Below are 57,671 nucleotides of genomic sequence, written 5' to 3' on the forward strand. Positions count from 1 at the left end.
GGGTTCAACTTTCAATGGGCCTGGTCGTCTGGTGTGGCGGCCGGGATGGCGGTTTAGCTTGTTTATCGCGCCAGAGCAGGGTAAACAAGCTCACTACTGCAGCTGGGTATTTTCATAGCAAGCCTGATATTCAGCTAGGTTCGTTGTCATCACCTGAGTTAACGCATCTGTGAACTCTTGCTCATGGGAATCATGGTATTGCAATGAATGTAGTGGTACTTTCCATTCATGCATGATCTTAATATTTTTATTATAAAAGCCAGTTATATCAACCAGTTCAATATCATCGCGTTTTTCACCAATAAAGTAGGGAAATATCGTTGATGCCAAGCAAATATCATTAGAATTTACCACTTTTTCAAATGCCATAAATAGGCTTGAAGTCATTAAGCTTACCTCGGGTTTCTGGTTAACTTTTTGCGCGCAAAGTTCAAAAAGGTCATTCAAGTCTGCAATGGGACCATTATTGGTTAATACCAGTTTGTGATTAAAAATGGCCTCCATGGTGATTTCATTTTTCAAAATAGGGTGGTTCTTTTTAACGGCTAAAAACCAATATTTCACCTCAGCTAACGTGCTAATTTGGACATTTTCCTGCTGACGAGTACGAGTGCCAAAAGCGTAATCAATTTTACCTTGGGCAATATATTGTTCAACGTTGTCAGCCCAGGGGTGGATGTCAACGGTTCTAGATATGCCTAAGTCTTGATTAACCTGTTCAATGGCATCAAGAATAAAGCTCGACATATGCTCTGGCGCAGCGATATGTAGCACTTTCTGCTGCAATGGCTGCCTGTTTGCAACCTGGGCCATTTCATCGTAAGCGGCAATGATGGCTTTCGCTAAAGGGTATAGGCGCGAGGCCATGGCGTTAGGCTGTAAGCCATATTGCTTTCTGATAAACAGTTCATCATGGATAACTTCACGCATGTTGCTTAGCGCTCGGCTTATCTTAGGCTGAGTGCTATTGAGTTTCTCTGCCACTATGCTGCCATTTTTAAATTCGAATAAACCGATCAGCACTTTTAACGTAAAATAATCTAGTCTTGACAGTTGTTTTTGCATAGTTTTTTACCAAGTGAGCCAGTCTGGATGAGTAAGTTAGCATAATATGTAGTTGCTAAAGTGTGCTTAAATCACACAAATACCTAAATAGGGGTATGTTTTTGGGTTTGTACGATCTATTTCTCATTATATTCAGTTAGATACTGCATTAATTTGAGGTGCTTGTTGTTGGTTTGTTCTGGTTTGGTGACGTTGAGGTTTAAGATGCTAAACTTTTATCTGCCTTGTTGGTCACAGGGGGCTTTAATTAATGAAAACCATTCCCAATACGCAGATAAAGCGTAAAAGTATTGATAGTTTCCTAGATAATGGCGAGTTAGTAGCGGAATACATCACAGAGGTGACTTTGTACAAAAAAATCCTTATTGCGTTTATTGCACTTGTCATTAGTGGTTGTGCTGCACGTATTGAGCAAACTGCTGGCAATGGCATTGCTGTCGATGGGTATAGCGTAATGACTGATGCTCAACGATGGAATGAAGCTCGTTTACTGCAATTTCACCAGCAGTGGCAGGGCACACCATATCGATTAGGCGGATTAACCAAAAAAGGCTTAGATTGTTCTGGTTTGGTGTATGTGGCTTATCAAGATCTCGTGGGGCCCAGTATTCCAAGAACTGTGCAAGGTCAAACAAGCTTAGGTATTCGCATTGCTAAAAGTGACTTACAAAGTGGTGACTTAGTGTTTTTTAAAACCACGGGCAGTGGACGTCATGTTGGGGTGTATTTGTCTGGTAATCGCTTTTTACATGTATCGACCAAAAAAGGGGTGATTATTTCCAGTATGGATAATGTTTATTGGAAACCGCGATACTGGTTTGCTAGTCGTATTTAACACCGTTTCGCTATCTGTTGATCAATCTCTCCGCTATGGCAGATAAATTATGTTATTTTAGCCTCATCTAAGTCGTTATTGTTTATGTGATCAAGTTTAAGGACCCAGTCATGACTAAAGCTAAAATCGGTATTGTTACTGTAAGTGATCGTGCCAGTGCAGGTGTATACGAAGATTTATCAGGTAAGGCCATCATTGCTGTACTAAATGAGTACTTAACCTCCGAATGGGAACCTGTTTATAAAGTTATCCCTGATGAGACAGATGTGATTGAAGCCACCTTGATTGAGATGGCTGATGTGCAAAACTGTAGCTTAATTGTCACCACTGGTGGTACCGGCCCTGCTAAGCGTGATGTTACTCCTGAAGCCACAGAAGCGGTGTGTGATAGAATGATGCCAGGTTTTGGTGAGCTAATGCGCGCTGAGTCATTAAAGTTTGTACCAACGGCTATTTTGTCTCGTCAAACAGCAGGTTTACGCGGTGATTCACTGATTGTTAATTTACCAGGCAAGCCTAAGTCAATTCGTGAGTGTTTAGATGCGGTGTTCCCAGCGATCCCTTACTGTATTGATTTGATGGATGGCCCTTTTTTAGAGTGTGATGAAGCGGTGATTAAACCGTTTAGGCCGAAAGCAAAATAGTGCACTAAGAAGTTTATTATAGTGATGAATAAAAACCAGCCGCGGCTGGTTTTTATGTTTGTAATCTAGCATTAAGCCCCTTTTCGGAGGATTAAATTGGCACTGTAACCGGTAAATATCACCAAACTTGGTATGGCAACAAGATGGGCAAATATATCGGGTTCAGTACTAAAGTTTAGCCAAAATAGTAATCCCCAGCTTATTAATAAATAGCCAATGCTGAGTGCGATATGTGGTATGTACTTTTTCATTGTAGTTTCCTTACTGGGTATTTCATTCACTAAGTTGTTACTGGCTGAGCTCCTCAATGACCAGCTTTAAACTTACCTCTATCAGTATAAAAACTAGACAATCCGTTCGTAAGTGTCATTATTGACAAAATCAGGGTCGATAGTGACATTGTTTGGGGTTTATCATGAAAAGGATTTACATTCTTGCTGCGGGTAATGTTGTCGCAGGTGGTTTAGTCAGTTTTCTCGATGTGTTCAGTTTCTGTAATAGTTATTGGCGGCGGATGCATGCCGAGGTGACTGAAGACTTATTCCATTGTCAGGTCATTTCCAGTGATGGCGAAAACGTTAAAACCACCCAAGGATTCGAAATTCCTGCCAAAGGCTTTGAGCATCCTGAAGATATTTTGCAAGCTGATGCGGTTATTTTGGCAGCCTCTTTTGTGACCAATCGGCAGGAATTTCAAGCGCTGTTAACCGATTTTGAGCCATTGTTTGCGCCGCTAGCCACCTTTGTGGAAAGTGAAAAACCGTTAGCGGCTTATTGTTCTGGGACACTATTGCTAGCGGCATCGGGGCTACTTAACCAAAGGCGAGCCACGACGGTGTGGTGGCTAAGGGAAATGTTTGAGCGCAACTTTAAAGAAGTTGATTTGAGTATGGATACATTCATTGTGTCTGATGGTCAGTTTCACACCGCTGGGGCGACTACCTCAAATTTAAGTTTGGCGCTGCATTTGGTATCAATGCTGGCTGGCGAGGAGTTGGCGCAACAGATGTCGAAGATATTATTGATTGACCCCAATCGCTCTCAACAGCCTTTTATGACCATGTCTATTAATCCTGAGCAACATAATGATGAGCTGATCCAAAAGGTGCAGTTATGGATGCAAGTAGATTTGAGTCAGCATTGGTCATTGGATGACATTGCCGATAAATTTGCAGTGGGTAAACGCACCTTAATTAGACGCTTTAAAAAAGCGGTTAATGAAACCCCAGCCAGTTATATGCAGCGCTTACGTGTGGATGAGGCGAAACGCTTACTGGAAACTACCGATCTTGCCATTGAGCATATTGTTCAGCGGGTCGGCTATGAGGATGTCAGTTCATTTAGAAAGCTGTTTATTCAACTCACCAGCTTAAGCCCTAGGGCATACAGGCAAAAATTTAATATTAATATCCGTTGGTAACTTTAATCTGGTTATTCATGATGACGAAGTCTATGACAATGACAGTCAATTAATCAGCTGCTTAAGTTCATTGCCTGTTTCGAGCAAACTCCTTGTAGATGATTGAACATGACTGGCTCGATGTTACTTGAGCCAGTCATGTTCAAATGATTAATTAACAGGCATTACAATCCAAAGACCACTTTTTCACTTTTAAGTAGTCGCTCTAACCCTAGTGCAAGGGCGATTGAAATCACTATGGTGGCAGCTGATGAAACTAACAGCTGCAACATAGGCACTTCACGGCCTTTAATAAACGCCATTAACGCTTGCTGCTGGCCTGAAACCGGAAGCCACTCAAGCACATCAGGGGCGATGTTATAACTGGCGGCCATGGATAATGCCAGCGGTACAAATAACACCATAGTCAGATAAGACTGCGCCTCTTTAAAACTCTTTGCCATAAATGACACAAACAGTTGCAGTGTTGCTGCCATAATCGCTAATGGGATGCCAATGAGTAGCATCAGCGCCATAAAGTCAGGCGAAATAGTGACGCTAAAGCCCAGCTGCTGCCAAGGCACAAAGGTATAAGCGAATTTAGAGACGATTAAAATCAAGATTAACCCCAGCAAGGCAAAGCAAGTAACTGCGATAATTTTGCCCAGCACTAACTGGCGGGTGCTAATCGGGTGGCTTAACAGTAATGCCAGCGAGTTACGTTCACGTTCACCGGCACTGGTATCAATGGCCAAGTTCATGCCAGAGATAAACACCGAATAAATCATGGTGAAAATGGCAATGCCGAGAATAAAGCCGCCTTTAGAGTCAGGTGTCGCCTGATCTTCTACAACAACTTTAACTGGCTGTACAACCGCTGGATTAATTCCGCGAGCAATTAAGCGTAAACTGCCCATTTCACTGCTGTAAGCTTGCAACTGTAGCTCAACTCTACGAATTGATTTTTGTAGCTTTTCATTAGAGTTATCTGCAATTAAGGTTACTTCAGCAGGTTTAGCTGCCGCCATTTGCACGGCGTAGTCAGCACTGATGAGCAGCTCTATTTCTTTGGTGTCGTTATCATCAGTATGGGTAATACCGCGATTATTTAAAAAGCGCACTAAGTCAGGGGCATTGTCAGCATTGCTGATTTTAATGTTGAGATCTTCAGGGCTTGAAAGCTGACCAATAAGCACCATGAACATGCCGCACATTAAAATAGGTGTACCAATGGCGTAATATAATCCCGCCATCACCGATCGTTTGTCGCGCATTGCATCAATCAGTTCTTTTTGAACCATAGCTATCACTGTTTTCATTAGGCTGGCATTCCTTTGTCAGTATTGAAATCAAGATTGATCAATGCGGGGTTATTTGCTGGCTGCATTTTACTTTTGAACGGGATAAGTTCTTTTTCAATTATGGCTAATATGGTTTTCATTAGGCTGCGATCCCTTCGTCAGTTCCAATCAGTTTTATAAAGGCTTCTTCTAATGAGTCTTCGCCTGTTTGCTGGCATAACTCGGCAGGGCTACCAGTGGCAACAACCTTACCGTCGGCCATCACAATCACTTGGTCACACAGCGCGGCGACTTCTTGCATCACATGGCTTGAGAACAACACACAATGACCGGCTTCTTTAAGCTCGATTAGAATGTCACGCAGTAAGCGGGTACTCATCACATCCAAACCACGGGTTGGCTCATCCAAAATAATATTAGTTGGCTGGTGGACTATGGCCTGGGCTAATGCTGTTTTCATCCGCTGACCTTGGGAAAACCCCTTACAACGTCTATCGGCAATATCTTCTAGCTTAAGCTGTGCAATCACATTAGTGGTTGCTTGCTTAGCATCAGCTTTTGACATGCCGCTAAGTTGGGCAAAATAACTGATATATTCTCTAGGAGATAAACGCTCATAGAGGCCAAATGGATCAGGAAATAAGCCTAACTGGGCTTTGGCTTTAGTGGGCTCTTTGGCGACATCAATACCGTCGATTTCAGCATGACCTTCATCGGCAGCGAGTAAGCCAAATACTGTGCGCAGACAGGTGGTTTTACCTGCGCCATTGGGGCCAAGTAGGCCAGTAATATGGCCGTCATGGGCACTGAAACTTAAGTTGTCTAACGCTTGTACGTCACCAATTTTCTTCGAGAGATTAGATACGGTAATCATGATTATTCTTCCCCTGCTGGAATGGTTTCAACAGTATTGGCATTGAGGTAAAAGCTGCGGCGGGTGTCTTGTTCAAGGCATTCAGCATCGATACCGTCAATTGAACCTGACTTGACTAAATCGGCGATTAACTCATTCCCACAGCTTTGATAGGCCACGCCGTGGGTCGCATACATAGAGGTAAAATGCTTCGCATTAGTCAATTTTTCAGTGGCCATATCGCCCCAGCTTGGCGGTGTTGCTGGATCTAACTCACCTGATAATAAAAGCGTTGGAATATCACTTTCAATGGCGTCACTAAAGCTGTCATCTACCGTGGGGATTGCCCACACGTTACAGGTCGCTTCTAAGCCTTCGAGCATGGTTCTACTCATATAAGAGTTTTGCGCTTGCTGGCGTATATCATCGGTAATGCGGTGAATATCTTCACCACACACAACCGAGGCATGCATGCCCATGGCGATACCTGTGCTATCAGCTGTCAGGGTGTAAATACCAAGTATTGGTTGGTAATTCCCTAATGCCGCTTGATGAATAGCATGGGGGATTAAGGCGCGAATATTGGGCATATATAACGCCATTCTGATGGCGCCATTATATTTACCACGAGTGAGGGTAAAGCTGGCAAGCTTATCGGTTTGTGGATCGCGGGTTTGGGTAATGATAGGCGCCTTGGCTAAGGCTGAGTCCATCTGTTCAAATTCTTGCTTTAACTCAGGGAATTGCTGCTGACATTGGGCGTTTTGCTGGCAATCTTTAAATAATAAATCATAGCCACGGTCAATAGCGCTGCCAATGGCAATAACACTTTGCTGCATTGGCACAACGCCATCTAAGGTTACTGTGGCTATGGCTTGCGGGTATTCACGCATATAAAGCTGCGCCATGCGGGTACCGTAAGATACACCATAAAGGTGCAGTTTTTCATAACCTAAATGCTGACGCACGGCTTCAAAATCGGTTAGTGCAGTTAAGCTGCCATATTGGCTGACATCGGCATCAAGGTTATCAAGGCATTCTTGGGTGTCTTTGGTGATATCAATATCGTCATCATTAAAAGATAGCATCGACATATTGTCATCATCACAAGCCAGCAGGTTTGATTGGCCCGTGCCGCGCTGATCTATCAGTAATATATCCCTATCTTGGCGTACTTTGGCTAACATGCGATCAAAGCCCGCGGCATTTTCAATGGCCGATTGACCAGGGCCGCCTGCAATGGCGAGCATGGCTTGTTTTTTAAAGCTGGGCTTGATGGCTGGCAATACTGCGTAATGAACCGCAATTTGTTTGCCATCAGGTTTGGCTGGGTTTTCAGCAAGCTCAAGTGAGCCACATTGCATTTGCTCTGATAAACCATCGAGGTAGCAGCTAGATAAGATGTCGCTGTTACTTACTGCAATCTTGTTTTGACTAGCATCAGCCAAAGCGGCGCTACTAAGCCCCAAGCTACAGATGCTCATAGCAACGCTTAGACCAATACTGATGCTTAGCGCCGAAAGTAATAAAGACGAACGCTTTTTGCTGCCCACCTTTATTGGTTGGTTAACCATGTCTGACTCTCCTTGTGACATTAGTTGGTTGATGTTCATGACATCTTTCCTTTTTGCATTTCATGATGATTATGGATAAATCATGACTGCTTGCTTAAGTGCGACCGTCGTTAAGGAGGCTGGCAAAGGACCTCACAGTTAATCCGACGGCAATTTTTAGCTTTAATAAATGCTGAAAATCTCTAACTTGTAGCTTTAACTCGCACTGCGATAGCAGTCATGTTGTAAATTCTTAAATTGATTCTAAATAACATTGCTGTCAATTACTTAGAGTGTACTTATTTATAAGCTCACTATGAAGCTGTCAATTAAGGTTATTTGAGCATTATGACTTAATCACCTGTTAGCTACTGGCGGTGTGTTCACTAATTTATCGAACACGTGTTCAGTATTGTCTATGTACTTCAAGTGTATTTGTATTGCCAAATTTTAGCGCGAAACAGGGTTTAGCGGGTCCATTTTGTAAGCCTCAACAGCGCTTGTTAATGACTATAACGCGAATAATGAGGTTACTTTTTTGCTGGTAGTCGCTTTAAAGCCACAATATCGCAAGTTGTAAGGCTACATTGTCCGATGACAATTGTTAGATAAGTTGATCAATATAGTAAACCACAGCCAGTCGCTAATTATCATGCTCATACAGCTTATATGGTTAGCGAGTGTCTTGTTGCAGTTACCAGAGCAGGGCGAGATTGAGGCAATATATTATTGCGGTGACATCGAGTTACTGGTGTTAATGGCTATTTTGCTGGTTATCAACAAAGACAAGTTATGGGAAAAACCTGTTGCGCAAATGTAAAAATCGACCTAAAACTGTGAATTGCGCTTAATTTAGACTAAAAACGCTTATTATTCCTGATGGCTTGCAGTAGAATGCCCGCAAAAGCGGAACACTTGTAAGCTTAAAGGTGGTTAGTAATGTCTCTTGAAAAATTTCACTTAGTAAGACTGCTACAGCAGCAAAGCCAAGCATTAAAAGATAAAATCGCCCTCGAAGGATTTGAGATGGCCGCTCCATGGAATAAAGTTTCTTGGAGCCAGTTTGATACTATTACCAACAAAGTCGCACAACTGTTGATCGACTTTGGACTAAAAGCCCAGGACAAAGTTGTCATTGTGGCGCAAAACAGCCCCCAGTGGAGCTGTGCTGATATCGGCGCATTAAAAGCCCGTACTGTTGTCGTACCTGTATACCCAACAAGTACAATGGAACAAGCGGTGTTTATCGTTAACGATGCTCGCGCTAAAGTTATTTTCGCTGGTGATGAAAGCCAGTATGTCACCGCTCGTAAAATTCAAGCTCAATGCCCAAGTGTAGAGCACGTGATTGTATTCGACAGTCAAGTCGCATTAGTATCAGATGAGCATTTTCATTTTGATGACTTATTAATTTCTGAGACCTCGCCAGCAAGTGCAACCGAGCTAGAGTCTCGTTTATCACAAACCAGCCTTGATGATTTACTGACCCTTATTTATACCTCAGGCACCACAGGTGACCCAAAAGGTGTGATGCTGGATTACCGTAATATCGCTTCTATGGTTGAGCAGCATGATGCTGAAATCGCCTTTAAATCAGGTGATGTATCGTTAGCCTTTTTACCATTAAGCCATGTATTTGAGCGTGGTTGGACCTTCTACGTACTTTGCCGCGGCGGTCATAATGTATATCTAAATGACACCAACCGCGTTAAAGAAGCCATTGCTGCGGTTAGGCCTCATACTTTATGTGTGGTGCCACGCTTTTTAGAAAAAGTGTATAGCGCAGTTCATGACAAGGTGAATAGCGCCCCGGCAATCCGTCAAAAGCTGTTTAACTGGGCAATCGGTGTGGGTGCGCGTCAGTTTGAAGTAAGCCAAGGCCGTAAGCGTGCCAGTTTTGCTTTATCAGTACAGTGGAAGTTAGCAAATAAATTAGTCTTTAGTAAATTACAGAATGTACTGGGCGGACGCCTTAAATTTATGCCTGTGGGCGGCGCTGCATTAGATGTTAATGTCGGCGGTTTTTTCCATAGCATTGGCGTACCTATTTTATGTGGTTATGGCATGACAGAAACCTGCGCTACAGTAACCTGTAATACGTTAGATAACCGAGTATCGGGGTCAAACGGCAAGCCATTACATGCAATGGAAGTTAAAATTGGCGATAACAACGAAATTCTAATTCGCGGTGAGACGGTAATGCGTGGTTATTATAATCGCCCACAAGATACCGCAGAAGCTTTTGAAGATGGTTGGTTAAAAACCGGTGATGCCGGCATGCTAGATGCTGAAGGTAACTTATATATTACCGATCGCATTAAAGAGTTAATGAAAACCTCAAACGGTAAGTATATTGCGCCGCAACGGGTTGAAGGTAAGGTCAGCTGTTGTCCGTTCATCGAGCAAGTGGCTATTGTCGCAGATGCGCGCAACTATGTTTCTGCTTTGATCGTACCTGCATTTGAGTCGTTAGATGCGTGGGCTAAAGAAAAAGGCATTACTTACGAGTCGCCGCTGGAATTACTGCGTCACTCTCATGTGATTGAGCATTTTGAGCAAAGTTTAAAAGAGCTACAACATGAATTGGCTGGGTTTGAAAAAATTAAAAAATTCACCTTACTACCGGAAGCATTCTCGACTGAGTCAGGGTTAATCACCCCAACCATGAAGTTGCGTCGTAAGAATATTTATACTAAATATGACCGTGAAATTAATGCGATGTACGCTCGCTAGTACGGATTAAATCAGTACGGCAGTACGAATAAGTTACTGGTTTACATTTATTTCAAAAGGGAGCTGATAGCTCCCTTTTTTTTGTGGCCATTATTTATAGGTGACTCAAACACGAAGGTCGCTTAAGCTATCGGCTGCCGAGTTTAAATCCGCTGGTTATAACAGCTTAAAAACAATAATAATAAAAGGACTTACCTGTGTCTGATACTCAATTTACCCTGAATCTTACGCCACGTTTTTGCGAAACCGATGCCTTAGGCCATATCAATAACACAGTGATCCCAGTGTGGTTTGAAGCGGCGCGTGAGCCGATTTTTGAGATTGTGAATCCCGGCCAAGATTTGTCGAAATGGAACATGATTATTGCTGGTTTTACGATAGCTTTTAACGCACCGACTTTTTATGGTGCTGAAGTAACGGTAAAAACCTATGTGAGCCGAGTGGGTAACAGCAGTTTTGAAATAGCTCAAAGCTGTTGGCAAAATGGTCGCCAAACAGCAGAGGCCAAAACCACTATGGTGCATTACGATTATCAAGCAGAAAAGAGTAAGCCGTTAACTGATGCAGTAAAAAGCCAACTAGCGCAACTAACTGGCCCTGCAGAGTAATCTAGCTTATAAGCTATTCGCCATGCTGCTCTAATGCTGCTAATAATTCAGCAGTCAGAGTGGCTTTTTGGCCAGTTTTAAAGTTAAACATCACCACTTTTGCGCTGCCTGTAGTGGTAATCGCTTGTTGGGCTTTACTAAAAACACGGTAATGCATCATAAAGCGGTCTTGTTTAATATCGCTGATAGTGATGCCAACCAGTAGCGTGTCAGGAAAGGTCACTGGGCGCTTAAATTTCGCTTGAGTTTCACTAAGCACTGGGCCCACCGAGGTTTTTTTCAATTCATCCATCATGTTTATTTGACTGAAAAAATCAATTCTTGCGGTTTCAAAATAGCGAAAATACACCGCATTATTGACGTGATTAAGAGCATCCATTTCTCCCCATGCCACAGGGATTTCAGTAATAATTGAGTTTTGCGCGATAAACTGTTCCATAACACCACTTCATTTAAACGTTTGTTTGAATTTTGTGCAGCATATCAGTCGCTAACAAATTCAACAACCTCGGCTAATTCTTTGCTATCGATTTGCCAATATGCTTTGATGATTAATAATGATGTCATTGCTAGGGAACGCGCAGAACTTGAAATCCTTAAACTATGCTCGCTTGCAGCAGCTAATCAGCGAACCCATAAATAGTTGGCGCGCCTTGCCAGGCGCTATTCTCACCTACTTTAAAACCGTTATCGGCAAGCTCACCGTGGCGCAAAAGCTATACTTTATTGCGTTTCTGCTGATGCTGGTTTTTGATGGTTTCACCTTAGTGGCTATCATTGCCATGATTGCGATGATGGTCGAGTTTTGGCCACTATTTACTAAAACCTGGCATAGTTTGGCCGGCAAAGCCTTTTTATTATTATTTTATGCGGTGATAGCTAACTTTTCACTAGTATGGGCTGGTACCGTGGTGAATGAAGTCACCGGTATTTCGGCTCAGCACTTAGCTTATACCCACAATTTAGTGGTGCTGCTGTATATGCCTGTGTGGTTTGTGGTGATCAGTGGCATCGCTTTAATGCTGCTTCAGTTTGCTATCCCACTATATTTTGTATTTCGACCATTTTTTAAATTGGTTGGTGTGAAAGCGATTAGCTTTACCAACAGCGAGCATTACCGTAAACGGACTATTTTGTTACGGGTGATCCTGGCTTATATCGTGCTGACCAATATCTTGCTACTGGGAGATTTTGAACACAGTTTTGATAGCATTGACCCCAAGGCCAGAATGGCGAGCTTATTAAAAGAAGAAGCCAGTGTGCAGGGAAGAAATGTTGTTAAAGCGCCAGAGCCTACAACGCAAGAGCCAATTCCTGCAAAGCCAATCGCTGAAGAGAAAATCCCCCAAGAGCTTGAACAGCTGGTTAAAGATATGACGGGTAATTCTATCGCTGAAATTAACCAGGGTAATTTAGCGCCAGCGGATATTACTGCAGATTTAGCAGAGCCTACCTCTGAACAATCAACCGAAGATATTGAGGCCGCTGATTCATTTAATATTAACTTTAGCGATGAAAATACTGAGCGCCGTTATGACTTAGTGCGTGAAGCTTACCGAGTGTTGGTAAGAAGCATGGTAGCAGGCTTTGTGTATTATTTTGAAGCTGACCAATTTTCTCGTTGTGAGCACATTAAAGACAGTAAAGTGGTTGAGCTTAATGACTATGAAATTTTAGAGATTAGCGCTGATAAAGAGAAAGGTAAATACGGCTACACATTTACAGTTAAGCAGTGTATTTCTCCTGCGTTTCCAGCGTCTTATTATTCGGCCCAATAAGTGGTTTTGCAAATTTGAAGACTGGTTTTAGATAGCTTATTTTGTAAGACGTAAGCCATAAAAAACGACCATCAAGGTCGTTTTTTATGGTCGTTAATCATGCTTAATCAATGGTTAACTCAGCAAAGCTTTTGATTTGCGCAAACTTAGCCGTTTTTTGGTTTTCAAAACGCACCATATGGCGGGTATGTAGACCTGCTGCTTCAGCGGCTTTTAGCTCTTCTACCACATCAGAGATAAACAATACCTGCTTAGGGCTCAAGCTGATGGTATTTAAGATATTGCAGTAGGCCTGCTTATCTAATTTGTTACCGGTACGGGTATCAAAATGGCCACTAAATTTAGGGGTTAAATCACCCGCATCGCTGTGGCTAAATAATAGTTTTTGCGCTTCAGCAGAGCCTGACGAAAAGCTATAAAGACGAATATTGCTCGCTTCTAAGCCTGGCATGGCATCAATAAAATCTGGATAGATATGGCCTGTAAACTCGTTAGCGGCATAACCTTGCTTCCAAATTAACCCTTGTAAGGTTTTTAATGGCGTAGCTTTGCGGTCTTCATCAATCCATTGAGAGAGGATTTCAGTAACGCGTTCAATTGACGCATCCGCTTCTAATGCTAAGTCGCGTACATCACTGATACAGTATTCAACTAGCGGGTTATGTTGATTTTGCGCTAGAAAATCACCCATAGCCTTTTTTGAATAAGGAAATAGTACATCTTGAATAAAATCTAGATCAGTGGTGGTGCCCGCTGTATCTACGATAATCGCTCTAATACCCATAATGAATATGTACTCCAATCCTTAAGTTTGCCTGCTGAAGATCCTAAGCTTTATTGGGGCTATTGGCTAGTCCAAATAACAACTTGTGGCGCAGTAACGCACAAATCAGTCGGCAGTATTTATATTTTTGCTAGCTACGCAGATGAAAACAGCCAATATTCAACAATCTTACTGTAGAAAAGGTGAGAATGTTAACAACATTAGGTATGATGAATTCAGTTACTTAGCTAAAAACATCATCACCTTAAAAGGCTATTACTATGATCTCAAAATGGGCAAAACGATTTTTCCAAATGGCAGAACTGGTAGGCTCTTGGAGTAAAGATCCCTCTACCCAAGTGGGCGCGGTGATCACCAAGCATAACCGTATAGTGTCTGTTGGCTTTAATGGTTATCCCCATGGTATTTCTGACAGTGCAGAAACCGATGACCGTGATATGAAGCTACTTAAAACCCTGCATGCGGAAGAAAATGCCATTTTATTTGCTAAGCGAGATTTAGATGGTTGTGATATTTGGGTGACCCATTTTCCTTGCCCTAACTGTGCTGCCAAGATTATCCAAACCGGGATAACCGGGGTGTTCTGCCCTGAGCAAAGCACAGACTTTTTGTCTCGCTGGGGCGACAAGATTAAAATTAGCCAAGATATGTTTTTACAAGCTGGGGTTAAAGTGAACTGGTTACCGATAAACGAACTTAGCGACGATTAACCTTACTGTAACTAATACGCTGAAGAAGTCGCCTTATTGGCGACTTTTTTTGTGGTTGATTTTCGGGTTATAGCTTGCGTCATTTTATTTCACTGCTGTACTCATTCACCCCTAGCTAAGTTTTTCACAACTTACTAATACTTAAAAAGTATAAAAATCAGTATTGTTATTACTCGCTCAATTAGATTTTATTCAATTATATTTTTATCAATTAGATTTATCTCATGAATATGATCAAGGTCAAATTAATGTCTACCTATTTTAAGTAACATCTTTAACAAGGCATTAAAGATTTGGTTTGTCTTGATTGATAAAAAGAACTAAAGAAAAATTGATGAGGTAGTAATGATGAACAAAAAAATAGCGATGACAGTAGCCTTAGTGGCAATGTGCATGATTGGCGGCAGTTTTGCAGCTGATGGCGGCAACCCTAAAAAGGGTAAACATCTGTATAAAAAACAATGTAAAGCTTGCCATAGTGTCGGCACCGAAGGCCCTGAGTTAACCCCAATGGCAAAAACCATGAGCCAGTGGGACAGATTTTTCAAGCGCGATCAACATAAGGCTAAGCCTGAAGTATTCAAAGCCCTATCAGAAAAAGATCTGAAAGATATTCAGCAGTTTTTATATGACCACGCAGCGGACTCTGATCAGCCACAAACCTGCGGCTAGCGGAAATCGTGCGTCCTGATGGCGGCTTAGACTTAATGCAAAAGTCAGAATAAGCCAGCAACACCATCAGTTAATCCAGATAAAAAGCAGAAAAATTGAGTTTATCGCTCAGGGATTTCTGCAGCCAAAATTTAGCCTAAACCTATGTATTTGGATGGTTTAGTCAAAATAAAAGGAAGCCAAATTATGCGTACCTTAATATCAATACTCGTTGCCAATGCATTAGCGTTTAGTGGTGCGGCCATGGCCGCAGCACCGTCATCAGCCAATGATGATGCTCAAAAAATGGCAGAGCTAAAACAGCAATTAACCGAAATAACCGAAGAGCTTGACGATCTTAATTCACGGGTGGATAAAACTGAGCGCCATAGCGCCTTAGATAGATTAACTATCACAGGTGACTTTAGAACCAAAGTGCATTCATTGCACTATCAAGATGTGACTTGGAATCCTGCCATTAATGTTAATTTTTCAGATTTTGGCGCCAAAGCCATGTCAGGAGCATTTGGCGACCCTACTAGCGCTGACTCACCACTTGGGCAAATGATGGCGACCAATCCTGCTTTAGCTCAAGCATTTCAAAGTGGCCAATTACAAGGTGTTATGCCCTATGTACTCGCGCCTAAAACAGTTCAAGACATCGACAATGACTTACTTTATACCACTCGTTTACGCTTAAATATGAAAGCTAAAGTGTGGGATAACGTCAGCTTTGCGGGTCGTTTATCTATGTATAAAAACTGGGGCGATTCAACTGGCACACAAGTGTTTGATTCATGGCGCTCATTCACCATGGATGGCACCAGTAGTGGCAATACCAGTGGTGATTGGCTCAGAGTGGAAAGAGCCTATTTTGACTGGCGTAATATAGGTGGCAGTCAAACTTACCTGTCAATTGGTCGTCGTCCATCAACTTACGGCCCACCAAGTCATTACCGTGAAAACGAAATGCGTGGCGGTACCCCATCTGGTCATTTAGTTAACTTTAACTTTGACGGCGCCACTTTAGGTTACAAACTCGGTGAAATTACTGGTATTGATGGCCAAGTGGTGCGCTTTTGCTATGGCCAAGGTTTTGAGTCTCAGTGGGGCAATGGCGAAATGTTTGGCGATATCGTCACCAAAGATACCCATTTAGGCGGCTTTAATATTGATGCCATTAACGATGGTAACCACTTCTTACAGTTAACCTTATTTGGCGCCAAAGATGTTAATGATGGCTTCAAAGGCACCATGGCATTTCCAACTCAGTTGGCAGGTATATTTGCGCCAACCATGTATCAAGATATGCAAAAGTTCGACAACTTTAACTTTGTCACCCGCGTACAACCCAGTGGCGTGATTGGTGATATGTACTTAGGTGGTTTGGGTTATGCCTATGAAAGTGATGAAGACTTTAAAGCCTTTGCTTCATTAGGCTGGACTCGCGCTGAGCCAAATGGCAACAGCGGTATGTTTGGTGGCATGTTATCTGATGCCGTTTTTGAAGCGCAGCTTAACAGCACTGGTACTGAAATCATTATGATGCCAACGGTTGCTGATGATGCCTCAACAAAAGACGGCTATGGTATTTATGTTGGTTTCCAAATGCCTGCACCAATGGGTAAATTTGGCCTTGAATATAACTATGGCTCTGAATTCTGGACGCCGTTCACCCAAGCTCAAGATGACCCAATTGGCAGCAAATTAGCGACTCGTGGCCATGTTGCTGAAGCCTATTACATCTTTGATATCAATCCTAAAATGTTTATCAAGGTCGCAGGGCTGTATTACGACTATGAATATACCGGTAGTGGCACTCCAGTGGGCGCACCGCAAAAAATTGATGATGTGATTGCAGGCTCTGCCTATTCCATGTTGCCTGTTGTTGATACTGCTTATGATGTAAATGCATCATTAACAGTTAATTTCTAAACATGGTGCCCCTGCGTGGCAGGGGCTAGGAGCCTTATATGAAAACCATGAAATTAGTAGTCGCATTAGCCTTTTGCAGTCAGATGGCCTATGCAGAATTTGATCATAAAGAAGTGATTGAGGGGCCGTTTACCCAAGGCTCAGACGTCACTGAGCAATGTATTGAATGCCATGAAGACCATGCGAAAGAGTTTATGAAGTCTTCCCATTGGACTTGGGAGTTAGAGCAAGAATTACCAGGCCGCACTGTGAAGCGCGGTAAAAAAAATAGTATCAATAATTTTTGCGTCTCCATTAGTGGTAACGAGCCGCGCTGCACCAGTTGTCATGCGGGTTATGGCTGGAAAGACAACAGCTTTGACTTTACTGATATGACTAAAGTGGATTGTTTAGTGTGCCATGACACCACAGGAACTTACATCAAAGAGCCTGCTGGCGCGGGTGAAGCGATGGCGAAAGTGAATCTTGAGCGGGTAGCACAAAATGTCGGTCAACCGGTTCGAGATAACTGCGGTACTTGCCATTTTTATGGTGGCGGTGGTGACGCGGTGAAGCATGGGGATTTAGACTCTTCCATGTCATATCCTGAAAAAGATACCGATGTGCATATGGACACTGACGGCAATGACTTCCAATGCCAAACCTGTCATACCACAGCAAGTCATCAAATCTCTGGCAATGCCATGGGCGTGTCACCAGGGGGAGAAAATCCCATTGGTTGTGAAAACTGCCATGACAGTGCACCCCATGACAATAAAAAGCTTAATACTCATACTGCTGCGGTCGCCTGTCAAACCTGTCACATCCCATTTTTTGCTCGTAATGAGCCAACAAAAATGCGCTGGGACTGGTCAACAGCAGGGCAAGAGTTAACTGAAACCAAAGACAAAAACGGCAAAAAAACCTTTATGAATAAGAAAGGGAGTTTTGAATGGCAAAAAATGGTGCCGCCGCAATATGCTTGGTTTAACGGTAAAGCTGATGCCTATATGGCGGGTGATAAAATTGATCCAGCTCAGGTGATAAAACTCACTTATCCTTTGGGTGATATCAATGACAGCAAAGCCAAAATCTACCCGTTTAAAGTCCATACTGGTAAACAGATATTCGACAGCAAATTGAATATTTTAATTACCCCTAAAGTGTTTGGTAAAAATGGCTATTGGGACAAGTTCGATTGGGACTTAGCATCAAAACTTGGCATGGAAGCTAATACCACCATGAAAGACAAAGGCCTCAGTTATAGCGGTGAACATGGCTTTGTGGAAACTGAAATGTGGTGGCGTATCAATCACATGGTTTCACCTAAAGAGCAAGCCCTACAATGTAGCGATTGCCATAACAAAGGTCAGCGCCTTGATTGGCAAGCATTAGGTTATGACGGCGACCCAATGAAGAATAAAAAGGGCAAACGTCACCCAACTGATTAAGGTTATTGGTTTAATCAAAATCGTTTAAATTTGAACCTTGTTTGCAGTGATTAAAAAGTGCTTAGCCCGAAAAGGTTAAGCACTTTTTTGTTGTTACGCTTGAGTCAAAGGAAATACTCGCGGCGGGTCGAGATTGAGCTGACTCAATAGTCGCAAGTTAAAGCAAGGCTTTATTGATGCACTAACACGCCGTTTTTAACCACATCCTTACAAGGATTCACCCCATAAGAGTAGGCCAGTTGCGCTGGAGTGCTGATATCCCATAAGCAGAAATCAGCTGTCATGCCGGCGGCTAAACTGCCGACATTGGCTTCAATACCTAAAGCTTTGGCGGCATTAATGGTCACGCCTTTTAAGGCTTCCTCTGGAGTCAGCTTAAATAAGGTGCAGACCATGTTGAGCATTAATAAGGTTGAGCAAATCGGCGATGAGCCCGGATTAAAATCACTGGCGACCACCATAGGTACATTATGTTTGCGTAACAGATCTATTGGCGGCATTTGGGTTTCACGTAAAAAGTAATACGCGCCGGGTAACAAGGTTGCGCAGGTACCATGTTCACTGAGCGCGATAACCCCTGCTTCATCAAGGTATTCAATATGATCGACTGATTTAGCCCCCATTCTTGCCGCCATAGCGGAGCCGCCTAAGTTAGATAACTGCTCAGCGTGGAGTTTGATATCTAAACCGGCCTGTTTGGCGGCGGTTAATACTCGCTCGGTTTGCTCAAGGTTAAAGGCAATGTTTTCACAAAAAACATCCACTGCATCGGCAAGGTTTTGCTCGATAACCGCAGGCAGCATGTCGTTAATCACCATATCAATATAGGCATCACTTCGTGCGGTGCTGTTTGCAGTGTCTTTATATTCCTCAGGTATCGCATGAGCGCCTAAGAAAGTGGTTTTAACATCAACATGATGATTACGGCCAAGTTCGCGGGCCACTTTAAGGATTTTGACTTCGGTTTGGGTATCCAAACCATAGCCTGATTTAATCTCGACCGTGGTGACGCCTTCTTTGGCTAAGGCGTTTAATCTTTGTCTGCCAAGTTCAAATAGCTCGGCTTCGTCAGCTTCACGACACGCTTTTACGGTTGAAATAATCCCACCGCCAGCGCGGGCGATATCTTCATAGCTGGCGCCTTTGAGGCGCATTTCAAATTCGTTAGCGCGATTGCCAGCAAAAATTAAATGGGTGTGGGCATCAATCAGCCCTGGGGTGATCCAGCCGCCTTTGCCGCGATAGATGGGCATTTCAAATACATCAAATTCAGGCATTTCTTTACGCGGGCCCATCCAAGCAATTTTACCGTCTTTTACTGCAATGGCGGCATCGGTTATTGCGCCATAAGCGACTGAACTGCTTGGATCCATTGTTGCAATATTGACATCAATCCACACATGATCCCACGACATAACCGCTCCTGAAAATACTCATTTTTTAGACTTTATCACAAAACAGTACTTGTTTTAACTTGTATATACAAGGTAAGGTTGTTGGTAGGTTTTTAATCACATCAAGGGCTGGGCGAAATCCGTGTTGGCTAAATTTGCACAAATAAAGCAATCCATTCTGGCTCGTATCGAAGCGGGTGAGTGGCAAGAAAATGATCAAGTGCCATCAGAAAATCAACTTGCTGAGTTGTTCTCTTGTAGTCGCATGACAGCAAGAAGAGCATTGACTGAGCTGGTGGACGCAGGGGTGTTAGAGCGCACCCAAGGTATCGGCACCTTTGTCGCGGGGATTAAATCGCAGTCATCATTATTGGCCATTCGAAACATTGCCGATGAAATTAAAGACCGTGGTCATGGCTACAGTGTTAAGCAGCTTAAGTTAACCCAAATTGCTGCCACAAGGCCCGTTGCGGTGGCCTTGGGATTAGAGATTGGTGACCTTGTGTATTACTCGGTATTGGTGCACTGCGAGCAAGATGCGCCATTACAGGTCGAAGAGCGCTTTGTTAATCCAGAATTAGTGCCAGACTACTTACAGCAAGACTTTACCCAATTAACTCCCCATGAATATTTATCCAAGGTGGCGCCTTTAACCGAAGCCCGTCATCGCATCGAAGCCATCATTGCCAGCGAACAAATGCAGCAATTATTGGCGATTGAGCCATCAGAGCCTTGCTTACAAATTTTACGCCGCACTTGGTCTAGTAAAGGCGTAGTCAGTTTTGCCCGTCTAGTCCATCCCGGCAGCAAGTTTAGCTTAGGTGGTCATTTAACCTTTAACGGTTAGCTACTTGTGGGCGAATCGTAACTAAACACTATTTAAAAGTAAAAATAGCTGCGACAACAGCAGCATAAATATCATAACAACCAAACTGACCTAGTTAGTTGAAGAGGAAAATATGGATAACACCATTAGTAAAAGACACGACCCTAGCCGCCGAATTATTGCCCCTCATGGCAGTAAATTGAGTTGTAAAAGCTGGATGACAGAAGCGCCAATGCGCATGCTGATGAATAACCTGCATCCTGATGTAGCCGAGCGCCCTGAAGATTTAGTGGTTTATGGCGGTATTGGCCGCGCAGCCCGTGATTGGCAGTGTTACGACAAAATAATTGAAGTACTGCAACGTCTAGAAGATGATGAAACCTTGATGGTGCAGTCAGGTAAACCTGTGGGGGTTTTCAAAACGCACAGTAATGCGCCGCGGGTGATTATTGCTAACTCCAACCTAGTGCCACATTGGGCTAACTGGGAACACTTTAACGAGCTGGATAAAAAAGGTTTGGCTATGTACGGCCAAATGACCGCCGGTTCGTGGATTTATATTGGCTCCCAAGGCATTGTTCAGGGGACTTATGAAACCTTTGTCGCCATGGCCAAGCAGCACTTTGGTGGCTCATCTGCGGGTAAGTGGATTTTAACTGGTGGCCTTGGCGGCATGGGCGGCGCGCAGCCTTTAGCCGGCACTATGGCGGGTTATTCAGTATTAACCTGTGAAGTAGATGAAACCCGTATTGATTTTCGTCTGCGGACTCAATATGTCGATAAGAAAGCCACTAATCTTGATCAAGCATTAGCCATGATTGATGAGGCTAATGCCTCTGGTAAGCCGGTATCCGTTGGTTTGCTGGGTAATGCTGCTGATATTTTTGCTGAGTTAGTTGAGCGTGGTATTACCCCTGATGTGGTGACGGATCAGACTTCTGCCCATGATCCACTCAATGGTTATTTACCCCAAGGTTGGACATTAGAGCAAGCTGTCGAAATGCGTAAAACTGACGAAGCGGCAGTGGTTAAAGCGGCTAAGCAGTCAATGGCGGTGCAAGTTAGAGCAATGCTGGCGCTGCAAGCGGCAGGGGCGGCCACAACAGATTATGGTAATAACATTCGTCAAATGGCCTTCGAAGAAGGGGTTGAAAACGCCTTTGATTTCCCCGGTTTTGTGCCAGCTTATGTGCGTCCACTATTTTGTGAAGGTATTGGTCCGTTTCGCTGGGTGGCATTATCGGGCGATCCTGAAGATATTTATAAAACTGATGCCAAGGTCAAAGAGCTTATTCCTGATAACCCTCACTTGCACAACTGGTTAGATATGGCCCGAGAGCGTATCGCCTTCCAAGGTTTACCGTCACGAATTTGTTGGGTGGGATTAAAAGACCGTGCCCGTTTAGCATTAGCGTTTAACGAGATGGTTAAAACGGGCGAGCTATCAGCGCCGATTGTCATTGGCCGTGATCATTTAGATTCAGGCTCAGTTGCCAGTCCTAATCGTGAGACCGAATCCATGCTCGATGGCTCAGATGCGGTTTCTGATTGGCCATTAATGAATGCCTTACTTAATACGGCTAGCGGCGCAACTTGGGTGTCATTGCACCATGGCGGTGGTGTGGGAATGGGCTTTAGTCAGCACTCTGGGGTGGTGATTGTAGCCGATGGTAGTGATGATGCAGCAGTGCGTTTAGGCCGAGTATTATGGAATGACCCAGCCACAGGCGTGATGCGCCATGCGGATGCTGGATATGAACTTGCGCAACAATGCGCCCAAGAGCAAGGCCTAGATTTGCCAATGCAAGGAGCTAAATAATGACTGCAACACCTTATAAACTGCTGCTAAAACCAGGCACACTGACGTTAGCGCAATTACGCCGTATTGGCCGTGGTGCAGTTCATCTAACCTTGGCAGAAGAAGCGATTCCTGAAATTAATACCAGTGCCGCGATAGTGCAACAAGTATTAGATGAAGGCCGAACTGTATATGGCATTAATACTGGCTTTGGCTTATTAGCTAACACCAAAATTGCCCCTGAGGATTTGCAGTTATTGCAGCGCTCAATCGTGTTATCACACGCTGCGGGCACAGGCCAATACATGCAAGATGCCACAGTGCGTTTAATGATGGTGCTAAAAATTAACTCATTAAGCCGCGGCTTTTCAGGTATTCGCTTAGAAGTGATTAACTTTCTTATTCAGTTGGTTAATGCCGGTGTTTATCCCTGTATTCCAGAAAAAGGCTCAGTGGGCGCATCGGGTGATTTAGCGCCGCTATCACACATGTGTTTGCCTATGTTGGCAGGAGGTGAGATGAGCTACCAAGGTCAAATCATTACAGCAGCAGAAGGGCTTGAAATTGCAGGGCTTAAACCAATAGAACTGGCTGCAAAAGAAGGTTTAGCACTGCTTAATGGCACCCAAGCGTCAACCGCTCTAGCCCTTGAAGGTTTATTCCATGCTGAAGATTTATTTGCTGCAAGTTCAGTTATTGGTGCCATGAGTGTTGAAGCGGCTATGGGCAGTCGTAGCCCGTTTGATGCCCGTATTCACGCGGCTCGTGGCCAACAAGGTCAAATTGATTCAGCGGCTATCTTCCGTCACTTGCTAGCTGATGAGTCTGAGATCAGCCAAAGCCATGTTGATTGTGAAAAAGTGCAAGATCCATATTCTTTGCGCTGTCAGCCGCAGGTGTTGGGGGCGTGTTTAACGCAAATTCGCCACGCTGGTGAAGTGTTAGGGGTTGAAGCCAATGGCGTGACCGATAACCCGCTGGTATTCCAAGACACCGGCGATATTATCTCTGGCGGTAACTTCCACGCTGAGCCTGTGGCGATGGCGGCAGATAACCTTGCCATTGCTATTGCTGAGTTAGGCTCAATTGCCGAGCGCCGCATAGCATTGTTGATTGACTCTAGCTTATCGAAATTACCGCCGTTTTTAGTTAAAAATGGTGGGGTGAACTCAGGCTTTATGATTGCACAGGTGACGGCGGCGGCATTAGCATCTGAAAACAAAACCTTTGCGCATCCAGCTTCTGTGGATAGTTTACCGACCTCGGCGAATCAGGAAGATCATGTCTCTATGGCAACTTTTGCAGCTCGTCGGTTGCGTGATATGTCTGAAAATACCCGTGGGGTGTTAGCGATTGAGCTATTAGCTGCAGCGCAAGGGTTAGATTTTCGCACTCCATTACAACCCAGTGATGCGGTAGTGAAAGCCAAAGCCGAGCTGCGTGAAGTGGTAGCGTATTACGATAAAGACCGCTTTTTTGCGCCGGATATCGAAGCGGCGACAGATTTACTCTATAGCGCCAGCTTCAATGGTTACTTACCTGCGGGCATGTTACTGAGCTTTTAGGGGGTAGCGAGTTAGCAGCTTGAAACAAAAGGCTTGAACAAAAAGACTCAAAACAAAAAAAGGACCAGCGGGTCCTTTTTCTATTATGACGATTTTGATAATGCTTACATGGTAAAACCAATGGAGATTATTGCCGCTTCGGCACTGGTGTCGTAACCCGCGCCGATGACAAAGCTATCAAACACGGTGTAGCGTACCCCAACTTCAGCGCCCCATTCTTTATCGCGGTTAGATTCCCAGCGCGGCTTGCCGTTAACTTCGCGGGTGGAAATATTGTTGGTGTAGTTTTGTTCGTTTATAAAAACCGTGGCGCCGCCATAGAGATTAAAATTTTCAGTTAGGCTATAGCTTAACCCAAAGCGCCACATGTATTCTTCGGCATAAGCTTCAGCCGGCTCTGGTACATCAAGGTCGTATTTATCACCCCAAGCATAACCAATATAATAGCCCCAGTCGGCGTAATCAGGGTCAAAATGTTTCATGGCAAGGGTGATACCAAACATATCGCCGCGGCTATCGATAAAATCCACTAACAAGGCAGTCGAAGGCTTAAACTTTTGTTCATCCGTTTCTGCGCGGGCGTTACTGCTAACCGAGAGAATGCTCAGTGTTAGGATGACTGCTAGCCAAGTGTGTTTCATAGGAACCTCAATTCGTTTTAATGTTCCAATGGTAAGTGAAGGGAGCTCTAGGTCAATTAATGTGCTCAACTTTGCAACCAATATCATTAGTTTACTTTGGTATGCTGTCGCCTTGTTTGAATGCGGTGGTGATTTGATGGCGAACTTGTTATCAAATTGAAAGCGGGTTAATTAATCGATAAATATGCTATTTTGGATCGTTCTCAATAAGTCTTTGTTCTCTATAATGGCTTTGGATGTTGTAAACCTAGTCTTTCAATCAGTATAAATGTGTAAGGAATTAATGCGTGGATAACGAGTTACGTGATGATATTGCCAGTTGGTTGCTTGATATTGGGGTGAATAGTCAGCCCTCTGACAGTGTAGCAACATCAATATTACTGATGGTGAGCTTTATTGTGGCAACTATCGCTTATTACATTACCAAAAAGGTATTTGTAAAAGCGGTTAATGCGATGATCCGTAAATCGACCGTGACTTGGGATGATATTTTCATGCGCTATGGCGTATTGGAAAAATTGTCCTTGTTAGTGCCAATCATGACCTTGGACTTACTGATCCCGATTATTTTAACCCATCAACAGTTGCTGGGCTCAGTCATTGACCGTGGCCTAAGCGTGCTGGTGGTCATTTTTGTTATTCGGGCGATTTACGCCTGTTTAGATGCGGTAAATGAAATTGCTGATGTCAGGCTGATTAGTCGCCGCTTACCGGTTAAAAGCTTCGTACAACTATTTAAACTATTTTTATTCTTTGTTGGTTTTATTATTGGCATATCAGTGATTGCAGATGAGTCGCCAATTTACTTTTTAAGTGGTTTAGGTGTTGCCACCGGTTTAGTGATGTTGGTGTTTAGGGACACCATTTTAGGCTTTGTTGCTGGGATTCAATTAGCTGCTAACCGTATGGTGAGTAAAGGCGATTGGATTCAAATGGACAAATATGGCGCTGATGGTGCTGTAGATGAGGTATCACTCAATACCGTAAAAGTACGTAACTGGGACAATACCATCACCATGATCCCAGCTTATGCGCTGGTATCAGACGCCTTTAAAAACTGGCGCGGTATGTCAGAAAAGGGCGGCCGCCGAATTAAGCGTTCAATTAATCTTGATGTTAATAGTATCCACTTTCTGACAGAAGACGATATTACTCGGTTGTCGAAAGTGAATTACCTTAAAGATTACTTCCCTAAAGTATGCTCAGAAATTTCCCATGCCAATGAGCAGGTTAGTGATATTGATATGCCGGTTAATGGCAGACGCTTAACCAATGTGGGGACGTTTAGAGCTTATTTAGATGCCTATTTACGTCAAAATAATAAGCTACACAAAGACATGACTCTGATGGTGCGCCAACTTGCGCCAACGCCAGAAGGTCTGCCTATCGAGTTATATGTGTTTACCAATGACGTCCGCTGGGCCTTTTATGAAGGCATTCAAGCAGATATCTTTGATCACGTCTTTGCCATCTTACCTGAATTTGGTTTACGTGCTTTTCAAAGCCCTACTGGGGATGATATTCGTAGCATCAAGCCACACTAGCTTTTTGGCTGCTCATCCGAGGGAATATAGTGCGGGATAACCTTAGGGTGGCGACCGTTAATATTACGGAAAAAATCTAAAATACGATTCATGTCAGTGGCAACATCGCCACTGGGATGCAGCGGTTGATTAATCACAATAGACTTGGTTTTAAAATCTAATCCCACGGTGATTATCGGCACCTTGGCTTTAGTGGCAATATGATAAAAGCCGGTTTTCCAGCGAGTAACCGCGCTTCTGGTTCCTTCGGGGGCCAGCGCCAACTTATATTGGTTATCGTCATTAAATAGCTGCACCACAGCATCGACCATATTGTTGTTTTTGCGTCGATCCACAGGGCTGCCGCCTAAGGCTTTAAAAAACCAACCCCAAGGGGGAATAAACAGCTGATGTTTGCCTAAAAAGTGAATTTTTACCCCTATAGCAAAGCGGGCGATAATACCGACAATAAAGTCCCAATTACTGGTATGTGGGCCAACCACCATAATGAATTGTCCATCAGCGGCGACCTGGCCGTCTAATTTCCAGCCATTAATGGCCAATAGCCATAAACAAAATTTACTAAACATGCGCTATTTTCCAGTTTATTTCACTCTGATACGCTAGAATCTAACCATAACAGAATGAATTTATATATTAATTTCACAGAATCTCATGTTACAGATATCGCTTATCTCAACATGTTTTATAAGCCAAACTGCAGTTGGGATTAACACGACACAGCATGCTTACTGGGTTATTAATCTAATGCAAAAGTACTAAATCATTGTTATTACTGTGGCACTCGTGTTGGGTAATTTCAACCTTGGTACAAATTAAGGAGAGTGTGTGAAGCACCCGATAATTATTTTATTCGCCGTTATTTTTGGTGGTTTTACTACTATGTTAGCGGCAGAAGATAAACCAACAGCGACTCAAACCGCCTCAGATGTTGCACTCAAACAAGCTGAATTAAAAATCGTGCCATTAAAACCTGCTTCAACTGCCAAGGTCGAAGTTGGCGTGATTGAACCCGTTGCCGATTTAAAGGTAGAGCCAAGCCCTTCAGATAGCTCACCTAAAACCACGAATACAGCAGATATTGCAGCAGAGCAGCTAGTTAGTGCCTTTACCGACACCTTAACTTCAGCGCCGGCTGAGGCTGAGGTTGAGGCTGAGACTGATGCCGTCAGCGCAGTTGTCTCACTTGAACAACAATCCGTGTCACTAGACGAAGTTAATACCAATAGTGCTATACCTACAGATAGAATTAGAGCAGTGATTTCACAGCAAGAACAAGCCTGGAATAGCGGCGATATTGATGCCTACATGCAAGGCTATTGGCAAAGTGACAATTTACGTTTTGTGTCTAATGGTAAGTTTAGCTACGGTTGGGATGTAATTCTTGCTAGCTATAAAAAAAGTTATCCTGATTCAGCGCGCATGGGCAAACTGTCGTTCAATGTGAAAGAGATTAAAATGCTCAGCAACTACGCCGCATTGGTTGTGGGTCGTTGGCAATTAGAACGTACAAAAGACAAACCTAATGGTGTGTTCACCCTACTGATAGAGCGTATTGATGATAAGTGGGTGATAACCCATGATCATTCATCTGATTAATTGCTTGGCTGCGAATATTAATTCGGACTTAGGGTGTTATAACAAAATGCTGTTGCCCTAAGTTTCGAGCTTTGCCGTCATAACGCACTTCATAAAAGTCGATGTTGCCGTTTTTATCTCGCATTACCACACTGGTTGAACGGGTGCCATATTCTGGATGGCGAATAAAAATCGACGACAACAGCCTTTCCCACTCAATTTCAATGCCAGTACTAGGTAGGCTGCTATCTTCAGCTTGAGATTCATCACGCATAAATGCCAACATTTGTTCAATATTGGGCTGCTTTTCAGCTAATAGATGCTGCTCTAACGCCTGTAATCCCTTGGCCATTTTCGGCCAGACATCATCTATAGCGCCATTACTCACAGCATGAAAACCTTTAGTCAATGGCGTGTTCTCAGCAGTGACGCTATTAAAACAGTAAAGTTGCTGCTGTTGCTGATAAACAAGATTAAACGGACTGTAATTAGCGCTGTGTTGGCGTAGCCAATCAAGGCTGACATCTTGGCGAAGATCGAGAGCGTTAACCACCAGTTCGCCGCGACTTCTTAGGCCATCGGCTTGTTGATTGCGAATATTGGTAAGGCCTGCAAAGTGACCTTGTTGATTCACTCCAAGCCAAGTGCCGCCAGCTTGTAGGTCTTTGCCTGCTAATATCGACTGAGATTGAGGTAAATTGCTGTTAGCAACTGTTTGCCAAAAATGGGCTGGATCGGTGGCGCGATGATGAAACTCATCACGATTAGCGCACACAATCAGTGGCCATTGGGGATGCATGTCTACCGCGATAAATAAAATACACATAGGCTTGGTTAAGTCGGCTCAGTTATTCGGTCGATGATAAAACATCATAGCCTGAATAACATGAACCTGACAGTAACCCTCGCTTAATGCGGCGGCTTAATTAGTGGTGATGTTTATGCTCTGTTGGCGCAGCCGCAGATTTATCTGAGGTATTAGCACCATGGGCGTGTCCATGGGAGTGATTGTGATTATGATCATGGTTATGACCGCTAAACTTAATCATTAAGCGACTTAAGAACTTACGTGGTCCTAAGCGCAGTAAGCTAGCACTAAAGATTAATCCCACCACAACTAATCCCGCAATATTAACGTTATTTGGCAAGGTGAGTAACTGGTGCCAATCAACCAGATACTGGTGTGCGAATAACAACGCGACGGCTAATACAGCTGACAATGACAAGCGCATGCTCCAGCTCATTAGTTTTAACTGGCTAAGGCTAAGCACAGGCGCTGCAATAAGTGCAAATGCCACTGCGACATTGCTCCAGCCGCTATAGGCTAATGATAATGCCAGTACTGCCGCGCCTAAATTACAAAAACGCATCGGTAGAAAGACGACTAACAAGATTAATACTTGCAGTGCTGGGTGCTCAAGATGTACCGACGGATGACCAATGAGGTTGGCTAAAATTAAGCTAAGGGCAATCCAGGGCGCGCTGCGATCCACTAAATGTGCAAACCCAAAGCGCCAAGCCGATTGCGGTAAATTCTCGTGGGGATCGGTAAGTTCAACTTTACCCAAGCTGAGTAACGTGCCAATCGCCAACAATGAAATAGCTTGATATATGGCAAACCAAGGCCCCAATAATAGCAAGGTGATCAGCAAGGCTTCAGGGCCCGCTAGACGCTGTAACCAGCGACTGGAGAGGCTACTGTTTTGCGGGGTTAACCCAGCTTTGAAGCGCGCAGTGGCAATTAAGTAACTGGCAATTAATATTGGCGAGATGGTCAGTAACCAAGACATAAACTGATCCGAGCCATGGCTGTGATGGGCGTGTGCGTGGGCATGGCCACCACTGTCCATTAACAATAATACAGTTAGTAATGCGACCCCCAATAAACTGCCAATGCCTGCTTGGTATTGATAGCGACCTTGATGATCTTCTTCGTGTTGTCCGTGGGGCTGATGTAGCACCACATGCAAAATTGATCCGGTAACAAAGGCTTGTAAATAAACGGTATTATCTAAGCTGAGGCTATCGAGTAGTTGCTCGCCAGCAAAGTAACCCAAGCCTGTGAGTACCATCATCGCAGCTAATACCGCACTGGCCCAGCGGGTACCAACCTGGGGTTTTAATAGCCACCAAATTGCCACACCAACGGGTAAGCGATGCATAATCACTCCCAGCGCTAATAAGCTAGAGTTACCCTCTTGTTGGGCTAAAACCATGGCGCCACCATCGGTAATGGTGTGCAGCAATAGTCCGCCAATCCCTAAAGTTAGGGTAACGTTATGGGTAATATCTGAGTAGCGGTGGAAAAGCCGTTCACTGGCTGTGGGACCCCATAAGCCAAGCACCACGAACAGCAAAGTGATAAAACCACCATGTTCAAGGAGTTCAGGCAAAATATGGATAAGCACCAACCCGCCTAATGAGACGAAGATAAATCCATCTAAGCCTTTTTGTAGCCCACTCCCTGATGAGAAGTAGCGATAAAAAAGCGGTCCGAATAAAAGTGCAATACAACTAGCAGCTAGATAGAGCATGGGATCCAAAGAATCAATGAAACGGAAAAAACACCGCAGTATATCGCAGTCTTTCAATTAACTTAATACTTGCTTTGCTTGATTATCACTCATGATGACAATTTACACGGTAAAGATAGCCTTCAGCGTTGCAAGATAGAGCGAAAGTCACGGTTATTTCTGCCAAATGACTGTATTAAGTATACAATAGTAGTTCATTGTTAATAATTAATAGAACTAATGTAATGGACATCTTTTCTGCTGCAGTCATGCTTTTCCTGATTATGGACCCTTTGGGCAACTTGCCTATTTTTGCTTCAATTTTGCGACATATTGAACCCAAAAAACGCCGCCGAGTGCTTATTCGTGAATTATTGTTTGCGCTGGCAATCATGTTGCTGTTCTTGTTTGCCGGCGAGGTGATCCTTAATTTTCTTAGCCTGCGTCAAGAGTCAGTGAGTATTGCAGGCGGGATTATTTTGTTCTTAATTGCCATTAGGATGATTTTCCCACAACCGGGCGGCGTGGTAGGTTTAGCCGCCGGTGAAGAGCCATTTATTGTTCCTATGGCTATACCGTTAATGGCTGGGCCATCAGTGTTAGCTGCATTAATATTATTGGCGCACAGTGACAGTAGCAGAATGATGGATTGGACTATTGCCTTAGTGGCGGCTTGGGGTGTGAGCGCAGTTATCTTACTATTCTATAAAGTCTTTACTCGCATATTAGGCGAAAAAGGCTTAACCGCAGTCGAGCGTCTAATGGGTATGGTGCTGGTAATGATTTCGGTGCAAATGTTCTTAGACGGGGTGTCGAGCTATTTAAAAACTGCCGGCTAATCAGCTCATGTCAGGCATCGCTATAGTCAATAAGGCCGCTTAATGCGGCCTTTTGGTTTTCTACGCAATATTCTCTACCTTTCAGTTTATCTTCGATTATTTTTTACTTCTTTAGTTGTATAAAAATCGCTCTAAAAAGTTGTGTAAAGCCGTTTTAGCAACTTTACTTAATATTACTCTTTGATTCATCTTCGTTGTTTGGGCGTTCATTATGCGCATTGTATTCGCTATCTTTTTTAGCTGGGTTATTTGGGGCTGTAGCCATAGTAATAGCGCCGAAAACGGCTCTAATCAGACCCAATTAACGCATCAAAATAATACCATTCAATGTGGGGCAATACCTCCTCCTTTAGATATGTCCGGCGTTAAACAGAATTTAATCAAAAGTGGTGAAATAACGACAGATATGAGTGAACAACAGCAACAAGAGATTGTTCGTCGTTATATCGCCAAGCGTAACAATGCATTTAAAAAGTGCAATAAAAGGAAGTAAAGGAGGCATAGGATGCCTATTCAATGGAGTAAAATCTTTACTGGTGCTATGACCATATTGGCAATGACTCTTTTTTCGTTAAACGCCATGGCAGCGCCGAGTCAATACGCTTCTCCAGCAGATGCTGGGGTAATGAATCAGCAACAGATCCAATACTGGTTGATTAAGCGCGGTGAGCTGGCAATTGATGCCAGCGAGGCAGCAAAGCAAGCTGCGGTAGAGAAGTTCACTCGCAAAGCAAGTCATAATTATCTGCCTGCTGAGGTCAAAATACTAAAGCAAATAGCTGCCAAGAATCGATCCCAACGAATAAAAGTCTCACCAGTATCAGCTCCGGCATTGGCTGACACGGATGTCACCAAAACCGTGAATGTGCTGGCGGTATTGGTCGACTTTCCTGATTTACCCTATAACGCCAATCGTTTAACCAAGTCTGATACGTCAATGTTTTATGACGATTATTCCGTACAACATTATCAAGATTTGCTTTTTTCTCGATCTGGATTTTCTGGACCTAACCGTGAGGTGCTTCAAACGGCTTATCAATATTTTGCTCATGCCTCTGGTGAGAGTTTTTTCTTTCGTGGTCAGGTTAAAGGCTGGGTAACCGCCAGTAACAATGCTGCTTACTATGGCGCCAATAATTCGGTTTTCAGTGATAATGATATTGCAGTACCTGAATTGGTTATGGAAGCCGTTACTCAGGCCGTTAAAGGGATGAGCGCGACAGAATTAGCTGAATTCGATAGTGAAGATCCATTTGATTTTAATAACAACGGCAATGAAAATGAGCCTGATGGCATCATAGACCACATTGTCATATTTCATTCCAGTATTGGTGAAGAGGCGGGCGGCGGCGTGTTAGGCACCGATGCTATTTGGTCGCATCGCTTTTTTGTTGGTGCCAATAGCCAAGGACAAGCTCTTCCTGGCACGTCAATGAAAGTTTATGGCTATACCATTCAGCCTATCGACTCAGGTACCGGGGTCGTTACCCATGAGTTTGGTCATGATTTAGGCCTGCCTGATGAATACGACACTAATCTGGGGGATGGCGCGCCAGTGGGTTACTGGTCGTTAATGGCAAGTGGTACTTGGGTGGGTCAAGCGCAAGCGGGTAATCCTTATATTGCTGGCAGTAAGCCTGCGGGCTTAAGTCCTTATGCCCGTTCATATCTGCAACAACGTTACCAAGGCAAGTGGGTCAATGAGCAAGCCATCGACTTGGCCGATATTACTGCTGAAGGTTTGACTGCTGAGGTTTTTGCAGCAGTTAATGCTGATGCTGTGAATCAATTGTCCATCGCATTACCCAATCCCCCCTTCGCCTTTAAGTCACCTTTAGTTGGCGACTATCAATACCATTCAGGTAAAGGCCATCAACTTACCAATAGTCTGAGTTTCGAGGTAGATTTACCCGCTGACGCACAGATTGAGCTTGTTATGCAGGCACATTGGAGCATAGAAACAGATTATGACTATATGCAATTGTTGATTGATGGCGTAGCCATTGTCGGCAACCATACCAGTGCCAGTAACCCTCTGTTCAACAATGTAGAGCACTATATTTCTGGGGTATCGAGCGATATAGCTGGCGCTTCAGGAACAGATGCTTGGGTTGAACTGGTTTATGACTTGAGCGATTTTTCAGGGCAAAGTGTGCAAGTTGAAATGAGCTATGTAACGGATCAAGCTGTAGGTGACTACGGTATTGTTATTGACCAAATTGAAATTAATCAGCAAGGCGTCAACATTTACCAAGACGGGGCCGAAGAGCAAGGCAAAGTTGATTTAGTGGGTTTTTCAAGGATCGATGATACCTTACCCGGTTTGCCGCAACGCTATATTGTGCAACTGAGAAACCATCAAGGTATTGATGCGGGCTTGCAAAGTGTCGGCTACGAGCCCGGTATTTTATTATGGCTCGAAAATAACAACTATGAAGATAACAATGTCGCCGAGCATGAAGGTTATGGCTTTATTGGGGTTATTGATGCTGACCAGAGTCTAATAACTGGCGGGTCTTCAAGTGTGCAGGTACGTGATGCCAGCTTTAGCTTATATCCTCAGTCAAGCTACGCTAACGATAGCGCTCTAAGTAACTTTAGTTTATTTGATGATAATGCTGATTACTCAGCGCCCCTGCAACCGCAATCAGGCATGGTGTTACCTGAACTGGGCTTAACGATGGAGGTGCAGGCGCAATCGTCAGACAGCTCAAGGGCAATAGTCGAATTTAAACTAAATGGTGTAGTTACTTCAGAGTTTATGGGCGAAAACCAGACAATTGCTGGCGACGATGGATCTCAAAGCAGTAGTGGCGGTAGTTTAGCTGGGGTGTATTTGTTGCTACTGAGCTTACTTCTTGTAAGGCTCTCGACTAAAACATAAGGCCATAAGCTTTATGGTTACTTTACAAATAGCCATGATGTTGCCAACGTATGGTAAACCGCATGGCTTTGTTGGACTAACTTTAACAAGATTGCTTTAGTGTTAAGGCGTTAATTTGCTTAACCGCATAAGGAAGGAAAATTTCGCTAACAATAATGTCTTGGTTGGCTAAGTTAAAGTAACGGCGACGCCCCCAAAGTGAAGAGGTGACAGGTTGGGACAGGCGGGTTGCCAGTTGGGCTAGCTTAGTGCAGCTTTCAAATTCAGCGACCTCTATTTTGCCCGGGACAATATCAGCACTGGTAAACAGTAGTTCACCCAATGGGCGCTTACCTAAGGCTTTAAAGTTGTGTTGATCATTGGCTAGGTTCTCAGGGATTAAGGTGCGTGCAAACACCCAAGGCTCGCCATCAAGGCACAGCAGTACTTCTCTTACCCAAACCTGCTTTTGCTGCGGGCATTCCCCTGCTAATGGTGTAGTAAGTTGTTCGCCAAGGACTTTAACTTCAAAATCGTGGCAACAGCCTTTAAGCTTTTGGGTTAAACTACCGGTAGCGAGTAACCATTCTTTTAGTGCCGATTGCGGCATAGAATTGATTGCATCAGGTGAAAACCACTGGATTGATTCACCATACGGGAAGCTAAGACTGGTCACGTTCATTCAATACTCGTTACAATATACTCAAACGAGTGCAGTTTATCATGACAGAGCAATGGCTGGATAGCCGCTGCTATTAGGCAGATTTAAATAATGGAGTTTGATTAACTATGGCAAAGTACCTATTCGCAGTGTTAGTTGCACTGTTTTTTTTCCCCAATGCGCATAGCGCAGATGACAAAGCCACTGGGAACTTTGCTTACTATGGTTTCGAACCTGACATTGTCACTAACTATATCTCTAACCGCAAAAAACTCGGTTTTGTAAAAATCAGTGTTGAGTTAATGGTTAAAGATCCTAAACAATTGCAGCAGATAGAGCACCATGATCCGTTACTGCGAGCCGCCATCGTTGAAGTGCTAGGAAATCAGCCTGAAGACAAGGTTAAGTCCTTGACCGGAAGAGAGGATATTCGTCGTGCGTGCTTTGAAACGGTTAATCGACTGCTAGAAGCTGAAACGGGTGAACAGTCCGTGGTTAATTTACTGTTTACTAAATACCTATATGATTAATGAACATTTGCATGAAAAACAGTAAAGCTGGCAACAAAACGAACAAGCAAACATCTGCGGCAAGCAAAGGCGTCGCTCATACTCAAGTGAAAACACTACACCCGCGAAATAAGCATAATCAAGGTTATGATTTCGAAGGATTAATAAAAAAGTGTCCCAAATTGTCCCACTTTGTCAGACCAAACCCCTACGGTAATCTTTCAATCGACTTCTCAGATCCTGAAGCGGTCAAAAGCCTCAACGCAGCAATTTTATTGACTGATTATCACATTGAGCAGTGGGATATTCCGGCAGGGTTCTTGTGCCCGCCAGTACCAGGTCGAGTAGATTATTTGCATTACATTGCTGATTTACTGGCTGTTAATGGTAAAGCGCCTAAAGGAAATAAGATCCGTGCATTGGATATTGGCACCGGTGCTAATGGTATTTATCCATTATTAGGGGTTAAAAGCTATGGTTGGCAGTTTGTCGCCAGCGATATTGACCCAGTTTCAATTGCAAATGTCGCTGAAATTATTAGCCATAACCCTGATTTAGCATCGAAAATTGACCTGCGCCAACAGACTAATCCTCAAGCTATTTTTAGCGGAATTATCGGGGATAATGAGCGCTTTGATATTACTCTGTGCAACCCGCCATTTCATCGCTCATTAGCCGAAGCGAGTCAAGGCAGCGCCAAGAAAAATGCCAATTTAGCCGCCAACAGAGCTAAAAAGCACAGCCAAAAGCCAGCCGTTAGCTCAAGTAGTGCCGCACTTAATTTTGGTGGGCAAAAAGCTGAGTTATGGTGTGAAGGTGGTGAGCAGCAATTTTTAACGAATATGATTAAAGAAAGTCAGCAGTTTGGGCAACAATGTTTGTGGTTTAGCTCATTAGTGTCCAAGTCAGAAAACCTAAAGCCCTGTTATCAATTATTAAAACAGTTACATGCCGATAGTGTGCAGACCATTGAAATGAAGCAAGGCAATAAAATTACCCGGGTTTTAGCTTGGAGTTATTTGCCCGAAGCGGCAAGAAAGCAGTGGGCTAAATTTAGGCATAATGCTATTTAGCATAGGGTTACATGATGAGTGATAACAAGGTGGTCATCACCTTGTTATCAATTGTTTGCGTTAATAGGTAACGCTAAACTTTCATCGCATCAAATTCAATATTTTCTGCGCCGTGGTAAACCAAGAAGTGACGCCCCTTGGCTCTGGCAATAATAGTGATCCCCAACTTTTGAGCTAGTTCTAACCCCATCTGAGTGACACCACTGCGTGATAACAATACTGGTATACCCATCTTGGCAATTTTTATCACCATTTCAGAGGTTAAACGGCCAGTGGTATAGAAAATCTTATCGTGCCCATTTTCACCTTCAAGCCACATGTCGCCCGCGAGGGTATCAACTGCGTTATGGCGGCCAACATCCTCAATGAAAGCTAAAATTTGGTCGTCTTTACAAATGCCGCAACCATGGACGGCACCGGCATTTTTGTAGGTTTCATTATAAGCACTAATGTTTTTTAGCAGGCTATATAAGGTTGATTGTTGTAATTGGGGCGTTGGCAGCTTTATATCATCGAGCCCTTGCATGAAACCACCGTAAACAGTACCTTGACCGCAACCTGAAGTGACGGTTTTTTCAGATAATTGTTTATCTAAATCAGCTGTTTGCTCTTTAGTCAAAATGGCTGCAGAGTCAACATCCCAATCGACGATAATTGATTCAAGTAAGCTGGCATCGTTAATAAAGCCCTGATTTTTCAAGTAACCCAAAGCTAATGACTCAGGTTTTGCGCCCAAGGTCATTAAGGTCACTATGGGTTGCCAGTTCAAATATACCGTTAATGGTCTTTCACAGGCCACGAATTTATCAACACTCTCTCCTTGCTCATTAATTGCTTTAACTGCAATTGTAAGGGGAACTTCAGCATTGGTTTTGACCAGTTTTAGCGATTTATTAGCATTTGATTGGGTCATTGAAAGTGTGGCCTCTGAAATAGTTAACTAGCTCGGTAGTGAGGATGGTAATGAAAACTAATTAACTATCAGCATAGCAACTTTTATTCCCGAGGCGGCAATGTAGTTTGTAAATGCGTGATCTAACTCTGATGTTAATCAGCAGCGACTAATTAACGTAGCCTTATGTCCTAGTATAATTAGCAATATAGACAAATTGTCCTACTCTTAGTGGTAATTAGGAGATCTGGATCTAGCTTTTTGTTCTTATTTATCTGGCACTATTTTTGCAGTGTACTGATTAGTTAAGAGAAATAAAGTGGTTTTTAGCTTCTAAAAATAATCAAGAGCAACTTTTAAGTCGTTGTTAATATATATTTTATTTATTTCTTGTGGATTTATGTTTTAAGGGCAAGGCTTGTATGCAACACACTGAAAATGTTTGGCCTATGTATGTTTCGCTTAGAAAAGTCGAAAAAATGATGGGGCGTTGGCCCTCAATCACTTGGGAAGTGGAACAAATGGTTCCTGCGACTCATGAGGCACCTGAAGGGGCCAAATTAATAATGTTTCAACTTTATAAAGATGAACGTGGCAGTTACCGGATAAATTTAGACATGGATAACACCATGTTATATATCGTTTGTGATGAGTTATCGGATGGCACTTGGGTTCCTGCTGCTATCTCTGCAGACCAAAATATTGCCGCAGCCTGTTTGGAGTCTGAAACCCCAGTGCTGAATATCCCAATGCCAGAAGCACTGGCATGTTGGGTTGAAGCTTTCATCACCCGTCATGGCGAAGTTGAAATATCAGCTAAACGCCGTAAGCATGTGAACCGCCGAAAGGATACTGGCCCTAGCACAGATCACCTTCGGAGACATTAATGAGCAATAATTCGAAAGGTTTTTTCTCTCGTTGGACTGAGCGTCGTGAGCAAGTTGAAGCTGAAGCTGCTCGTGAGACTGAACTGCAGCAAAAGAGTGTGGCGGCAGAGGAAGAAAGCCTTGCTGACTCTTCCACTGAGGATGCCATACAAGAAGCGCCTCAGCCTGAGAAGATCCTTGAAGCTGAAGATTTACCGGATCCCGAAAAAATTGAAGTTGGAGGCAGTTTTGCTTCGTTTATGGGGGCGAATGTATCACCTCAAGCGAAATCAGCAGCGTTAAAAGCACTGTGGAAACAACCCCAATACAATGAAATCGACGGCTTACTCGAGTACGCCCTTGATTACAGTAATCAACCTAAATTGTCTGCCGAAGTTTCGGCTGAATTAGCCAAAAAAGTCTTCCGTAACGTCGTAAAAGACAAAGAAGAAACGGAAGAGCAAGAGTTACTTGCTCGTGAGGATGATGACACAGTTGTTGATACAACTGATGCCTCACCAGTATTAAATGATAAGAGCGAAATCGTGTCTGCCACTGACTTAGATACCAACCAAGACCAGAGTGATGTTCTGGGAATGGTTGATGAAGAAGCTATAACGGCTTCAAGTAGCGCTAAGGCTTAGTGTGTAGTTAAAAATTTTAGTCCACTATTTAGCGTATAAGGTGTTTTGTTTATCATTTTAAGCTGATGTATTTAAATAAATGTTTAAATACAAAATGGATTTGCAGCCCTGATAAATCACCTAAGCGTTAAAAAACTGTTCAGGAACGCAATGTGAGCAATAGTCAAACCCCGCTAGAACTAAAACAAGTTCGCCAGCAGGTATTAGCACAGACTCAAGTGATCCAAAACTTGATCCCGCCAACAGTCAGTTATACGACTGAAGGCAATGTGTTAGTCATCGGCCCAGAAGATTTGGCCCGATTAGCTGCGGATAAACTGTCAACCATGGCCAATACGGTTATTTTGGCAAATGAAGCCATTACCAGCCAAGATGAAGCTCATCTTGAAGCGGTAATGAACGCTGCAGTAAATAGCGAAAGCTATTACAACAAACTTATTTCTGTTAAAGGCTTTTTAGGTCAGTTTCAGGTAACCGTTGAGAATGAAGGCGCGGGTGAAAACCAAGCGGCGACTGAGTTAAGTCTTGTTGCTATTCGTAAGCCGCATTTTGATATGGTTTTAGACCTGAGCATGTCGCCATGTCTTAACCTTGAAATGCTACCACCAGGTTATTTCTATGTCGGTCAAGATGCAGATAAATTAGCTGATGCGCTGGAGCAAATTCCAGATTTAGTTGGTGAATTTGATAAGCCACGTTATGTGAAGGTGAACAGTGATATCTGTGCTCATAACCGTAATGGCGTGAATGGCTGTAATCGCTGTTTAAACTTCTGCCCTGCTGATGCAATTAGTAGCATCGAACAAAAAATCGAAATTGATCCTTACCTTTGTCATGGTGCGGGTAGTTGTACTAATGCTTGTCCTACAGGGGCTATCGCATTTGATTTACCAACGCCACAAGCACTTCATAGCTATATTCAAAAACTGGTTAGTCGTTACCTTGAGCAAGCACAAGCTGCCCCTGTCATCTTATTCCATGACGGTGCCGTTGGTGCAGAGCACATTACCGCAGATCTAGTGGGTGACATCATTCCAGTTGAGCTGGAAGAAATCACGGTTGCTAGCATTGATCATTGGATGTCAGCATTAGCATGGGGCGCACGTCAGGTATTGATCCTTAATACTGACGCGACAGCACCCACGTTAACGCAAATGTTAAATGGTGAACTAATTTTAGCTAATAGTATTCTAGATGAAATGGGCCAACCTCAACGCATTAGCTTAATTGATACTCAAACACTAACGTCGTTGAGTGACAAACTGGCTATCAGCCTAGATTGGCCATTAATCGTACCTGCTGCGTTCACGCCAAGCACCAAGCGCGAAACATTATACGCTGCAATTGATCATTTAAATGAACAAGCAGCAGCGACTGATAGTGCCATTGCAATGAGTAATGTGCCTTACGGTGTAGTTAGCGTCGAAGTTGATAAATGTACCTTGTGTATGTCTTGTGTAGCAACCTGCCCAACACAAGCATTAACCGATGGTGGTGAATCACCGTCACTGCATTTTGTAGAGCAAGACTGTGTGCAATGTGGTTTATGTGAGACCTCTTGTCCTGAAAACGTGATTAGCTTAACGCCGCAAATCAATTTGGACCAAGCAGCACGTCAGCAGCGTCAAACGTTAAAAGAAGAGGCTCCGTTCGAGTGTATTCGTTGCGGAACCGCTTTTGCTACACAATCGATGGTTCATAGAATGATCGATATGATTGGTGGACATTCTGCATTTAACGCCAATATTGAGCGCCTAAAAATGTGTGGTGATTGCCGCGTAAAAGATATGTTTGAAGACATTCTTGAAGACCCAGAGAAGCAACTTCGATAAGAGATCCAATATGACCGAATTAGTTAGAGAAATTTCAGAAAACGATCAGCTACGGGCAGATATTTACCAATTATTAGCTGCATTACTACGTCGCCATCCGAGTGAAGAACTGCTGTCATTTTTAGCTGACATCGAAATAGAAACAGAAGCTGAAGATGATAACGACATGAGCACGGCTTGGCTGGCGCTAAAGGCAGCTGCGACCCAGTACACACAAGAGCAACTTGAAGAAGAATACTTCAATATTTTCTTCGGTGTTGGCCGTGGTGAAGTATTGCCATACGGCAGCTGGTTTATGACAGGCTCGTTAATGGATAAGCCATTAGCACTGTTACGCCAAGATTTAATGCAATTAGGTTTTGCTCGCGAAGAAGACGTTAAAGAGCCAGAAGATCATGTTGCAGCATTATGTGAAGTGATGGGTACCTTGATTTTAGAGGCGCCAGGTTATCGTCAATTAGCATTTTATCAGCGCCATATTGGCAGCTGGATTGCGCGCTTTTGTGACACCTTAGAGAAAACACCGAGTGCAGCGTTTTATGTGCCTGTGGCGCAGCTAGCAAAAGCATTTTTCATCATTGAAGCCAATGAGTTTGAGCAACTAAGCTTAGATATTCCAGTTAATTGCCCAGGTTCTGAAGCCGAAAAAACTGCTGCTGATGAAGCAGACAAGATTGAACCATCAACCAATGAACTTGCCTCTTAGGTAATTTTTAGGCTGTTGGTGCAAAGATTTATGCCACAGAGTTTGACTCTGTGGCATAGACTGAAAAGGAAGGCAACTTCCATAAAAACAGAGAGTAATTTTACTCTTATAACACGCGTTAAATTAAGGAGAGACTATGAAGAAGCAAGCTTCCGACATGGGTCGTCGTCAAATGCTAAAAGCATTGGCTGTCGGCAGTGCCGCTGGCGCAGTTGCCACTGTTAGCGGACAAGCTCTTGCCGCCTCACCAGAAGCTACACCCGTTGTAGGTAAAAGTGATGGTTATAGAGAAACAGACCATGTACGTAGTTATTACGACACATTACGTAGTAGCAAGTAATTTAAGGAGAATATGTGATGCGATTAACCCGCAAAACAGAAGCAGTCAAAGTCGCAGATAAACCTGCACTTGGACTCAATCGTCGCCAATTTTTGAAGTCTGCAACCCTTGCTACAGGTGGTATTGCTGCCGCTTCAATGCTGGGCGCCGGAATGATGCGTAAAGCTGAAGCAAAAGATGTTGCTTACGATGCGCCGACTGAAGTGATACGTACTATTTGTTCTCACTGCTCAGTGGGCTGTGGTATTTATGCTGAAGTGCAAAATGGTGTATGGACAGGTCAAGAACCTGCATTTGATCACCCATTTAACGCTGGTGGCCATTGCGCCAAAGGTGCTGCACTGCGTGAACATGGTCATGGTGAAAAACGTCTTAAATACCCAATGAAGCTAGAAGGAGGCAAATGGAAGAAACTTTCTTGGGAGCAAGCCATTGAAGAAGTGGGTCAAAAAGCCCTCGATATTCGTCAAGAATCTGGTCCTGATTCAGTATTTTTCATGGGTAGTGCGAAGTTTTCAAACGAACAAGCTTATATGTACCGCAAATTGGCAGCAATGTGGGGCACCAACAATGTCGACCACTCTGCACGTATTTGTCACTCTACCACTGTAGCCGGTGTTGCAAACACTTGGGGCTACGGTGCGCAATCAAACTCTTTTAACGACATGCGTAGCTCGAAAGCGATGATGTTTATCGGTTCGAACCCTTGTGAAGCTCATCCGGTTTCAATGCAACACATCCTTGAAGGTAAAGAGCGCGGCGCGAAAATTATCGTAGTCGACCCGCGTTTCACTCGAACTGCAGCTAAGTCTGACGAGTTCGTGCATATTCGTCCTGGTACGGATATTCCTTACATTTATGGTTTGTTGTGGCACATTTTTGAAAATGGTTGGGAAGACCAAACATTCATCGACCAACGTGTATACGGTATGGAACGTATCCGTGAGGAAGTGAAAAAGTGGACCCCTGCCGAAGTTGAACATGTTGCTGGCGTGCCTGAAGCGCAGATGCATCGTGTCGCCAAGTTACTGGCTGAAACTAAGCCTGGTACTGTGGTTTGGTGTATGGGTGGGACTCAGCATCACATAGGTAATGCTAACACTCGTGCATACTGTATCCTCCAATTAGCCCTTGGTAATATGGGTGTTTCTGGTGGTGGAACTAACATCTTCCGTGGCCATGATAACGTTCAAGGTGCAACTGACTTTGGCTTATTGTTTGATACATTGCCAGGTTACTATGGCCTTAAAACAGGTTCATGGAAACATTGGTGTAATGTATGGGACTTGGATTACGAGTGGGTTAAAGCCCGTTTCGATCAAGAGCAACGTCTAGGTCAAGATCCAATGACTTCAACGGGTATTCCATGTTCTCGCTGGCATGATGGTGTCCTTGAAGACAAATCTAAGATTGCGCAGAAAGATAATATTCGTATGTCATTCTTCTGGGGGCAATCAGTCAATACTGAAACCCGTGGTCGTGAAGTGCGTGAAGCATTGAACAAAATGGATACAGTTGTTGTTGTGGACCCATTCCCAACGATGGCAGGTGTCATGCACGAACGAACTGACGGTGTGTATTTATTACCTGCTGCAACTCAGTTTGAAACATACGGTTCAGTCTCTGCTTCAAACCGTTCACTGCAGTGGCGCTCACAAGTTATCGAACCATTATTTGAGTCAAAAGCTGACCACATTATCATGTACAAGCTGGCGAAAAAATGGGGTATCGATGCTGAGTTCTGTAAGCATATTAAAGTTAATGGCGATGAGCCGTTGATTGAAGATATGACCCGTGAGTTCAACAAAGGTATGTGGACCATTGGTTACACTGGCCAGAGCCCTGAGCGTTTGAAAATGCACCAAGAAAACTGGGGCACATTCGATATGGAAAGCTTAGAAGCGCCAGGTGGTCCAGCTAAAGGTGAAACCTACGGTTTACCTTGGCCTTGTTGGGGCTCGCCAGAAAACAAACATCCAGGTACGCAAATTCTTTACCGCACTGGACGTGAAGTTAAGTATGGTGGTGGTAACTTCCGTGCACGTTACGGTGTTGAGCATAACGGTAATAATATTCTTGCTGAAGGTTCTTATTCAAAAGGATCTGAAATCAAAGACGGTTACCCAGAGTTCACCGCTGACATGCTGAAACAGCTTGGCTGGTGGGATGACTTAACTGCTGAAGAGAAAGTTCACGCTGAAGGTAAAAACTGGAAAACAGATATTTCTGGTGGTATTCAACGTGTTGCTATCAATCACGGTTGTATCCCATACGGTAATGCCAAAGCACGTTGTATTGTGTGGAACTTCCCAGATGATATCCCGATTCATCGCGAGCCGTTATATACCCCTCGTCGCGACTTAGTGGCTAAGTACCCAACTTACGAAGATCGTATGGTTGCACGTCTTCCAACTCTGTATAAGTCTATTCAAGAAAAAGACTTTGCTAAAGACTTCCCATTAGCGGTAACTACGGGTCGCTTAGTTGAGTATGAAGGTGGTGGTGAAGAAACACGCTCAAATCCATGGCTTGCAGAATTGCAGCAAGAAATGTTTATTGAGATTAACCCTGCTGATGCAGCCGACCGCGGCTTACGTGATGGTGATGATGTATTCGTTCACAGTCCAGAAGGCGCTAAAATCACGGTTAAAGCAATGGTGACTCCACGAGTCATTGCTGGTGAATGTTTCATGCCATACCATTTCGCGGGTGTATTCGAAGGCAAGAGCCTAGAGAAAAATTACCCTGAAGGAACCGTACCTTACATTATTGGTGAAGCTGCCAATACCGTAATGACCTATGGTTATGATGTTGTGACTCAGATGCAAGAGACTAAGTCTAGCTTGTGTCAGATCAGCAAAGCCTAATTAACTTGATGAGGAGATAAGCCATTATGGCAGTCATGAAATTTTTGTGTGACACAAAACGCTGCATCGAGTGTAACGGTTGCGTCACAGCTTGTAAGAACGAAAACGATTCCGCTTTAGAGTGGGGTATTCAGCGTCGCCGCGTGGTTACTATCAATGATGGTGAACCCGGTGAAGCGTCAATTTCTGTTGCATGTATGCATTGTACCGATGCTCCTTGTATGGCCGTATGTCCGGCGGATTGTTTCTATCAAACCGACGATGGCATTGTGCTACACGATAAAGATACTTGTATCGGTTGTGGTTACTGTTTTTATGCATGTCCTTTTGGAGCGCCACAGTTCCCGAAAAAGACCGCATTTGGTAGCCGCGGTAAAATGGATAAATGTACTTTCTGTGCCGGTGGCCCAGAAGAAAACCATTCCGATGCCGAGCGTCAGAAGTACGGTGCAAACCGTATTGCTGAAGGTAAGTTACCTATGTGTGCTGAGCTTTGTTCAACTAAAGCCCTGCTTGCTGGTGATGCCGAAATCGTATCGAGTATCTATCGCGAACGTATGTCTAAGCGCGGTAATCCGAATACCATTTGGGGCTATGATCCTAAAACGGGTGATATGGTTTAGACAGTGCAAAGGTTACGGGCTTTGTCCGTAACCAAGCAAGGAGTGACAATGTTAAACAAACAGTTAAACAAATCACTGCGTAGCTTGTTTGCTCTGTTGGTTCTGGTGATGGGGTTAGGTTTTGCAACCACAACCTTAGCGGCAGATGAACAATCAAGTAAGCAGCAGGCAGGGAAGGAAAACCCGGCTGAATTATGGCGAGCAGTGAAAGCTGGCGACTCTGGCTTTACAACAGCTCAAGGTATTGAACCCGGCGTACTGATTAATGTTGCGGGCAATCAAGGTCGAATAATCAGAGATGACTATATTACTCCCGGAGTGGCGTTAGCTCTCGTAGGTGTATTTGCTGCATTTTTACTATTCTACTTTGTTAATGGCCCAGCAAAATTGGCGAAGGGGTATTCAGGCAAGATGGTTGAGCGATGGTCTAAAGCAGATATTTGGCTGCATTGGATTATGGCCGTTGCCTGTTTAACGTTAATGCTAACTGGTCTGGTGATCATACTAGGTAAAATTGTTATTCAACCCTATGTCAGCGCTGGTATTTGGGCTGGTGTTATTGGTTTTAGTAAACTAGTACATGATTGGACAGGTCCGGTATTTATCGTATCTTGGTTGCTATGTATTGTTAAATGGATGCCACTGCAAACCTTTAAGATGTATGACTTAAAATGGTTTTTAGTGGTTGGGGGTTACATCAACTTCGGTCCATTTAAAGGTAAGCATCCAGACAGTGGTTTTGCCAACGCCGGTGAAAAAATGTGGTTTTGGACCTTAGTGTTCTTTGGCCTCTTTATCAGCGTATCAGGCATCATGCTAGTGTTACCGGGATTAGATTTACCCCGTGAAGCTTCAATGGCCGCGCTACTTATTCACGGCATTAGTGCTGCGATTCTCATTGCATTTACCATTGTGCATATTTGGATGGCAACAGCATTGAGTGAAGGTGGTATGGAATCCATGGTTTCAGGCTATTGTGATGAAAATTGGGCAGTGCAGCATCACAATGTTTGGTTCGATGAAATCAAAGCTAACGGTTCGATAAAATATCAGAAGTGATAGTGAGTTAGCCTTTTGCTGATTTAGTCACTTAATTACTTTCAAAACACCTCAACTGAGTCTATCTTGTTGAGGTGTTTTTATATCTGCCTGCTGGCGGAACGGGTAGTTTTGTCAGTACCTATTTTATTGCTCGCAGCAGGCGAATAAATCGCTTAATTTAGGCCGCTATTCCAACAGCTATTCCAAGAGCTACTTGGACCAATTTTAGTGGCTTATTGATTGCAGTTATTACTGAATTTTCTTGGACGCTTTCTGCGTGCTACTCATGCTACAAAGTAACTTGCTTGTTAATATTTACTGAGTGATTTGTGGGCAGCTAACTATTGGTTATTTTAATAACCAAAAGCACTGCAAGTACAGCTTTTAAGTACTAAAAGTTATATAGTGATTGTGGTGTTTATTTAGACAAAAACCGTATAAAAATCCTTTTAACTCAATCTACTTGTTAAGTAATTTAACATTGTAAGCACTGCTAAAATCCCACCCAAAAGTTTTGTTCTCACACGGCATGATTTGAAAACATGACCCAGTTAACGCTTTCTTTATTTATTGGTTATTTTAGGCCAATGAACAGGTGTTAGATCATATTATTTCAGCCTCTCTCTCTATATATTAGCGGCGTAAATTTGTGGACTAGATTCATTTATATGTGTTTTTACCTTTTTAGCTCACCCACTTAACCATTGATTAACAATGGTGTTTGGTAACTAAAAAGGCCTAAGAGGGCATCTGCATGATAAGCAGATGTGTATTAAACCCAGGAGTAAAGATGAAGAAGCAACAGCCTGATCTGAACCGCAGATCTTTGCTGAAAGCCATCACCGTAGGTAGCGCTGCTACTGCAGCAATTGCTGTTTCAGGTGTGAGTGTGGCAAAAGCAACCGAGAGTAACATTAGTATCAAAGGTTCTAATGGTTACAAAGAAACTGCGCATATTCGTAGCTACTACGATAGCTTACGCGGATAATTCAGGAGAAATAAGCGATGAAGTTAACTCGCAAGTCTACAGCAGCACCTAAAGCTGCTAGCAAGTCGCTCGGTATCAACCGTCGTCAATTTATGAAGAATGCAGGTATTGCTACTGGTGGTATCGCCGCTGCTTCATTAATGGGCACTGGCATGATGCGTCGAGCTGAAGCAAAAGAAATTGCTCATGATGCACCAACTGAAATCAAACGTACTGTATGTTCTGCATGTGCAGTTGGTTGTGGTTTATACGCTGAAGTACAAAATGGCGTTTGGACAGGTCAAGAACCTGCATTCGATCACCCATTTAACGCTGGTGGACATTGTGCTAAAGGTGCTGCATTACGTGAACATGGTCACGGTGAGAAGCGTCTTAAATACCCAATGAAATTGGTTGATGGCAAGTGGAAGAAACTATCTTGGGAGCAAGCTTACAACGAAGTTGGCGACAAGATGCAAGATATCCGTGAAGAGTCAGGTCCTGATTCAGTTTACTTCATGGGTAGTGCTAAGTTCTCGAACGAAGGTTGTTACATGTACCGTAAATTTGCGGCTATGTGGGGCACAAACAACATCGATCACTCTGCACGTATTTGTCACTCTACCACTGTAGCTGGTGTTGCAAACACTTGGGGCTATGGTGCGCAAACTAACTCTTTCAATGATATCCAGAATGCAAATGCAATCTTCTTCATCGGTGCAAACCCGGCTGAAGCGCATCCAGTTGCAATGCAGCATATCTTATTAGCGAAAGAGAAAAACAACGCGAAAATCATCGTTGTTGATCCTCGTTTCTCACGTACTGCCGCGCACGCTGACCTACATTGTGGTCTTCGTCCTGGTACTGATATTCCATTCATTTACGGTATGCTATGGCACATCTTTGAAAATGGTTGGGAAGACAAGACGTTCATCAAAGAACGTGTTTTCGAAATGGAATCAATTCGCGAAGAAGTGAAAAAATTCCCGCCTAAAGAAGTTGCTGATGTAACTGGCTGTAGCGAAGAAGAAGTTTACCAAGCTGCGAAAATGATGGCAGATAACCGTCCAGGTACTGTTGTTTGGTGTATGGGTGGTACTCAGCATCACGTAGGTAATGCTAACACTCGTGCTTACTGTATCCTTCAATTAGCCCTTGGTAACATGGGTGTTAAAGGCGGCGGAACAAACATTTTCCGTGGTCACGATAACGTACAGGGTGCGACTGACTTAGGTTTGTTATTTGATAACTTACCAGGTTACTACGGTCTGACTTCTGGCGCTTGGGATCACTGGACGAACGTTTGGGATCTTGAAAAATCTTGGGTTAGTAATCGTTTCGACCAAGGTACTTACTTAGGTCGCGACCCAATGACCACTCCTGGTATTCCTTGTTCTCGCTGGCACGATGGTGTGTTAGAAGAGAAGGGTAAACTAGCGCAGAATGACAACATCCGTATGGCATTCTTCTGGGGTCAATCTGTTAACACTGAAACTCGTCAAAGCGAAGTGCGTGATGCATTAGATAAGATGGACACAGTTGTTGTTGTGGATCCATTCCCAACTATGGCGGGTGTTATGCATCGTCGTCAGAACGGTGTTTACTTGCTTCCAGCTGCGACTCAGTTCGAAACTGAAGGTTCAGTATCTAACTCTGGCCGTAGTCAGCAGTGGCGTGAAAAGGTTATCGAGCCTTTATTCGAATCAAAAACTGACCTTGAGATCATGTACCGTCTATCTCAAAAGCTTGGTTTTGCAGAGCAATACACTAAACGTATCGCTAAAGATGCCAATGACATCCTAGTTATTGAAGACATCACTCGCGAAATCAACCGCGGTATGTGGACTATTGGTATGACAGGTCAAAGCCCTGAGCGTATCAAAGAGCACACTCAAAACTGGGGCACGTTCAGCAACAAGACTCTTGAAGCTGCTGGCGGACCTGCTAAAGGCGAAACTTATGGTTTACCTTGGCCTTGTTGGGGTACGCCAGAGCAGAAGCATCCTGGTACTCAAATCCTGTATAACACAAGCAAACACGTTAAAGACGGTGGTGGTAACTTCCGTGCACGTTACGGTGTTGAATACAAAGGTGAGAACATTCTTGCTGATGGCAGCTTCTCTAAAGGCGCTGAAATCACTGATGGTTACCCAGAGTTCTCTGCACAAATGCTTAAGCAATTAGGTTGGTGGGACGAACTAACAGCTGAAGAAAAAGCATCAGCTGAAGGTAAAAACTGGAAAACTGATTTGCTAGGCGGCATCGTACGTGTTGCTATTAATCACGGTTGTATTCCATTCGGTAACGCTAAAGCGCGTTGTATCGTTTGGACTTTCCCAGATATCGTACCTATTCACCGTGAGCCGTTATACACATCTCGTCGTGATCTTGTGTCTAAGTACCCAACTTACGATGATATGCAAGTACATCGCTTACCAACTCTTTACAAGTCAATCCAAGAGAAAGACACGTCAGCTAAGTACCCATTAGTACTGACTTCTGGTCGTTTGGTTGAGTATGAAGGTGGTGGTGAAGAGTCTCGTTCTAACCCTTGGCTTGCAGAGCTTCAACAAGAAATGTTTGTTGAAATGAACCCTGCTGATGCCGCAGATCGTAGTCTACGTGACGGTGATACTGTGTGGTTAGAAGGTGCTGAAGGTGGCCGTATTAAGATTAAAGTTATGGTTACTCCACGCGTTAAACCAGGTGTTACTTGGATGCCTTACCACTTCGCGGGTGTTATGCATGGCGAAAGCTTAGCGCCTAACTATCCAGAAGGTACTGTTCCTTACGTAATAGGTGAGTCTTGTAACACTGCAATGACTTACGGTTATGACCCTGTGACACAAATGCAGGAAACTAAGGCATCGCTTTGTCAGGTAGAGAAAGCGTAACAGCAGTTTAAGCTAGGAGAATTGCCGAATGGCTACAATGAAATTTTTATGTGATACCAAGCGCTGCATCGAATGTAATGGTTGTGTCACAGCTTGTAAAAACGAAAACGACTCTGCTTTAGAGTGGGGAATTCAACGTCGTCGCGTAGTGACTATCAATGACGGTCAACCAGGTGAAGCGTCTATCTCAGTGGCATGTATGCACTGTAGTGATGCACCTTGTATGGCTGTTTGTCCTGCAAACTGTTTCTACAAAACTGAAGACGGTATCGTACTGCACGATAAAGATACTTGTATCGGTTGTGGTTACTGTTTATATGCATGTCCATTTGGAGCGCCTCAGTTCCCTCAAGGCGGCGCTTTTGGTGCTCGCGGTAAGATGGACAAGTGTACTTTCTGTGCTGGTGGCCCAGAAGCTGATCACTCTAATGAAGAGCGTCAGAAATATGGTGCTAACCGTGTCGCTGAAGGTAAACTTCCAATGTGTGCTGAGCTTTGTTCAACCAAAGCACTGCTTGCAGGTGATGCAGAAATCGTTTCTGCTATCTTCCGCGAGCGTGTTGCATACCGCGGAGCTAACAAAGGTGTTTGGGGTTAATCTCCAAGCGTGTTAGTCAGCTTAGCTATGATGCCTAGGGCAACCTAGGCATCGAATAGCATAGAGGATGTAATATGAACAAGTGGTTCAAACAAATTGGCGTTGTTATCGCACTGATGTTCAGTGTCATGACCTTCGCCCACGCAAGTGGAAATGTTGAAGAGTCTCTAACCGTTCAAGATGGCAATGCACAATTATGGGCACAGCTTAAAGACGGTGTTGAAGGGCGTACTACTTCAACCAGCGAGTTCCATGCACAGCCTATCAATACCTATGATTTACGTGTATTTGATTTGCGTAGTGACTGGCTTGCTCCTGCTTTAGCTTTATCGCTATTTGGCATGATCATCATTTTCGTACTGTTTATGAAAATTAACGGTATTTCGAAATTACACGGTGGTTTCACTGGTAAGATGGTATATCGCTGGTCTAAATTTGACGTATCAATTCACTGGCTAGGTGCGATTCCTTGCATGTTATTGATTTTGACAGGTTTAGTACTACTTGCTGGCCGTTACTTCCTTCAGCCATACATTGGTGAAGGTATGTGGGCTGGATTGGTAAATGCTTCTAAAGTTATCCATGATTACATGGCTATCCCATTCATGTTGGGTTGGGCGTTAATGGTAGTACTTTGGGCTAAAAACCAAATGCCAAAAATGTATGACATTAAATGGATGATGGTGGTTGGTGGTTACATTAACTTCGGTCCATTTAAAGGTAAGCATCCAGATGCGGGCTTTGCTAATGCGGGTGAAAAACTGTGGTTTTGGGCATTCGCATTGTTTGGTTTATTCATCTCAGTATCAGGAATGTTATTACTGTTCCCGAACTTATTTGAACCAAGCCGTACCTTAAGCTTAATTGCGTTAGTTATTCACTCAGTGAGCGCTATCGTGATTTGTGCCTTCTCAATCGTGCATATCTTCATGGCAACTGCTATGTCAGAAGGTGGTATGGATTGTATGGTTTCAGGTTACTGTGATGAGCAGTGGGCGAAACAGCATCACAACCTTTGGTATGATGAAATTAAAGCGAATGGCGAGTTAAAATATAAAGACTAATAGGTCTGCAGTATTTTTAGCTAAAGCTTAAAAAGCACCTCCAATGACTTCGGTTTTGGAGGTGTTTTTATTTCGGCTTTAGGTTAACCATGTTTTAACACAACTTTTTATCATTTTTAACAATGTGGTACCTTATATTAGCTATTGGTTGTTTAAGCACTCCTAATTTGTGATCGTGGCTGTAAAAATCGACAGATTTGGTTGTTTTTAACTGATAACTTCTAGATAGTTAACATCCTTGTAGCGTATGTCGAAATTTTCTACTTGAGTAGCAACTCATTAGCGTTGCTTGCGAGCCCCTTTTTAACTAGGAATTGCCATGTCATCAATTATCCGTCCATCAGATACCATTATCCAATCACCTTATCAGGCCAATATCACCACGCCAGATTGGATGATAAATGCGATGGAAAAAGTGATGCAATTTTACGTTGATCGTAATTTGCGTTTAGACACGGTTTCAGCGGAAATGATGCCAGCGCCAGTAGAAGGTAAAAAGTACATGCTGTATGCTCATGTACCTTTTTGTCATACCTTGTGTTCATACTGTACTTTCCATCGTTTCTTATTTAATGAAGATAAAGCTCGTCGCTATTTCGTGTCTTTACGCAAAGAAATGGATATGGTTAAAAACCTCGGTTACGACTTTGAATCTATGTATATCGGCGGTGGCACCACCACGGTATTAGAAGATGAATTGGCTCGTACCATCGAGCATGCTAAAACCCTATTCCCGAATATTAAAGAGGTATCGTGTGAATCCGATCCTCAGCACTTAGACAGCCCTGGCTTTAAGCAGTTAGAAGGCTTAGTCGATCGTATGTCTATTGGTGTGCAAAGCTTTAATGATGACATTTTAGCGATGACAGACCGCATTGAGAAATTCGGTACCGGTCAGCAAACATTTGATAAAATTATGGCGGCAAAAGAGCTGTTCCCGATTATCAATGTTGATTTGATTTTTGGTTTCCGCGGTCAAACCGATGAAGTTATTCAGCATGATTTAGATATGGCGTCTAAGCTAGACCCTCGCCAAATTACTACTTATCCATTGATGATTACCCACCAAACTCGTAAGAGTGTTAAGGGTAAACTGGCTGCGCCACACGGTGATATGGCACGTCAGTATCGTCAAATTCTTAATACCTTAAATGGTCAATATACTCAGCTATCTGGTTGGGCATTTGGTAAAGCGCAGAACGAAGGCTTTGATGAGTATGTTATTGATTATGATGAATACTTAGGCGTAGGATCAGGTTCATTTAGTTTCTTAGATGACACCTTATACGTGAATACCTTCTCGCTTAAAAAATACCAAGAGCGCATTGCTAATGGCAAAATGGGTGTCGAGCAACAAAAGCAATATGGCAAGAAAGAAGTGATGCAATATCGCTTCTTACTGGGCATGTTCTCTGGTCGTTTATCACGTAAGTATTTCCGTGAAACCTTCGGCGTTAACTTAGATACCGCATTGTTTAAAGAAATGGCCTCAATGAGAGCCATTGGGGCAATTAAAAATGACCCGAACGATCCTGATAACCTCATTTGGACCGATAACGGTAAAATGATGGGCTTATTGATGATGAAAGAATTTTATTCAGGCATGGATAATGTTCGCGCTCAATTACGTAAACCCTTGCAAGCCGCTGATATGTAAGCGCCCCAAGCTTGAGAAATAAGTTAATGAAAGGCAGTGACCATGGTCACTGCCTTTTTTGTTATTTGCAGTATACTGATTTTGAATGCATCATCACTGTCCCACCATCCTCGTCATTTTTATCATGATGATTTTGGTGCATTGGACATTGGATTGTTAAAAGAGACCGCTATGGCTAATATTTTACTGCTTGCCAACATTAACTGTGACCGCTTACTGGAATTAGATAAACCGCTGCAAACCGGAGGTCGCTTTCATTATCAAGATGGCGGCTTACGGCTCGGTGGCGGTGGTGCTAATACCGGCATCGGTTTGGTATGGGCTGGGCACAATGTCTCGTTAGTGAGCCAAGTGGGCTCTGACAAGATAGGTAATTGGATTTTGGCTCAAGCCAGCACCAAGGGGCTAGATTGCCGCTTAGTGGAACGCTTTGATGGCGCAACCTGTGAAATGTTATTGGTGATGACGCCCGATGGTGAACGCACTATTATCCGCCCACAAAGACCCCTATTTGAACTAAGCACGCCGCCAAACTGGCAACAATGGGATGCGCTATACACTAACTCATCAGCTAAAGGCATTAGTCAATGGACCGCATCAGCCCTTGATCATTGCTTGGTCGTATCGCAGTTAGCTAAAGATGAGCGGGTACGACCATGCCATATTTTAATTGCTTCAATTACCGATATGCATGGCCGCTGTGATGACAATAAGTGGGATTTTGCCGCTAAAATTGCCGGTGAGTCATTGCAATACTTTGTGGTCACCGATGGCGAGAATGGGGCGATAGCCTATAGTGCCAATGAACAGTTTCATGTACCAGCAGTAACAGCGCAAGTGTTAGATACTACAGGGGCTGGAGATGCCTTTGCCGCAGGCTTAATCCATTATTTATGCCAGCAAAAAACCATTACCCAAGCCATGGAAGAAGGGGCAAGATGGGCCGCCATTGCCGTGGCTACTGCCAGCTCAGTCCCAGGAGATGCGCTGCAGCATTATCTTCAATCAAAAAAACATAGTGAGTAACTGAAATTAACTCAGTTTAAATAGTGGGCGAATATTTTTGGCTAATTGCTGTTAGTTATCATTTTACTGTCGCCTCAGGTCATATTTTTATCATAAAAGTGTCCTTGTTCTGTCATGTGAGACGATTATTATGACAAGGTAACTTATTGAACAGGATGCTTTATATGGCTTTTTGTTGAAAAAGTTTCTTCCATTTCTGGGATACGTTAATGCCCAATGTAATTTGAAAGATTTATGCCCCTGCAATCTCCCCATTTGCAGGGGCTTTTTGTTTAGCATCGCTCTTTTGTGTTAGGGCTAAAAATGCGCTTTGAAAATTCTCTATAGTAAGCACTGCTATAAGCCTGCTATATTCTTAAATAATCCAATCCCTTGTTAATTAAGAGTTACTGCTCATGGATGCTCAGTTGCTGGTTAAAAAAATTTCCGCTTTATATCAAGGAGAACAAGTTAGTGCTCTTGGTGATCAGACGCACCTTATTGATAGTGGCATTAACAATAAACAACTCGCCCAAACCCTTATCGTCTCCAAGCTGGGCGTAAAAGGCGATAGCCAAGCAGATCCACAGCATCATGGCGGCAGCGATCGGGTGTTACATCACTTTCCTCGAGAGCATTATGGCCAATATCGTCGTTGGGATTTAATGGCAGGCTTTAAAGATGCGCCTGCCATGGGCGAAAATATCAGTAGCGTTGGCTTAGATGAATCACAGGTCAATATTGGCGATATTATTCAAATTGGCACTACGCTATTGCAAGTCACCCAGCCTCGTTCGCCCTGTTTTAAGCTTAACTTACAGTTTGGTCACCCTCAATTTGCCCTTGCTATGCAACAAACTGCGATGTGTGGTTGGTTTTATAAAGTCTTGCAACAAGGTGAAATTAACGCTGGTGATAGCATTTATTTAGTCGAGCGAAAATCGAATATCTCTATTGCTGAGGCGATGAAAATTTACTTTCTAGCAGAAGTGAATATCGAACAATATTCGACTCTGTTGCACTGTGAAGGGTTAGCGCAAACTTGGGTTGCTAGCTTACAAAACCGAATTCAAACGCAAACAATAGAGAATTGGCATTACCGTTTATATGGGCCAGCGCAAAACTAGAAACAGCGACATCAAAATCAAATCAGTAATATAAATAATAGGGAAAATCATGAGTGATTCAGTGGATACAGTAGAAAAAGAAGCACGTAATATGGGCTTGTTGGTGTATGCGGCAAGTTTTGCTGGTTATATTATTCCACTGGGCAGCATTATTGGACCACTAATCGTGTGGTTGATGAAACGTGATGAATTTAAATTTGTTGATGAGTGCGGGAAAAACTGTCTCAACTTTAAATTGAGTTTACTCATTTATGCCATCGTTAGTTCTATTTTAGCCTTTATTGGTATTGGCTTTATATTGCTTATTCTTTTAGGGTTGATGGATATCATTTGTACCATTATTGCCATCATCAGGGCAGGCGAAGGTATCGCATATCGCTATCCATTAACGATTAACTTCATAAAGTAATGACGTTGAAAATCACTTAGAGCCTATTGCTTGCAACAAAAAACCGCATTGTTTATATGCGGCTTTTTAGTGGCTGAAACACATCTAAATAAGGATTACATGTTCGGGTAGTTTGGACCACCGCCACCTTCAGGGGTGACCCAAGTGATATTTTGACTTGGATCTTTAATATCGCATGTTTTGCAGTGAATACAATTTTGCGCATTAATCACAAACTTGTTTTCAGCGCCTTCAGAGACCACTTCATACACGCCAGCAGGGCAGTAACGCTGAGCTGGCTCGTTGAACTTAACTAGGTTTACCGCGATAGGAATCGTAGGGTCTTTTAAATGTAAATGACACTGCTGATCTTCTTCATGGTAAGTATTAGATAGGTAAACTGACGATAATTTATCGAAGCTTAATTTGCCATCAGGTTTAGGGTACTGAATTTCTTTGAAGTCTTTAGCTAAGCCCATTTCTGCATGATCTGGAGCTTCATCACGTAAGGTGATTGGAAATTTACCGCCGAACCAGTTTTGGTCGATATAGTTAAATGCACCGCCAAGGTAAGTACCAAACTTATGTAAAGCAGGGCCAAAATTGCGAGATTTAACCAGCTCTTCATGGAGCCAGCTTTTTTCTATGCGCGTTTGGAAACAATCTAAATCTTTACCTGCTTCAACCCCAGCCATTAATGCTTCCGCTAAGGTTTCTGCAGCGACAATACCGCTCTTCATTGCGGTATGGGTGCCTTTAATTTTGGCAAAGTTTAGCGTACCTGCATCACAACCAATTAATAAGCCGCCAGGAAAGCTCATTTTAGGTAATGAGTTAAGCCCACCTTTTGCAATTGCTCTTGCGCCATAAGTAATACGCTCACCACCCGATAAAGTTTGTGCGATAACCGGATGCTGTTTATAACGCTGAAATTCATCGAACGGACTGATGTGAGGGTTTTTATAGTTAAGGTCGATAATCAGTCCAACTGCCACTTGGTTATCTTCCATGTGGTATAAGAAGCCGCCACCAGATGCACCATCATTTAAGGGCCAGCCACCTGTGTGTACCACTTTACCTTGCTGATGCTGTTCAGCAGGGATTTTCCACATTTCCTTAAAGCCTAAGCCGTAATGCTGTGGTGTTTTACCATTATCTAGATGATATTTTGCAATTAACTCTTTACCTAAATGACCACGACAACCTTCTGAAAACACCGTGTATTTAGCGTGAAGTTCCATGCCCGGCATATAGCTGTCTTTAGGCTGACCATCAATGCCAACACCCATATCGCCAATTAAAATACCTTTGACGCTATTATCGGTATTGTAAAGTACCTCACTGGCCGCAAAACCAGGGAAAATTTCTACCCCTAATGCTTCAGCGCGCTCAGCTAACCAGCGAGCGAGGTTACCGACACTGATGATGTAGTTGCCATCATTGTGCATGGTTTTTGGTACTAAGCTATTGGACATAAGCTGAGATTTACTATCAGAGCTCAATAGGTAGATTTCATCGTGAGAGACTTTAGTATTAAGTGGAATGTCTGAATCGCGCCAATCAGAGAATAGCTCATCCAATACCGTTGGTTCAAATACGGCACCGGACAGAATATGAGCGCCGACTTCAGATCCTTTCTCAACCACGCAGACAGTCATTTCCTTGCCTGCATCTTGTGATATTTGCATTAATCGACAAGCAGTCGCGAGTCCGGCAGGGCCAGCACCAACGATAACTACGTCGAATTCCATTGATTCGCGTTCCATCATTTCACCTTAGTTCTTAATTTCCCGTTTTTTGGCGGGTTTGTTATTTTTTTGTTTTACTCACCTTACCTTAAAATTGCTAAAGGTCACAGTAGCAAGTGAGATTTTAAGCTCGTGAGCTGGCTCGCAAATATATACAGATTTTTGACTAACTGGGACAAAATGTCATAAAAAGATACTGATTCGAGCGAATTTAGGCCTATAATTAAGTCTGACGGTTCTCCGAGCTTTATGTCCTACGTCCACAGATATGGATATTTAGCCGTGGTAATTATGCCACCGGGGTCAGCAAAGAAATGCGCTTACCTCCC

The 57,671-nt window shown here is 43.4% G+C and carries 53 protein-coding genes and 1 riboswitch (1 of these 54 running past the window's edge); of the genes, 37 read left to right on the forward strand and 16 right to left on the reverse strand.

The features are described from left to right. Positions 1-93: 93 nt before the first annotated feature. A complete protein-coding gene (locus AB4160_RS00005) occupies positions 94-1,065 on the reverse strand; it encodes a LysR family transcriptional regulator (RefSeq protein ID WP_372003089.1) in 972 nt (323 codons plus the stop codon). A 250-nt stretch (positions 1,066-1,315) separates the two neighbouring features. Here AB4160_RS00005 and AB4160_RS00010 point away from each other — a divergent pair, with 250 nt between their 5' ends. Beyond that, positions 1,316-1,900: a C40 family peptidase gene (locus AB4160_RS00010; RefSeq protein ID WP_102435897.1), complete on the forward strand. Its 585-nt coding sequence runs from the start codon at positions 1,316-1,318 to the stop codon at positions 1,898-1,900. 110 nt (positions 1,901-2,010) lie between these two features. Then, positions 2,011-2,544 (forward strand): molybdopterin adenylyltransferase, encoded by a 534-nt coding sequence (mog, locus tag AB4160_RS00015; RefSeq protein WP_372000355.1) that lies wholly within the window; start codon positions 2,011-2,013, stop codon positions 2,542-2,544. Between the two features lie 71 nt (positions 2,545-2,615). Here mog and AB4160_RS00020 read toward each other — a convergent pair whose 3' ends face one another. After that, on the reverse strand, positions 2,616-2,795 hold the full coding sequence (locus tag AB4160_RS00020) for a hypothetical protein (protein WP_372003092.1): 180 nt from the start codon (positions 2,793-2,795) through the stop codon (positions 2,616-2,618). A gap of 164 nt (positions 2,796-2,959) precedes the next feature. On the opposite strand from AB4160_RS00020, the gene AB4160_RS00025 reads away from it, so the two are divergent. Beyond that, positions 2,960-3,964 (forward strand): GlxA family transcriptional regulator, encoded by a 1,005-nt coding sequence (locus tag AB4160_RS00025; RefSeq protein WP_102435903.1) that lies wholly within the window; start codon positions 2,960-2,962, stop codon positions 3,962-3,964. Positions 3,965-4,128: 164 nt separating this feature from the next. Here AB4160_RS00025 and AB4160_RS00030 read toward each other — a convergent pair whose 3' ends face one another. From AB4160_RS00030 to AB4160_RS00045, 4 genes are read right to left on the reverse strand one after another with little or no spacing between them, the layout of a single operon-like run. Further along, on the reverse strand, positions 4,129-5,262 hold the full coding sequence (locus AB4160_RS00030; protein WP_372003095.1) for an ABC transporter permease: 1,134 nt from the start codon (positions 5,260-5,262) through the stop codon (positions 4,129-4,131). Then, positions 5,262-5,384 (reverse strand): hypothetical protein, encoded by a 123-nt coding sequence (locus AB4160_RS00035; RefSeq protein WP_277869075.1) that lies wholly within the window; start codon positions 5,382-5,384, stop codon positions 5,262-5,264. The genes AB4160_RS00030 and AB4160_RS00035 overlap by 1 nt, the downstream gene beginning before the upstream one ends. Next, on the reverse strand, positions 5,384-6,118 hold the full coding sequence (locus AB4160_RS00040; RefSeq protein WP_102435907.1) for an ATP-binding cassette domain-containing protein: 735 nt from the start codon (positions 6,116-6,118) through the stop codon (positions 5,384-5,386). The genes AB4160_RS00035 and AB4160_RS00040 overlap by 1 nt, the downstream gene beginning before the upstream one ends. Before the next feature lie 2 nt (positions 6,119-6,120). After that, a complete protein-coding gene (locus AB4160_RS00045; RefSeq protein ID WP_372003166.1) occupies positions 6,121-7,671 on the reverse strand; it encodes an alpha/beta hydrolase in 1,551 nt (516 codons plus the stop codon). A gap of 664 nt (positions 7,672-8,335) precedes the next feature. Here AB4160_RS00045 and AB4160_RS00050 point away from each other — a divergent pair. The 3 genes from AB4160_RS00050 (at position 8,336) to AB4160_RS00060 (ending at position 10,991) form a co-directional block, all read left to right on the forward strand. Then, a complete protein-coding gene (locus AB4160_RS00050) occupies positions 8,336-8,470 on the forward strand; it encodes a hypothetical protein (RefSeq protein WP_277870011.1) in 135 nt (44 codons plus the stop codon). A gap of 119 nt (positions 8,471-8,589) precedes the next feature. Beyond that, entirely contained in the window at positions 8,590-10,383 is a 1,794-nt protein-coding gene (locus AB4160_RS00055) for a long-chain fatty acid--CoA ligase (RefSeq protein ID WP_372003099.1), read from the forward strand. A 197-nt stretch (positions 10,384-10,580) separates the two neighbouring features. Then, positions 10,581-10,991, forward strand: coding sequence for a thioesterase family protein (locus AB4160_RS00060; RefSeq protein WP_102476496.1), 411 nt, complete (start codon positions 10,581-10,583; stop codon positions 10,989-10,991). 13 nt (positions 10,992-11,004) lie between these two features. Here AB4160_RS00060 and AB4160_RS00065 read toward each other — a convergent pair whose 3' ends face one another. Continuing rightward, positions 11,005-11,430, reverse strand: a complete 426-nt coding sequence (locus AB4160_RS00065) for an acyl-CoA thioesterase (protein ID WP_372003102.1) — start codon at positions 11,428-11,430, stop codon at positions 11,005-11,007. 148 nt (positions 11,431-11,578) lie between these two features. Between AB4160_RS00065 and AB4160_RS00070 the strand changes: the two genes are divergently transcribed. Then, entirely contained in the window at positions 11,579-12,769 is a 1,191-nt protein-coding gene (locus AB4160_RS00070) for a hypothetical protein (protein ID WP_372003104.1), read from the forward strand. Between the two features lie 103 nt (positions 12,770-12,872). Here AB4160_RS00070 and mtnC read toward each other — a convergent pair whose 3' ends face one another. Next, complete coding sequence (gene mtnC / locus AB4160_RS00075) at positions 12,873-13,553, reverse strand: acireductone synthase (RefSeq protein WP_076541452.1); 681 nt, start codon at positions 13,551-13,553, stop codon at positions 12,873-12,875. Positions 13,554-13,813: 260 nt separating this feature from the next. Here mtnC and AB4160_RS00080 point away from each other — a divergent pair, with 260 nt between their 5' ends. From AB4160_RS00080 to AB4160_RS00095, 4 genes are all read left to right on the forward strand, one after another. Continuing rightward, positions 13,814-14,263, forward strand: coding sequence for a dCMP deaminase family protein (locus AB4160_RS00080; protein ID WP_102435917.1), 450 nt, complete (start codon positions 13,814-13,816; stop codon positions 14,261-14,263). 348 nt (positions 14,264-14,611) lie between these two features. Next, positions 14,612-14,935 (forward strand): c-type cytochrome, encoded by a 324-nt coding sequence (locus AB4160_RS00085; protein WP_372000418.1) that lies wholly within the window; start codon positions 14,612-14,614, stop codon positions 14,933-14,935. Positions 14,936-15,121: 186 nt separating this feature from the next. Then, positions 15,122-16,849: a DUF3373 domain-containing protein gene (locus tag AB4160_RS00090; protein WP_102435921.1), complete on the forward strand. Its 1,728-nt coding sequence runs from the start codon at positions 15,122-15,124 to the stop codon at positions 16,847-16,849. A 47-nt stretch (positions 16,850-16,896) separates the two neighbouring features. After that, the gene (locus AB4160_RS00095) at positions 16,897-18,279 is read left to right on the forward strand and encodes a tetrathionate reductase family octaheme c-type cytochrome (protein WP_372003169.1); all 1,383 of its coding nucleotides are present in this window, start codon (positions 16,897-16,899) and stop codon (positions 18,277-18,279) included. 170 nt (positions 18,280-18,449) lie between these two features. Here the strand turns inward: AB4160_RS00095 and hutI are convergent, their stop codons facing one another. Beyond that, the gene (gene hutI, locus AB4160_RS00100; RefSeq protein ID WP_303412875.1) at positions 18,450-19,694 is read right to left on the reverse strand and encodes an imidazolonepropionase; all 1,245 of its coding nucleotides are present in this window, start codon (positions 19,692-19,694) and stop codon (positions 18,450-18,452) included. 121 nt (positions 19,695-19,815) lie between these two features. Between hutI and hutC the strand changes: the two genes are divergently transcribed. The 3 genes from hutC to hutH all read left to right on the forward strand — a co-directional run bounded on the left by hutC (position 19,816) and on the right by hutH (position 23,862). Continuing rightward, positions 19,816-20,520 carry a histidine utilization repressor gene (gene hutC, locus AB4160_RS00105; RefSeq protein ID WP_372003107.1) on the forward strand — a complete coding sequence of 235 codons (705 nt, stop codon included), beginning with the start codon at positions 19,816-19,818 and terminating at the stop codon, positions 20,518-20,520. Positions 20,521-20,644: 124 nt separating this feature from the next. Then, the gene (hutU, locus tag AB4160_RS00110; protein WP_372003172.1) at positions 20,645-22,318 is read left to right on the forward strand and encodes a urocanate hydratase; all 1,674 of its coding nucleotides are present in this window, start codon (positions 20,645-20,647) and stop codon (positions 22,316-22,318) included. After that, positions 22,318-23,862, forward strand: a complete 1,545-nt coding sequence (gene hutH / locus AB4160_RS00115; RefSeq protein WP_372003110.1) for a histidine ammonia-lyase — start codon at positions 22,318-22,320, stop codon at positions 23,860-23,862. Before hutU ends, hutH begins: the two co-directional genes overlap by 1 nt. 104 nt (positions 23,863-23,966) lie before the next feature. Here hutH and AB4160_RS00120 read toward each other — a convergent pair whose 3' ends face one another. After that, positions 23,967-24,503, reverse strand: a complete 537-nt coding sequence (locus tag AB4160_RS00120; RefSeq protein WP_372003112.1) for a TonB-dependent receptor — start codon at positions 24,501-24,503, stop codon at positions 23,967-23,969. Positions 24,504-24,790: 287 nt separating this feature from the next. Between AB4160_RS00120 and AB4160_RS00125 the strand changes: the two genes are divergently transcribed. Continuing rightward, positions 24,791-26,047: a mechanosensitive ion channel family protein gene (locus AB4160_RS00125; RefSeq protein ID WP_102476488.1), complete on the forward strand. Its 1,257-nt coding sequence runs from the start codon at positions 24,791-24,793 to the stop codon at positions 26,045-26,047. Here AB4160_RS00125 and AB4160_RS00130 read toward each other — a convergent pair. After that, positions 26,044-26,616 carry a lysophospholipid acyltransferase family protein gene (locus AB4160_RS00130; RefSeq protein WP_303446154.1) on the reverse strand — a complete coding sequence of 191 codons (573 nt, stop codon included), beginning with the start codon at positions 26,614-26,616 and terminating at the stop codon, positions 26,044-26,046. The two genes, AB4160_RS00125 and AB4160_RS00130, sit on opposite strands and share 4 nt — an antisense overlap. A gap of 631 nt (positions 26,617-27,247) precedes the next feature. Here AB4160_RS00130 and AB4160_RS00135 point away from each other — a divergent pair. Next, positions 27,248-27,646 (forward strand): SgcJ/EcaC family oxidoreductase, encoded by a 399-nt coding sequence (locus AB4160_RS00135; RefSeq protein WP_102435939.1) that lies wholly within the window; start codon positions 27,248-27,250, stop codon positions 27,644-27,646. Positions 27,647-27,674: 28 nt separating this feature from the next. On the opposite strand, the gene AB4160_RS00140 is transcribed toward AB4160_RS00135, so the two are convergent. Both AB4160_RS00140 and AB4160_RS00145 read right to left on the reverse strand, forming a co-directional pair. Further along, positions 27,675-28,451 (reverse strand): NRDE family protein, encoded by a 777-nt coding sequence (locus AB4160_RS00140; RefSeq protein ID WP_102531509.1) that lies wholly within the window; start codon positions 28,449-28,451, stop codon positions 27,675-27,677. Positions 28,452-28,551: 100 nt separating this feature from the next. Beyond that, on the reverse strand, positions 28,552-30,159 hold the full coding sequence (locus AB4160_RS00145) for a metal transporter (RefSeq protein WP_372003115.1): 1,608 nt from the start codon (positions 30,157-30,159) through the stop codon (positions 28,552-28,554). A 224-nt stretch (positions 30,160-30,383) separates the two neighbouring features. Here AB4160_RS00145 and AB4160_RS00150 point away from each other — a divergent pair, with 224 nt between their 5' ends. The 3 genes from AB4160_RS00150 (at position 30,384) to AB4160_RS00160 (ending at position 33,861) form a co-directional block, all read left to right on the forward strand. Beyond that, on the forward strand, positions 30,384-30,977 hold the full coding sequence (locus AB4160_RS00150) for a YhgN family NAAT transporter (protein ID WP_102435945.1): 594 nt from the start codon (positions 30,384-30,386) through the stop codon (positions 30,975-30,977). A 211-nt stretch (positions 30,978-31,188) separates the two neighbouring features. Further along, positions 31,189-31,470: a hypothetical protein gene (locus tag AB4160_RS00155; RefSeq protein ID WP_372003118.1), complete on the forward strand. Its 282-nt coding sequence runs from the start codon at positions 31,189-31,191 to the stop codon at positions 31,468-31,470. 12 nt (positions 31,471-31,482) lie between these two features. Then, positions 31,483-33,861 (forward strand): immune inhibitor A domain-containing protein, encoded by a 2,379-nt coding sequence (locus tag AB4160_RS00160; protein WP_372003121.1) that lies wholly within the window; start codon positions 31,483-31,485, stop codon positions 33,859-33,861. A gap of 82 nt (positions 33,862-33,943) precedes the next feature. Here AB4160_RS00160 and AB4160_RS00165 read toward each other — a convergent pair whose 3' ends face one another. After that, positions 33,944-34,522 carry a chorismate lyase gene (locus AB4160_RS00165; RefSeq protein WP_102435951.1) on the reverse strand — a complete coding sequence of 193 codons (579 nt, stop codon included), beginning with the start codon at positions 34,520-34,522 and terminating at the stop codon, positions 33,944-33,946. A 107-nt stretch (positions 34,523-34,629) separates the two neighbouring features. Here AB4160_RS00165 and AB4160_RS00170 point away from each other — a divergent pair, with 107 nt between their 5' ends. Both AB4160_RS00170 and rlmF read left to right on the forward strand, forming a co-directional pair. After that, the gene (locus AB4160_RS00170) at positions 34,630-35,031 is read left to right on the forward strand and encodes a flagellar basal body-associated protein FliL (protein WP_102435952.1); all 402 of its coding nucleotides are present in this window, start codon (positions 34,630-34,632) and stop codon (positions 35,029-35,031) included. An 11-nt stretch (positions 35,032-35,042) separates the two neighbouring features. Further along, on the forward strand, positions 35,043-36,083 hold the full coding sequence (rlmF, locus tag AB4160_RS00175; protein WP_241903444.1) for a 23S rRNA (adenine(1618)-N(6))-methyltransferase RlmF: 1,041 nt from the start codon (positions 35,043-35,045) through the stop codon (positions 36,081-36,083). Between the two features lie 73 nt (positions 36,084-36,156). Here the strand turns inward: rlmF and AB4160_RS00180 are convergent, their stop codons facing one another. After that, positions 36,157-36,996: a formate dehydrogenase accessory sulfurtransferase FdhD gene (locus AB4160_RS00180; RefSeq protein WP_102520200.1), complete on the reverse strand. Its 840-nt coding sequence runs from the start codon at positions 36,994-36,996 to the stop codon at positions 36,157-36,159. 401 nt (positions 36,997-37,397) lie between these two features. Between AB4160_RS00180 and AB4160_RS00185 the strand changes: the two genes are divergently transcribed. The 16 genes from AB4160_RS00185 (at position 37,398) to AB4160_RS00260 (ending at position 55,615) form a co-directional block, all read left to right on the forward strand. Beyond that, positions 37,398-37,862, forward strand: coding sequence for a DUF3305 domain-containing protein (locus tag AB4160_RS00185; protein ID WP_372003124.1), 465 nt, complete (start codon positions 37,398-37,400; stop codon positions 37,860-37,862). Further along, positions 37,862-38,485 (forward strand): DUF3306 domain-containing protein, encoded by a 624-nt coding sequence (locus AB4160_RS00190; RefSeq protein ID WP_102435958.1) that lies wholly within the window; start codon positions 37,862-37,864, stop codon positions 38,483-38,485. Before AB4160_RS00185 ends, AB4160_RS00190 begins: the two co-directional genes overlap by 1 nt. A gap of 152 nt (positions 38,486-38,637) precedes the next feature. Further along, positions 38,638-40,317, forward strand: a complete 1,680-nt coding sequence (locus AB4160_RS00195; RefSeq protein ID WP_372003127.1) for a 4Fe-4S binding protein — start codon at positions 38,638-38,640, stop codon at positions 40,315-40,317. Between the two features lie 10 nt (positions 40,318-40,327). Beyond that, entirely contained in the window at positions 40,328-41,023 is a 696-nt protein-coding gene (locus AB4160_RS00200; protein ID WP_102435962.1) for a molecular chaperone, read from the forward strand. Between the two features lie 136 nt (positions 41,024-41,159). Continuing rightward, a complete protein-coding gene (locus AB4160_RS00205; RefSeq protein WP_102435964.1) occupies positions 41,160-41,363 on the forward strand; it encodes a twin-arginine translocation signal domain-containing protein in 204 nt (67 codons plus the stop codon). A gap of 17 nt (positions 41,364-41,380) precedes the next feature. After that, positions 41,381-44,230 carry a formate dehydrogenase subunit alpha gene (locus AB4160_RS00210; protein WP_102531513.1) on the forward strand — a complete coding sequence of 950 codons (2,850 nt, stop codon included), beginning with the start codon at positions 41,381-41,383 and terminating at the stop codon, positions 44,228-44,230. Positions 44,231-44,256: 26 nt separating this feature from the next. Continuing rightward, complete coding sequence (fdh3B, locus tag AB4160_RS00215; protein WP_102435967.1) at positions 44,257-44,853, forward strand: formate dehydrogenase FDH3 subunit beta; 597 nt, start codon at positions 44,257-44,259, stop codon at positions 44,851-44,853. A 48-nt stretch (positions 44,854-44,901) separates the two neighbouring features. Then, a complete protein-coding gene (locus AB4160_RS00220; protein WP_372003130.1) occupies positions 44,902-45,912 on the forward strand; it encodes a formate dehydrogenase subunit gamma in 1,011 nt (336 codons plus the stop codon). A 772-nt stretch (positions 45,913-46,684) separates the two neighbouring features. Then, on the forward strand, positions 46,685-46,882 hold the full coding sequence (locus tag AB4160_RS00225; protein WP_102435971.1) for a twin-arginine translocation signal domain-containing protein: 198 nt from the start codon (positions 46,685-46,687) through the stop codon (positions 46,880-46,882). Positions 46,883-46,899: 17 nt separating this feature from the next. Next, positions 46,900-49,755 (forward strand): formate dehydrogenase subunit alpha, encoded by a 2,856-nt coding sequence (locus AB4160_RS00230; protein WP_372000378.1) that lies wholly within the window; start codon positions 46,900-46,902, stop codon positions 49,753-49,755. A 28-nt stretch (positions 49,756-49,783) separates the two neighbouring features. Further along, positions 49,784-50,353: a formate dehydrogenase FDH3 subunit beta gene (gene fdh3B, locus AB4160_RS00235; RefSeq protein ID WP_102435975.1), complete on the forward strand. Its 570-nt coding sequence runs from the start codon at positions 49,784-49,786 to the stop codon at positions 50,351-50,353. A gap of 74 nt (positions 50,354-50,427) precedes the next feature. Beyond that, positions 50,428-51,417 carry a formate dehydrogenase subunit gamma gene (locus AB4160_RS00240; protein WP_372003132.1) on the forward strand — a complete coding sequence of 330 codons (990 nt, stop codon included), beginning with the start codon at positions 50,428-50,430 and terminating at the stop codon, positions 51,415-51,417. A gap of 319 nt (positions 51,418-51,736) precedes the next feature. Beyond that, entirely contained in the window at positions 51,737-53,074 is a 1,338-nt protein-coding gene (locus tag AB4160_RS00245; protein ID WP_303412850.1) for a coproporphyrinogen III oxidase family protein, read from the forward strand. 171 nt (positions 53,075-53,245) lie between these two features. Next, complete coding sequence (locus tag AB4160_RS00250; protein ID WP_303502791.1) at positions 53,246-54,100, forward strand: PfkB family carbohydrate kinase; 855 nt, start codon at positions 53,246-53,248, stop codon at positions 54,098-54,100. A gap of 395 nt (positions 54,101-54,495) precedes the next feature. Next, entirely contained in the window at positions 54,496-55,206 is a 711-nt protein-coding gene (locus tag AB4160_RS00255; protein ID WP_102531516.1) for an MOSC domain-containing protein, read from the forward strand. A gap of 49 nt (positions 55,207-55,255) precedes the next feature. Then, positions 55,256-55,615: a DUF4870 domain-containing protein gene (locus tag AB4160_RS00260; protein WP_102435982.1), complete on the forward strand. Its 360-nt coding sequence runs from the start codon at positions 55,256-55,258 to the stop codon at positions 55,613-55,615. A gap of 95 nt (positions 55,616-55,710) precedes the next feature. Here AB4160_RS00260 and AB4160_RS00265 read toward each other — a convergent pair whose 3' ends face one another. Then, entirely contained in the window at positions 55,711-57,360 is a 1,650-nt protein-coding gene (locus tag AB4160_RS00265; protein WP_102531517.1) for an electron transfer flavoprotein-ubiquinone oxidoreductase, read from the reverse strand. 208 nt (positions 57,361-57,568) lie between these two features. Next, positions 57,569-57,671, forward strand: a riboswitch (molybdenum cofactor riboswitch) (it continues 31 nt past the right edge of the window).

The sequence above is a fragment of the Shewanella sp. 10N.286.51.B8 genome, from assembly GCF_041469325.1.
Classification (GTDB): Bacteria; Pseudomonadota; Gammaproteobacteria; order Enterobacterales; family Shewanellaceae; genus Shewanella.

What these genes read in the sequence shown, in the direction of transcription:
- AB4160_RS00005 (WP_372003089.1), bottom strand. Translation starts at nt 1,065, where the DNA reads ATGCAAAAACAACTGTCAAGACTAGATTATTTTACGTTAAAAGTGCTG.
- AB4160_RS00010 (WP_102435897.1), top strand. Translation starts at nt 1,316, where the DNA reads ATGAAAACCATTCCCAATACGCAGATAAAGCGTAAAAGTATTGATAGT.
- mog (WP_372000355.1), top strand. Translation starts at nt 2,011, where the DNA reads ATGACTAAAGCTAAAATCGGTATTGTTACTGTAAGTGATCGTGCCAGT.
- AB4160_RS00020 (WP_372003092.1), bottom strand. Translation starts at nt 2,795, where the DNA reads ATGAAAAAGTACATACCACATATCGCACTCAGCATTGGCTATTTATTA.
- AB4160_RS00025 (WP_102435903.1), top strand. Translation starts at nt 2,960, where the DNA reads ATGAAAAGGATTTACATTCTTGCTGCGGGTAATGTTGTCGCAGGTGGT.
- AB4160_RS00030 (WP_372003095.1), bottom strand. Translation starts at nt 5,262, where the DNA reads ATGAAAACAGTGATAGCTATGGTTCAAAAAGAACTGATTGATGCAATG.
- AB4160_RS00035 (WP_277869075.1), bottom strand. Translation starts at nt 5,384, where the DNA reads ATGAAAACCATATTAGCCATAATTGAAAAAGAACTTATCCCGTTCAAA.
- AB4160_RS00040 (WP_102435907.1), bottom strand. Translation starts at nt 6,118, where the DNA reads ATGATTACCGTATCTAATCTCTCGAAGAAAATTGGTGACGTACAAGCG.
- AB4160_RS00045 (WP_372003166.1), bottom strand. Translation starts at nt 7,671, where the DNA reads ATGGTTAACCAACCAATAAAGGTGGGCAGCAAAAAGCGTTCGTCTTTA.
- AB4160_RS00055 (WP_372003099.1), top strand. Translation starts at nt 8,590, where the DNA reads ATGTCTCTTGAAAAATTTCACTTAGTAAGACTGCTACAGCAGCAAAGC.
- AB4160_RS00065 (WP_372003102.1), bottom strand. Translation starts at nt 11,430, where the DNA reads ATGGAACAGTTTATCGCGCAAAACTCAATTATTACTGAAATCCCTGTG.
- mtnC (WP_076541452.1), bottom strand. Translation starts at nt 13,553, where the DNA reads ATGGGTATTAGAGCGATTATCGTAGATACAGCGGGCACCACCACTGAT.
- AB4160_RS00080 (WP_102435917.1), top strand. Translation starts at nt 13,814, where the DNA reads ATGATCTCAAAATGGGCAAAACGATTTTTCCAAATGGCAGAACTGGTA.
- AB4160_RS00085 (WP_372000418.1), top strand. Translation starts at nt 14,612, where the DNA reads ATGAACAAAAAAATAGCGATGACAGTAGCCTTAGTGGCAATGTGCATG.
- AB4160_RS00090 (WP_102435921.1), top strand. Translation starts at nt 15,122, where the DNA reads ATGCGTACCTTAATATCAATACTCGTTGCCAATGCATTAGCGTTTAGT.
- AB4160_RS00095 (WP_372003169.1), top strand. Translation starts at nt 16,897, where the DNA reads ATGAAATTAGTAGTCGCATTAGCCTTTTGCAGTCAGATGGCCTATGCA.
- hutI (WP_303412875.1), bottom strand. Translation starts at nt 19,694, where the DNA reads ATGTCGTGGGATCATGTGTGGATTGATGTCAATATTGCAACAATGGAT.
- hutH (WP_372003110.1), top strand. Translation starts at nt 22,318, where the DNA reads ATGACTGCAACACCTTATAAACTGCTGCTAAAACCAGGCACACTGACG.
- AB4160_RS00120 (WP_372003112.1), bottom strand. Translation starts at nt 24,503, where the DNA reads ATGAAACACACTTGGCTAGCAGTCATCCTAACACTGAGCATTCTCTCG.
- AB4160_RS00130 (WP_303446154.1), bottom strand. Translation starts at nt 26,616, where the DNA reads ATGTTTAGTAAATTTTGTTTATGGCTATTGGCCATTAATGGCTGGAAA.
- AB4160_RS00140 (WP_102531509.1), bottom strand. Translation starts at nt 28,451, where the DNA reads ATGTGTATTTTATTTATCGCGGTAGACATGCATCCCCAATGGCCACTG.
- AB4160_RS00145 (WP_372003115.1), bottom strand. Translation starts at nt 30,159, where the DNA reads ATGCTCTATCTAGCTGCTAGTTGTATTGCACTTTTATTCGGACCGCTT.
- AB4160_RS00150 (WP_102435945.1), top strand. Translation starts at nt 30,384, where the DNA reads ATGGACATCTTTTCTGCTGCAGTCATGCTTTTCCTGATTATGGACCCT.
- AB4160_RS00155 (WP_372003118.1), top strand. Translation starts at nt 31,189, where the DNA reads ATGCGCATTGTATTCGCTATCTTTTTTAGCTGGGTTATTTGGGGCTGT.
- AB4160_RS00160 (WP_372003121.1), top strand. Translation starts at nt 31,483, where the DNA reads ATGCCTATTCAATGGAGTAAAATCTTTACTGGTGCTATGACCATATTG.
- AB4160_RS00165 (WP_102435951.1), bottom strand. Translation starts at nt 34,522, where the DNA reads ATGAACGTGACCAGTCTTAGCTTCCCGTATGGTGAATCAATCCAGTGG.
- AB4160_RS00170 (WP_102435952.1), top strand. Translation starts at nt 34,630, where the DNA reads ATGGCAAAGTACCTATTCGCAGTGTTAGTTGCACTGTTTTTTTTCCCC.
- rlmF (WP_241903444.1), top strand. Translation starts at nt 35,043, where the DNA reads ATGAAAAACAGTAAAGCTGGCAACAAAACGAACAAGCAAACATCTGCG.
- AB4160_RS00180 (WP_102520200.1), bottom strand. Translation starts at nt 36,996, where the DNA reads ATGACCCAATCAAATGCTAATAAATCGCTAAAACTGGTCAAAACCAAT.
- AB4160_RS00185 (WP_372003124.1), top strand. Translation starts at nt 37,398, where the DNA reads ATGCAACACACTGAAAATGTTTGGCCTATGTATGTTTCGCTTAGAAAA.
- AB4160_RS00190 (WP_102435958.1), top strand. Translation starts at nt 37,862, where the DNA reads ATGAGCAATAATTCGAAAGGTTTTTTCTCTCGTTGGACTGAGCGTCGT.
- AB4160_RS00200 (WP_102435962.1), top strand. Translation starts at nt 40,328, where the DNA reads ATGACCGAATTAGTTAGAGAAATTTCAGAAAACGATCAGCTACGGGCA.
- AB4160_RS00205 (WP_102435964.1), top strand. Translation starts at nt 41,160, where the DNA reads ATGAAGAAGCAAGCTTCCGACATGGGTCGTCGTCAAATGCTAAAAGCA.
- AB4160_RS00210 (WP_102531513.1), top strand. Translation starts at nt 41,381, where the DNA reads ATGCGATTAACCCGCAAAACAGAAGCAGTCAAAGTCGCAGATAAACCT.
- fdh3B (WP_102435967.1), top strand. Translation starts at nt 44,257, where the DNA reads ATGGCAGTCATGAAATTTTTGTGTGACACAAAACGCTGCATCGAGTGT.
- AB4160_RS00220 (WP_372003130.1), top strand. Translation starts at nt 44,902, where the DNA reads ATGTTAAACAAACAGTTAAACAAATCACTGCGTAGCTTGTTTGCTCTG.
- AB4160_RS00225 (WP_102435971.1), top strand. Translation starts at nt 46,685, where the DNA reads ATGAAGAAGCAACAGCCTGATCTGAACCGCAGATCTTTGCTGAAAGCC.
- AB4160_RS00230 (WP_372000378.1), top strand. Translation starts at nt 46,900, where the DNA reads ATGAAGTTAACTCGCAAGTCTACAGCAGCACCTAAAGCTGCTAGCAAG.
- fdh3B (WP_102435975.1), top strand. Translation starts at nt 49,784, where the DNA reads ATGGCTACAATGAAATTTTTATGTGATACCAAGCGCTGCATCGAATGT.
- AB4160_RS00240 (WP_372003132.1), top strand. Translation starts at nt 50,428, where the DNA reads ATGAACAAGTGGTTCAAACAAATTGGCGTTGTTATCGCACTGATGTTC.
- AB4160_RS00245 (WP_303412850.1), top strand. Translation starts at nt 51,737, where the DNA reads ATGTCATCAATTATCCGTCCATCAGATACCATTATCCAATCACCTTAT.
- AB4160_RS00250 (WP_303502791.1), top strand. Translation starts at nt 53,246, where the DNA reads ATGGCTAATATTTTACTGCTTGCCAACATTAACTGTGACCGCTTACTG.
- AB4160_RS00255 (WP_102531516.1), top strand. Translation starts at nt 54,496, where the DNA reads ATGGATGCTCAGTTGCTGGTTAAAAAAATTTCCGCTTTATATCAAGGA.
- AB4160_RS00260 (WP_102435982.1), top strand. Translation starts at nt 55,256, where the DNA reads ATGAGTGATTCAGTGGATACAGTAGAAAAAGAAGCACGTAATATGGGC.
- AB4160_RS00265 (WP_102531517.1), bottom strand. Translation starts at nt 57,360, where the DNA reads ATGGAACGCGAATCAATGGAATTCGACGTAGTTATCGTTGGTGCTGGC.